The 54,205-nt window shown below is 56.8% G+C and carries 67 protein-coding genes, 1 tRNA gene and 1 pseudogene (2 of these 69 only partly in view); 29 read left to right on the forward strand and 40 right to left on the reverse strand.

Annotated elements, in window-relative coordinates:
- A protein-coding gene (locus JK208_RS05055; protein ID WP_211574566.1) for a cob(I)yrinic acid a,c-diamide adenosyltransferase crosses the window boundary here: on the reverse strand, positions 1–38 show its 5' end (the start). 535 nt of this gene lie to the left of the window's left edge; only the first 38 of its 573 coding nucleotides appear in the window; it begins with the start codon at positions 36–38; its stop codon lies beyond the left edge, outside the window.
- Between the two features lie 26 nt (positions 39–64).
- Positions 65–655, reverse strand: a complete 591-nt coding sequence (locus JK208_RS05060; RefSeq protein ID WP_211574567.1) for a DUF4142 domain-containing protein — start codon at positions 653–655, stop codon at positions 65–67.
- 115 nt (positions 656–770) lie between these two features.
- Here JK208_RS05060 and JK208_RS05065 point away from each other — a divergent pair, with 115 nt between their 5' ends.
- Positions 771–1,205 (forward strand): DUF423 domain-containing protein, encoded by a 435-nt coding sequence (locus tag JK208_RS05065; RefSeq protein ID WP_211574568.1) that lies wholly within the window; start codon positions 771–773, stop codon positions 1,203–1,205.
- On the opposite strand, the gene JK208_RS05070 is transcribed toward JK208_RS05065, so the two are convergent.
- Positions 1,186–1,518 carry a hypothetical protein gene (locus JK208_RS05070; RefSeq protein ID WP_211574569.1) on the reverse strand — a complete coding sequence of 111 codons (333 nt, stop codon included), beginning with the start codon at positions 1,516–1,518 and terminating at the stop codon, positions 1,186–1,188. The two genes, JK208_RS05065 and JK208_RS05070, sit on opposite strands and share 20 nt — an antisense overlap.
- Before the next feature lie 89 nt (positions 1,519–1,607).
- Here JK208_RS05070 and JK208_RS05075 point away from each other — a divergent pair, with 89 nt between their 5' ends.
- Positions 1,608–2,126: a thioredoxin family protein gene (locus JK208_RS05075; protein WP_228125435.1), complete on the forward strand. Its 519-nt coding sequence runs from the start codon at positions 1,608–1,610 to the stop codon at positions 2,124–2,126.
- Between the two features lie 42 nt (positions 2,127–2,168).
- On the opposite strand, the gene JK208_RS05080 is transcribed toward JK208_RS05075, so the two are convergent.
- The 12 genes from JK208_RS05080 to JK208_RS05135 form a co-directional block, all read right to left on the reverse strand.
- Positions 2,169–3,857, reverse strand: a complete 1,689-nt coding sequence (locus JK208_RS05080) for a M3 family oligoendopeptidase (RefSeq protein WP_211574570.1) — start codon at positions 3,855–3,857, stop codon at positions 2,169–2,171.
- A gap of 54 nt (positions 3,858–3,911) precedes the next feature.
- Positions 3,912–5,123: a pyridoxal phosphate-dependent aminotransferase gene (locus JK208_RS05085; RefSeq protein ID WP_211574571.1), complete on the reverse strand. Its 1,212-nt coding sequence runs from the start codon at positions 5,121–5,123 to the stop codon at positions 3,912–3,914.
- The gene (locus tag JK208_RS05090) at positions 5,120–6,322 is read right to left on the reverse strand and encodes a pyridoxal phosphate-dependent aminotransferase (RefSeq protein ID WP_211574765.1); all 1,203 of its coding nucleotides are present in this window, start codon (positions 6,320–6,322) and stop codon (positions 5,120–5,122) included. The genes JK208_RS05085 and JK208_RS05090 overlap by 4 nt, the downstream gene beginning before the upstream one ends.
- A gap of 143 nt (positions 6,323–6,465) precedes the next feature.
- Positions 6,466–7,575 carry a 3-isopropylmalate dehydrogenase gene (gene leuB, locus JK208_RS05095; protein WP_211574572.1) on the reverse strand — a complete coding sequence of 370 codons (1,110 nt, stop codon included), beginning with the start codon at positions 7,573–7,575 and terminating at the stop codon, positions 6,466–6,468.
- A complete protein-coding gene (gene leuD, locus JK208_RS05100) occupies positions 7,572–8,198 on the reverse strand; it encodes a 3-isopropylmalate dehydratase small subunit (RefSeq protein WP_211574573.1) in 627 nt (208 codons plus the stop codon). The genes leuB and leuD overlap by 4 nt, the downstream gene beginning before the upstream one ends.
- Positions 8,198–9,625, reverse strand: a complete 1,428-nt coding sequence (leuC, locus tag JK208_RS05105) for a 3-isopropylmalate dehydratase large subunit (RefSeq protein ID WP_211574574.1) — start codon at positions 9,623–9,625, stop codon at positions 8,198–8,200. Before leuC ends, leuD begins: the two co-directional genes overlap by 1 nt.
- 21 nt (positions 9,626–9,646) lie before the next feature.
- On the reverse strand, positions 9,647–10,039 hold the full coding sequence (gene rplS, locus JK208_RS05110) for a 50S ribosomal protein L19 (protein ID WP_041110658.1): 393 nt from the start codon (positions 10,037–10,039) through the stop codon (positions 9,647–9,649).
- A 24-nt stretch (positions 10,040–10,063) separates the two neighbouring features.
- Positions 10,064–10,768, reverse strand: a complete 705-nt coding sequence (gene trmD / locus JK208_RS05115) for a tRNA (guanosine(37)-N1)-methyltransferase TrmD (RefSeq protein WP_062109737.1) — start codon at positions 10,766–10,768, stop codon at positions 10,064–10,066.
- Positions 10,765–11,307, reverse strand: coding sequence for a ribosome maturation factor RimM (gene rimM, locus JK208_RS05120; RefSeq protein ID WP_211574575.1), 543 nt, complete (start codon positions 11,305–11,307; stop codon positions 10,765–10,767). The genes trmD and rimM overlap by 4 nt, the downstream gene beginning before the upstream one ends.
- 28 nt (positions 11,308–11,335) lie before the next feature.
- The gene (gene rpsP / locus JK208_RS05125; RefSeq protein ID WP_062029531.1) at positions 11,336–11,680 is read right to left on the reverse strand and encodes a 30S ribosomal protein S16; all 345 of its coding nucleotides are present in this window, start codon (positions 11,678–11,680) and stop codon (positions 11,336–11,338) included.
- Between the two features lie 42 nt (positions 11,681–11,722).
- Positions 11,723–13,150, reverse strand: a complete 1,428-nt coding sequence (ffh, locus tag JK208_RS05130; protein WP_211574576.1) for a signal recognition particle protein — start codon at positions 13,148–13,150, stop codon at positions 11,723–11,725.
- A gap of 129 nt (positions 13,151–13,279) precedes the next feature.
- The gene (locus JK208_RS05135; protein WP_249201942.1) at positions 13,280–13,807 is read right to left on the reverse strand and encodes a Spy/CpxP family protein refolding chaperone; all 528 of its coding nucleotides are present in this window, start codon (positions 13,805–13,807) and stop codon (positions 13,280–13,282) included.
- Positions 13,808–14,024: 217 nt separating this feature from the next.
- Here JK208_RS05135 and JK208_RS05140 point away from each other — a divergent pair.
- From JK208_RS05140 to JK208_RS05150, 3 genes are all read left to right on the forward strand, one after another.
- Positions 14,025–14,114, forward strand: a tRNA-Ser gene (locus JK208_RS05140).
- Positions 14,115–14,275: 161 nt separating this feature from the next.
- The gene (locus JK208_RS05145; RefSeq protein WP_211574577.1) at positions 14,276–14,521 is read left to right on the forward strand and encodes a hypothetical protein; all 246 of its coding nucleotides are present in this window, start codon (positions 14,276–14,278) and stop codon (positions 14,519–14,521) included.
- A 46-nt stretch (positions 14,522–14,567) separates the two neighbouring features.
- The gene (locus tag JK208_RS05150) at positions 14,568–15,119 is read left to right on the forward strand and encodes a GNAT family N-acetyltransferase (protein WP_211574578.1); all 552 of its coding nucleotides are present in this window, start codon (positions 14,568–14,570) and stop codon (positions 15,117–15,119) included.
- Positions 15,120–15,223: 104 nt separating this feature from the next.
- Here JK208_RS05150 and JK208_RS05155 read toward each other — a convergent pair whose 3' ends face one another.
- From JK208_RS05155 to JK208_RS05165, 3 genes are all read right to left on the reverse strand, one after another.
- On the reverse strand, positions 15,224–16,051 hold the full coding sequence (locus JK208_RS05155; protein WP_211574579.1) for a bifunctional transcriptional activator/DNA repair enzyme AdaA: 828 nt from the start codon (positions 16,049–16,051) through the stop codon (positions 15,224–15,226).
- Entirely contained in the window at positions 16,051–16,740 is a 690-nt protein-coding gene (locus tag JK208_RS05160; RefSeq protein WP_211574580.1) for a flavin reductase family protein, read from the reverse strand. Before JK208_RS05160 ends, JK208_RS05155 begins: the two co-directional genes overlap by 1 nt.
- 224 nt (positions 16,741–16,964) lie before the next feature.
- On the reverse strand, positions 16,965–18,116 hold the full coding sequence (locus tag JK208_RS05165; RefSeq protein WP_211574581.1) for an FAD-dependent monooxygenase: 1,152 nt from the start codon (positions 18,114–18,116) through the stop codon (positions 16,965–16,967).
- Between the two features lie 99 nt (positions 18,117–18,215).
- Between JK208_RS05165 and JK208_RS05170 the strand changes: the two genes are divergently transcribed.
- Entirely contained in the window at positions 18,216–18,851 is a 636-nt protein-coding gene (locus JK208_RS05170; RefSeq protein ID WP_211574582.1) for a TetR/AcrR family transcriptional regulator, read from the forward strand.
- A 66-nt stretch (positions 18,852–18,917) separates the two neighbouring features.
- Here JK208_RS05170 and JK208_RS05175 read toward each other — a convergent pair whose 3' ends face one another.
- From JK208_RS05175 to metC, 3 genes are all read right to left on the reverse strand, one after another.
- Positions 18,918–19,547 (reverse strand): LysE family translocator, encoded by a 630-nt coding sequence (locus tag JK208_RS05175; RefSeq protein WP_211574583.1) that lies wholly within the window; start codon positions 19,545–19,547, stop codon positions 18,918–18,920.
- Positions 19,548–19,714: 167 nt separating this feature from the next.
- Positions 19,715–19,975: a PLP-dependent transferase gene (locus JK208_RS16135; RefSeq protein WP_349291960.1), complete on the reverse strand. Its 261-nt coding sequence runs from the start codon at positions 19,973–19,975 to the stop codon at positions 19,715–19,717.
- Complete coding sequence (gene metC / locus JK208_RS05180; protein ID WP_349291961.1) at positions 19,965–20,897, reverse strand: cystathionine beta-lyase; 933 nt, start codon at positions 20,895–20,897, stop codon at positions 19,965–19,967. The genes JK208_RS16135 and metC overlap by 11 nt, the downstream gene beginning before the upstream one ends.
- Before the next feature lie 101 nt (positions 20,898–20,998).
- Here metC and JK208_RS05185 point away from each other — a divergent pair, with 101 nt between their 5' ends.
- Positions 20,999–21,457, forward strand: a complete 459-nt coding sequence (locus tag JK208_RS05185; RefSeq protein ID WP_211574584.1) for an Lrp/AsnC family transcriptional regulator — start codon at positions 20,999–21,001, stop codon at positions 21,455–21,457.
- Positions 21,458–21,529: 72 nt separating this feature from the next.
- Complete coding sequence (locus tag JK208_RS05190; protein WP_249201943.1) at positions 21,530–22,696, forward strand: MFS transporter; 1,167 nt, start codon at positions 21,530–21,532, stop codon at positions 22,694–22,696.
- Positions 22,697–22,765: 69 nt separating this feature from the next.
- On the opposite strand, the gene JK208_RS05195 is transcribed toward JK208_RS05190, so the two are convergent.
- Entirely contained in the window at positions 22,766–23,176 is a 411-nt protein-coding gene (locus JK208_RS05195; protein ID WP_211574586.1) for a helix-turn-helix domain-containing protein, read from the reverse strand.
- A 100-nt stretch (positions 23,177–23,276) separates the two neighbouring features.
- Between JK208_RS05195 and JK208_RS05200 the strand changes: the two genes are divergently transcribed.
- From JK208_RS05200 to JK208_RS05210, 3 genes are read left to right on the forward strand one after another with little or no spacing between them, the layout of a single operon-like run.
- Positions 23,277–24,296, forward strand: a complete 1,020-nt coding sequence (locus JK208_RS05200) for a zinc-binding alcohol dehydrogenase family protein (RefSeq protein ID WP_211574587.1) — start codon at positions 23,277–23,279, stop codon at positions 24,294–24,296.
- Positions 24,297–24,348: 52 nt separating this feature from the next.
- Positions 24,349–24,783, forward strand: a complete 435-nt coding sequence (locus tag JK208_RS05205; protein ID WP_206035323.1) for a cupin domain-containing protein — start codon at positions 24,349–24,351, stop codon at positions 24,781–24,783.
- A 13-nt stretch (positions 24,784–24,796) separates the two neighbouring features.
- A complete protein-coding gene (locus JK208_RS05210) occupies positions 24,797–25,939 on the forward strand; it encodes a major royal jelly family protein (protein WP_249201944.1) in 1,143 nt (380 codons plus the stop codon).
- A 158-nt stretch (positions 25,940–26,097) separates the two neighbouring features.
- On the opposite strand, the gene JK208_RS05215 is transcribed toward JK208_RS05210, so the two are convergent.
- The 4 genes from JK208_RS05215 to JK208_RS05230 form a co-directional block, all read right to left on the reverse strand.
- The gene (locus tag JK208_RS05215; RefSeq protein ID WP_211574589.1) at positions 26,098–27,396 is read right to left on the reverse strand and encodes a DEAD/DEAH box helicase; all 1,299 of its coding nucleotides are present in this window, start codon (positions 27,394–27,396) and stop codon (positions 26,098–26,100) included.
- Between the two features lie 262 nt (positions 27,397–27,658).
- A complete protein-coding gene (locus JK208_RS05220; RefSeq protein WP_194262187.1) occupies positions 27,659–28,267 on the reverse strand; it encodes a nitroreductase family protein in 609 nt (202 codons plus the stop codon).
- Positions 28,268–28,362: 95 nt separating this feature from the next.
- Entirely contained in the window at positions 28,363–28,968 is a 606-nt protein-coding gene (gene metW, locus JK208_RS05225) for a methionine biosynthesis protein MetW (protein WP_194262188.1), read from the reverse strand.
- Positions 28,968–30,158, reverse strand: coding sequence for a homoserine O-acetyltransferase (locus tag JK208_RS05230; protein ID WP_194262189.1), 1,191 nt, complete (start codon positions 30,156–30,158; stop codon positions 28,968–28,970). Before JK208_RS05230 ends, metW begins: the two co-directional genes overlap by 1 nt.
- 150 nt (positions 30,159–30,308) lie before the next feature.
- Here JK208_RS05230 and JK208_RS05235 point away from each other — a divergent pair, with 150 nt between their 5' ends.
- Entirely contained in the window at positions 30,309–31,430 is a 1,122-nt protein-coding gene (locus tag JK208_RS05235) for a glycoside hydrolase family 99-like domain-containing protein (RefSeq protein WP_249201945.1), read from the forward strand.
- Between the two features lie 38 nt (positions 31,431–31,468).
- On the opposite strand, the pseudogene JK208_RS15865 reads toward JK208_RS05235, so the two are convergent.
- The 12 genes and pseudogenes from JK208_RS15865 to JK208_RS05290 all read right to left on the reverse strand — a co-directional run.
- A pseudogene (locus JK208_RS15865) lies at positions 31,469–31,861 on the reverse strand (tyrosine-type recombinase/integrase); the annotation flags it as partial.
- Between the two features lie 675 nt (positions 31,862–32,536).
- Complete coding sequence (locus tag JK208_RS05245; RefSeq protein ID WP_211574591.1) at positions 32,537–32,725, reverse strand: hypothetical protein; 189 nt, start codon at positions 32,723–32,725, stop codon at positions 32,537–32,539.
- 31 nt (positions 32,726–32,756) lie between these two features.
- Positions 32,757–32,879: a hypothetical protein gene (locus JK208_RS16060; RefSeq protein WP_283092409.1), complete on the reverse strand. Its 123-nt coding sequence runs from the start codon at positions 32,877–32,879 to the stop codon at positions 32,757–32,759.
- Positions 32,879–33,052: a hypothetical protein gene (locus tag JK208_RS05250; protein ID WP_211574592.1), complete on the reverse strand. Its 174-nt coding sequence runs from the start codon at positions 33,050–33,052 to the stop codon at positions 32,879–32,881. The genes JK208_RS16060 and JK208_RS05250 overlap by 1 nt, the downstream gene beginning before the upstream one ends.
- A complete protein-coding gene (locus JK208_RS05255) occupies positions 33,049–33,642 on the reverse strand; it encodes a 3'-5' exonuclease (protein ID WP_211574593.1) in 594 nt (197 codons plus the stop codon). Before JK208_RS05255 ends, JK208_RS05250 begins: the two co-directional genes overlap by 4 nt.
- Positions 33,639–34,472 carry a recombinase RecT gene (locus JK208_RS05260; RefSeq protein WP_211574594.1) on the reverse strand — a complete coding sequence of 278 codons (834 nt, stop codon included), beginning with the start codon at positions 34,470–34,472 and terminating at the stop codon, positions 33,639–33,641. Before JK208_RS05260 ends, JK208_RS05255 begins: the two co-directional genes overlap by 4 nt.
- A 4-nt stretch (positions 34,473–34,476) precedes the next feature.
- Positions 34,477–34,938 carry a siphovirus Gp157 family protein gene (locus tag JK208_RS05265; protein WP_211574595.1) on the reverse strand — a complete coding sequence of 154 codons (462 nt, stop codon included), beginning with the start codon at positions 34,936–34,938 and terminating at the stop codon, positions 34,477–34,479.
- Positions 34,935–35,225 carry a hypothetical protein gene (locus JK208_RS05270; RefSeq protein WP_211574596.1) on the reverse strand — a complete coding sequence of 97 codons (291 nt, stop codon included), beginning with the start codon at positions 35,223–35,225 and terminating at the stop codon, positions 34,935–34,937. Before JK208_RS05270 ends, JK208_RS05265 begins: the two co-directional genes overlap by 4 nt.
- 29 nt (positions 35,226–35,254) lie before the next feature.
- On the reverse strand, positions 35,255–35,434 hold the full coding sequence (locus JK208_RS05275; protein WP_211574597.1) for a hypothetical protein: 180 nt from the start codon (positions 35,432–35,434) through the stop codon (positions 35,255–35,257).
- Positions 35,434–35,670 (reverse strand): hypothetical protein, encoded by a 237-nt coding sequence (locus tag JK208_RS05280; RefSeq protein ID WP_211574598.1) that lies wholly within the window; start codon positions 35,668–35,670, stop codon positions 35,434–35,436. The genes JK208_RS05275 and JK208_RS05280 overlap by 1 nt, the downstream gene beginning before the upstream one ends.
- 374 nt (positions 35,671–36,044) lie before the next feature.
- Positions 36,045–36,794, reverse strand: coding sequence for a hypothetical protein (locus tag JK208_RS05285; RefSeq protein WP_211574599.1), 750 nt, complete (start codon positions 36,792–36,794; stop codon positions 36,045–36,047).
- Positions 36,795–37,339: 545 nt separating this feature from the next.
- Positions 37,340–38,089, reverse strand: coding sequence for a S24 family peptidase (locus tag JK208_RS05290; RefSeq protein WP_211574600.1), 750 nt, complete (start codon positions 38,087–38,089; stop codon positions 37,340–37,342).
- An 83-nt stretch (positions 38,090–38,172) separates the two neighbouring features.
- On the opposite strand from JK208_RS05290, the gene JK208_RS05295 reads away from it, so the two are divergent.
- The 3 genes from JK208_RS05295 (at position 38,173) to JK208_RS05305 (ending at position 39,527) form a co-directional block, all read left to right on the forward strand.
- Positions 38,173–38,397, forward strand: a complete 225-nt coding sequence (locus JK208_RS05295) for a carph-isopro domain-containing protein (protein WP_211574601.1) — start codon at positions 38,173–38,175, stop codon at positions 38,395–38,397.
- Entirely contained in the window at positions 38,397–38,933 is a 537-nt protein-coding gene (locus JK208_RS05300; protein WP_211574602.1) for a hypothetical protein, read from the forward strand. Before JK208_RS05295 ends, JK208_RS05300 begins: the two co-directional genes overlap by 1 nt.
- A gap of 75 nt (positions 38,934–39,008) precedes the next feature.
- Entirely contained in the window at positions 39,009–39,527 is a 519-nt protein-coding gene (locus tag JK208_RS05305; protein WP_211574603.1) for a hypothetical protein, read from the forward strand.
- Between the two features lie 3 nt (positions 39,528–39,530).
- Here the strand turns inward: JK208_RS05305 and JK208_RS05310 are convergent, their stop codons facing one another.
- Positions 39,531–39,710 carry a hypothetical protein gene (locus tag JK208_RS05310; RefSeq protein ID WP_211574604.1) on the reverse strand — a complete coding sequence of 60 codons (180 nt, stop codon included), beginning with the start codon at positions 39,708–39,710 and terminating at the stop codon, positions 39,531–39,533.
- A 99-nt stretch (positions 39,711–39,809) separates the two neighbouring features.
- On the opposite strand from JK208_RS05310, the gene JK208_RS05315 reads away from it, so the two are divergent.
- The 6 genes from JK208_RS05315 (at position 39,810) to JK208_RS05345 (ending at position 43,290) form a co-directional block, all read left to right on the forward strand.
- Positions 39,810–40,121: a hypothetical protein gene (locus JK208_RS05315; protein ID WP_194255605.1), complete on the forward strand. Its 312-nt coding sequence runs from the start codon at positions 39,810–39,812 to the stop codon at positions 40,119–40,121.
- 335 nt (positions 40,122–40,456) lie between these two features.
- Positions 40,457–40,894 (forward strand): hypothetical protein, encoded by a 438-nt coding sequence (locus tag JK208_RS05325; protein WP_211574605.1) that lies wholly within the window; start codon positions 40,457–40,459, stop codon positions 40,892–40,894.
- Positions 40,891–41,706: a hypothetical protein gene (locus JK208_RS05330; protein WP_211574606.1), complete on the forward strand. Its 816-nt coding sequence runs from the start codon at positions 40,891–40,893 to the stop codon at positions 41,704–41,706. The genes JK208_RS05325 and JK208_RS05330 overlap by 4 nt, the downstream gene beginning before the upstream one ends.
- A 3-nt stretch (positions 41,707–41,709) precedes the next feature.
- On the forward strand, positions 41,710–42,321 hold the full coding sequence (locus JK208_RS05335; protein WP_211574607.1) for a hypothetical protein: 612 nt from the start codon (positions 41,710–41,712) through the stop codon (positions 42,319–42,321).
- Entirely contained in the window at positions 42,318–42,617 is a 300-nt protein-coding gene (locus tag JK208_RS05340) for a hypothetical protein (RefSeq protein WP_211574608.1), read from the forward strand. Before JK208_RS05335 ends, JK208_RS05340 begins: the two co-directional genes overlap by 4 nt.
- 85 nt (positions 42,618–42,702) lie before the next feature.
- Positions 42,703–43,290: a hypothetical protein gene (locus tag JK208_RS05345; RefSeq protein ID WP_211574609.1), complete on the forward strand. Its 588-nt coding sequence runs from the start codon at positions 42,703–42,705 to the stop codon at positions 43,288–43,290.
- 101 nt (positions 43,291–43,391) lie between these two features.
- Here JK208_RS05345 and JK208_RS05350 read toward each other — a convergent pair whose 3' ends face one another.
- Complete coding sequence (locus JK208_RS05350) at positions 43,392–44,198, reverse strand: hypothetical protein (RefSeq protein ID WP_211574610.1); 807 nt, start codon at positions 44,196–44,198, stop codon at positions 43,392–43,394.
- 92 nt (positions 44,199–44,290) lie between these two features.
- Between JK208_RS05350 and JK208_RS05355 the strand changes: the two genes are divergently transcribed.
- From JK208_RS05355 to JK208_RS05390, 8 genes are all read left to right on the forward strand, one after another.
- Positions 44,291–44,617: a DUF5681 domain-containing protein gene (locus JK208_RS05355; RefSeq protein WP_211574612.1), complete on the forward strand. Its 327-nt coding sequence runs from the start codon at positions 44,291–44,293 to the stop codon at positions 44,615–44,617.
- Positions 44,610–45,887: a PBSX family phage terminase large subunit gene (locus JK208_RS05360; RefSeq protein ID WP_211574614.1), complete on the forward strand. Its 1,278-nt coding sequence runs from the start codon at positions 44,610–44,612 to the stop codon at positions 45,885–45,887. Before JK208_RS05355 ends, JK208_RS05360 begins: the two co-directional genes overlap by 8 nt.
- 61 nt (positions 45,888–45,948) lie before the next feature.
- Positions 45,949–48,171, forward strand: a complete 2,223-nt coding sequence (locus JK208_RS05365; protein WP_211574616.1) for a portal protein — start codon at positions 45,949–45,951, stop codon at positions 48,169–48,171.
- Positions 48,168–48,980 (forward strand): hypothetical protein, encoded by an 813-nt coding sequence (locus JK208_RS05370; protein WP_211574618.1) that lies wholly within the window; start codon positions 48,168–48,170, stop codon positions 48,978–48,980. Before JK208_RS05365 ends, JK208_RS05370 begins: the two co-directional genes overlap by 4 nt.
- Before the next feature lie 163 nt (positions 48,981–49,143).
- A complete protein-coding gene (locus JK208_RS05375; RefSeq protein ID WP_211574620.1) occupies positions 49,144–50,409 on the forward strand; it encodes a P22 phage major capsid protein family protein in 1,266 nt (421 codons plus the stop codon).
- Between the two features lie 174 nt (positions 50,410–50,583).
- Positions 50,584–51,438: a hypothetical protein gene (locus JK208_RS05380; protein WP_211574622.1), complete on the forward strand. Its 855-nt coding sequence runs from the start codon at positions 50,584–50,586 to the stop codon at positions 51,436–51,438.
- Complete coding sequence (locus tag JK208_RS05385; protein WP_211574624.1) at positions 51,435–52,400, forward strand: hypothetical protein; 966 nt, start codon at positions 51,435–51,437, stop codon at positions 52,398–52,400. The genes JK208_RS05380 and JK208_RS05385 overlap by 4 nt, the downstream gene beginning before the upstream one ends.
- Positions 52,401–52,403: 3 nt before the next feature.
- On the forward strand, positions 52,404–54,205 hold the 5' portion of the coding sequence (locus tag JK208_RS05390) for a glycoside hydrolase family 66 protein (protein WP_211574626.1). It continues 124 nt past the right edge of the window; 1,802 of the gene's 1,926 nt are visible here — the first part of the coding sequence; the start codon lies at positions 52,404–52,406; its stop codon lies beyond the right edge, outside the window.

Raw genomic sequence — 54,205 nt, forward strand, 5'->3', positions numbered from 1 at the left:
CCACCCCGTGTTACGATCTTATCGATACGGATCGTCATGACCTGTCCAATCCTCCGCGCTGGTCTTAGCGGTTTCTTTTGTGCTTCGCGTGATGACCGATGCTGCGATCGCCCATCAGATCACGGGCGCGGGATGTATGATCCGTCAGCATTTTGTCCGTGTCCGTAGCGAGGGTCTTGATGTCCGGCGAGCCGCCCGAAGCCTGAGCCGTCGCGATGGCCTTGCTCAGATCCGGTGTCCGGATACTGACGATATCGCGCAGGAACATCCGGTCGAATGCAGCACCGTAAAGATGGGAAAACGACTCGACATGCTCCTGATCGGCCGCATCAATCTTGGCGGCAACCGTCAGATTGGCGTCTGAGGCGATCTTGGCGACGGCTTTCTGATTGGTCGTGTAATCACCCTGAACGGTCGAACCGAAGGCTTTGACCACGTCACTGTTGCTATGGGTCGCGGCCAGTGTCGCAATGGCGATCTGGGTCTGATCCATCTCATCCACCTGCTGGAGGAACGCCGCATCTGCCGTCGTCAGCTTGTAGGTCGAAGCGACGCTCGGAAGCGCAGGCGCAGGCGGCGCATCGGGAGCGTTACAGGCCGCAAGACCGGCCAGAAGGCCCGCGGACAGACACAGGCGGAGATACGAAACAGTCATCGAAGCTTCCTTTTTCAAACGCGCCTGCCTCGAAAAGACAGGCCGCGACAGACTGACAATGCACTCATGACAGTCTCTCATTCGCTGTTCAGACAACACATGATACATTCACGGCATGTCCGCAAACCCCATCCAGCCCGGTACACCAGTTCTGCTTCGAGGCAGTTTCATTTTCGCAGCCCTCTCTGCAGCGTCCGGCGTCATGCTCGGCGCCCTGTCCTCCCATCTGCCGGACCGATTGTTTGCCGTTCCGGGTGGCAGGGCCATGCTGCATTCCGCAGTGGAAATCCAGATGTGGCATGCTCTCGGGCTTGGTCTGCTTTCTCTGAACGCAGCGCGCCTGTCGCCGCGACTGATCCGCATGGCATGTCTGTGCATGGCGGTCGGCATGGTTCTGTTCTGCGTGCCTGTCACCCTGCTGGCGCTATTTGACCTGAAGCTGGGTCCGGTCTCGATTGGCCGGATCGCGCCTTATGGCGGGACGATGCTCATGATTGCGTGGTGCCTGGCAGCCGTTTCGGCCCTGAAAGTCAGGCCCGGTTTTTTCTGAACTTCCAAAAAATCAAGAAGCCAATGGACTGGACGGCAAGTGCCAGCATAAAACAGGCTACCATGATCCCGGTCAGGATCAGTTGCTCGCGTCCGACCCCTGAGTCGATATGAAACAGGCTGTAGAGTTCCTGCCAGACAGACGTTCCAGCGATATGCTGCGCGGCCTTGATGGCCGGTTGCCAGAAACGGAAGACCGACGCAAAAGCCAGCGTTAACGCCACGAGGATTGCTGTCCGGATCAGGGTTTCCGTAACACTGACTTCACGCAGAGACGCGACTTGCGGGCGGGGTGCTGCTTTTTTCAAACGCATGACCTTTCCTGAAAATTGGGCTTTAATCATCTGTTCCTGTCATTCTGCGTTATGGCATGCAGAGGACAACATCAATGAAAGCCTTTTTCATGAACCGTTCCCTTCTTGCCGCCGGCCTTGGTCTGGCCCTGACTGCAACCCTTCCGGCACATGCCGCGTCCACAACGCCAGCAGTCCCCGCCCCAAAACTGACCGAAACATCCGCACCGCCCGTCGCCGAACCCTATCCCGATACGGCAGTGGCGCACGAGCAGGTAGAACAGGCCTTCGCGCTCGCGAAGAAAACGCATCGTAAGGTTCTGCTCGATTTTGGCGGCAACTGGTGCCCGGACTGCAAAATGCTCAGCGGTATTTTCGCACTACCTGATGCGGCACGTTGGCTGGACAGCCAGTTCGTGGTGGTGCCGATCAATGTCGGACGCATCAACACCAATCTCGATCTGGCGGAACGCTATGGCGTGACCATCAAGGCCGTCCCGACCGTCATTATCGTCACGCCGGAAGGCCATGCCCTGAACGGCGACGGCTCCAAGGCGCTTGGCAACGCCCGCAGCATGTCACCGCAGGCTGTTCTTGACCTCATTTCTGATTGGAACAAACGCGGATAAGTCCTTGAGGCTCCGGCTTTTTTCCGGAGCCTTACTCTATCCTTAAAGCGCGAGCACCTGCTCGGCTTCATGGACGACTTCAGCGAGCACATCTGCTTCAAACGGAGAGGTCAATCCTGCTTCGGACACGAGTTGCGCGAACGGTTTCGACCCACCTTCGGCGCAGAGCCTGCGGTAGATTTCCAGCGTCCCTTCCCGGTCCAGACGCGACCCCAGCCAGAGTTGCAGCGCACAGCACTGTGCTAATGCATAGTCGATATAATAAAACGGCAGCCGGTAAATATGGAGCTGGGCCTGCCAGCGGCCACCCTTGGCCGGATAGGCCAGATCGCCCCAGTCCCGCCAGGGCATGTAGAGTTTCTCAAGCCGCTCCCAAGTCTGATGCCGTTCTTCTGGCGTCATGTCAGGATGGGCATAAATCTCATGCTGGAAGTGATCCACACAGACGCCATAGGGAAAGAACGACAGCGCATCAATCAGATGCATGCGCCGATATCGTTCTGCCGCGCCATCCTCGACCAGTTCTCCAATCTGCGGCCAGCTCAGGAACTCAAGGCCCATGGAGTGGATTTCCGCCGCTTCCATGGTCGGCCAGAGTTGATCTATCCACGGCAGATCACGGCTTTTCCAGTTCTGGAACGCATGACCCATTTCATGGGTGAAAACGCCGATATCGTTATGGGTGCCGTTGAAATTGGCGAAAATATAAGGCGTCCCGACCGTCGGAAAAGACGTACAAAAACCGCCTCCCGCCTTGCCCTCTCGGTTTTTCAGATCGAGATACCCAAGATCGCGCATCTGGACATAGAAATCCGTCATTTCGCCTGATGGGTCGAGGGCGCGGAACATGGTTTCCGCACGGGCCACCAGCAGGTCATGATCGCCTGCAGGCTCCGGATTGCCCTGAAGGTCAATCAGAGCCTCATCCCACGCCATCACCTTGTCCCAGCCCATTTTCAGACGACGACGCTCCATGAGGGCGCTAATCAGGGGCGTGACATATGCCAGAACCTTTTCCCGAAAGGCTGCGACCTGCTCGGGACCATAATCTGTCCGGCGCATCCGGCGATACCCGAGTTCGATATAGTTATCGAAACCAAGGGTTTTCGCCATCCGGTCCCGCAGAGCGACCAGTTTGCCGTAAAGGGCATCCAGTTCAGCGCCGTTCTGCTCGAAAAAATCCCAGCGCGCCTTCTCCGCCGCATGACGGACATCCCGATCCATGCCCTGAAGATAAGGCACCAACCCCGACAGGTTCAGGACTTTCCCATCAAAAGCGATTTTCGCAGCCGCCAGAAGCGCCGTGTATTCCCCTGAAAGACGGGCTTCCTCTTCCAGATCTGTACTGATACGCGGATCGAACGTGGTCGTATCAGCTTCCCAGAGCCGCACCACATGCGACGTTACAATGGCTTCAAGACCCGCGCGGTCGGGATCAGCCAGAAGACGCTTCTTGACCGTCACCTCATGATCGGTTGCGACCGGAGACAACCGATCCGCATAATCCCGATCTGCCTTGGCGGTCTCATCCTGTGTATTGCGCGAAAATTGCAGATGAACGTGCGATGCCCACGACTCATACTCGCGTCGGACAGCATCAAAAGCCTTCAGGGCTTCCACCCGGTCCCCGGCATCCAGCAGAGACGCGATGGCCTCGTAGCGCACCTTGAGCGACTGCTCGTCAGGCCGGGGGAAAGACAGTTCGGAAAAGGGAGGGAGTGTCTTCGTCATGATGCAAGTCTGACACTCCCCCGCTTCTGCGTCCATGCCCTGCTTTTGTTGCCGTCAGACGGGGCGGATCTCGTCCACAAACTGGGCAATACGGCGGCAGGCTTCTGCAAGCTGTTCATCGGACGCTGCAAAAGACAGGCGAAGATACGGGCTATATCCGAACGCCGAACCCGGAACCGTCGCGACATGTGCTTCTTCAAGAAGGGCTTCCGCGAACGCCACATCCGTCTCCAGAAGACGCCCCTGCCCGGATGTTCTGCCAATCAGCGCTTCAATTCCCGGATAGGCATAAAACGCCCCTTCCGGCATCACGCAGGTCAGTCCGGGCACGTTCTGCAAGGCACCGACAACCAGCGCCCGACGTCGCTCATACGTCGCCAGCATGTGTGCAATTCCGTCGGAATCTCCATCAAGAGCGGCCACCGATCCGGCCTGTGCCAGCGTGCAAACGCCCGACGTGGAATTGCCTTGAACGGCAACCATGGCCTGAATTAGCGGCACAGGACCACAGGCAAACCCGACGCGCCATCCCGTCATGGCGTAGGCTTTCGCCATCCCGTTCACGATCAGAATCCGATCCGCAAGATCAGGTGCAACGTTCAGTAAGGAGAGGTGTTTTCTGCCGTCGAACGTCAGATGCTCATAGATCTCGTCGCTCATCACGAGAACATGCGGCGCCTTACGCAGCACATCCGCTATGGCTTCAAGGTCTTGCCGTTCCAGAATGGCACCGGTCGGGTTGTTCGGAAAATTCAGAACCAGCCATTTCGTGCGCGGCGTAATGGCTTCGCGGATGGCCTCAGGATCAGGACGAAAGCCTTTCTCTTCCCGGCATCGGATTTCGACCGGAATCCCGTCCAGCATCCGGGTAATCAGCGGATAACTCACCCAGTACGGCGCAGGAATGATGACCTCGTCGCCAACTTCCAGCGACGCCATCAGTGCATTGAAGATGATCTGCTTGCCGCCATTCGCGACCATGATCCGATGAGGCGCAACGTCCAGTTCGTTATCACGCCTGAATTTGCGGATGATGGCATCGATCAGCGGTTTCTGTCCGGGGATCGGCGGATAACCCGTATCCCCGGCCTTCGCGGCTGCATAAGCGGCTTCAATCGCCTCTGGAGGAGACGGAAAATCCGGCTGCCCCAAGGCAAGTGAAATGACATCCGCGCCCTGCGCCCTCAGTTCACGGGCGCGGGCAGCCATGGCGATCGTTGCAGGCCGGGGCAGGTCCGCAAGACGTGATGCGATGGTAAAACTCATGAAAGACCCTGACAGAACTTCTGGATCCGGGTGCAGGCTTCAACCAGAAGATCCGTGCTGGTGGCATAGGAAATCCGGAAATATCCCGGGGTCAGGAACGCCGTTCCATGCACGGCCGCCACGCCGGTTTCTTCCAGAAGAGCCGTTACGAAAGCCTCGTCACTCTCAATCAGACGACCGCCCTTGCTGGTCTTGCCCAGAACGCCAGCAATGGACGGAAAAGCGTAGAACGCCCCTTCAGGGAGAGCGCAGGTCAGACCGGGTGCATCATTGAGCATGCCGATCACCAGATTGCGCCGCTCCTGATAGACCGCCACCATCTCCGAAATGAAATCCTGCGGGCCGGATACGGCCTCCTGCGCTGCCGCCTGCGCGATGGAACAGGGATTGCTCGTGCTCTGTCCCTGCAGCTTGATAAGCTGTTTTGTGAACTCCACCGGCGCTGCGGCAAACCCGATCCGCCAGCCTGTCATGGCATAGGCTTTGGAGACACCATTCATCGTCACGGTCCGGGACCGCAGACGCGGCTCGACCTGCACAACGGTCTTGGCAACAGCCCCATCATACAGGAGCTTGGCGTACATATCGTCCGTCAGGATCCAGATATCCGGATAGTCCAGCAGGACATCCGTCAATTCCTTCAGGGCTACCTCGTCATACGCCGCCCCTGTCGGATTGCAGGGCGAATTCAGGCAGAGCCATTTCGTGCGAGGCGTGATGGCCGCACGAAGCTGTTCTGCCGTCAGGCGAAAGCCATTTTCGGGGGCCGTCTGGATAATGACAGGCGTTCCATCGGCCAGCGTTACGATGTCGGGATAAGACACCCATGCAGGAGCCGGGATGATGACCTCATCGCCTGCGTTCAGGGTCGAGACCATGACATTATAGATAACCTGCTTGCCACCCGTGGAGACGCAGATTTCTTCAGCCTTGTAGTCCAGATCGAAATCAGCGTTCAGACGGGCCGCGACGGCCTTGCGCAGTTCAATCGTGCCCGGAACATCCGTATATTTTGTCTTGCCGGCCTCGATCGCCCGGATTGCCGCACGCTTGATGAAATCGGGCGTATCGAAATCCGGCTCACCCGCAGAAAGGCTGATGATATCACGGCCCTCTGCCTTGAGGGCACGGGCTTTCTGGGTCACGGCAATCGTCTGACTGGGAAGAATGCGGTTCAGACGGTCGGCAATAAAGGACATGACAGGGTTCCGGATCATTTCGATGGCACGATCCTAGGCATGTTCCAGCAGTTTTGACCACAGGCAGCCGGGCTGCGATCAACAAAAAAGGCGCCTTCCCTAAGGAAGGCGCCTGATATGTGCCAGATAGGTCCCGTAAAAAGTCAGGCGAGCTTTTCCATCTCGCGCAGGACGGCCTGTCCCATCATTTCGGTTCCGACTCGAGCCATACCCGGAGACATGATGTCTCCGGTCCGCAGGCCCGAAGCCAGCACGTTCGACACAGCTGTTTCAATCAGATCCGCATCCTCGGCGCGATTGAGCGAATACCGCAGCAGCATGGCGAAAGACAGAATCTGGGCCAGTGGATTGGCAATCCCCTTGCCTGCGATGTCCGGCGCGCTGCCATGGATCGGTTCATACAGCGCATTGCGTTTGCCATAGGCGCGAACCGGGCCAAGCGTTGCAGACGGCAGCATCCCGAGTGAACCCGTCAGCATCGACGCCAGATCGGACAGGATGTCTCCGAACAGGTTCCCAGTTACAATGACATCAAACTGGTTCGGGTCACGCACGAGCTGCATCGCGCAGTTATCGGCCAGCATATGCGAAAGCTGAACGTCGGAATATTCGCGCTTGTGAATGTCGGTTACGACTTCCTTCCACAGGAGGCCGCTTTCCATGACATTGCACTTCTCGACCGAGCATACGCGGTTGTCGCGCTTGCGGGCCAGATCGAACGCCACACGCGCCACACGCTCGATTTCGGACGTTGTGTAAACTTCCGTGTTGATGCCGCGACGGGAGCCGTCAGGCAGCGTTTCGATTCCACGCGGCTCACCGAAATAGATGCCGCCGACCGTTTCGCGAACGATCATCAGGTCAAGTCCGCGCACCACTTCCGGCTTCAGCGCGGAGGCATCAATCAGGGCATCAAACAGCTTGGCCGGACGCAGATTGGCGAACAATTCAAGTTCTTTGCGGAGCTTGAGGATCGCTACTTCCGGGCGTTTGTCGAACCCGACATGGCTCCAAGCCGGATCTCCCACCGAGCCAAACAGCACCGCGTCAGACTGGCGAGCCAGTTCAATAACCTCATCGCGGATGGGGACTCCATGCACGGCCAGCGACGCTGCGCCGACAAGTTCTTCCGTGATTTCAAGCTTCAGTCCGCGATGCGCACTCATCCAGTGCACGATCCGCGCCACTTCGCGCATGACTTCCGGTCCGATCCCGTCTCCGGCCAGAACCAGAAGCTTGTGTGCGTCGCTCATTTCACAGTCCCTATGGTAATTGACGGCACCCACGCACGAGCCGGGCGATGTTCAAAGCTGCTGATTTCGGCATCATGGGCCATGGTCTGTCCGATATCGTCCAGCCCTTCCAGCAGCATGTGACGACGGAACGGATCGACCTCGAACGCGATGGTCTCACCATTCGGACGCACGATCACCTGACGCTCCAGATCCACCGTCAGACGCGAATTCGACCCCTGACGGGCATCGTCCATCAGTTCGTCGCAGATCTCGCGCGGCAACGGGATCGGCAGGATACCGTTCTTGAAGCAGTTATTGAAAAAGATATCGGCAAAGCTGGGCGCGATCACACAACGGATCCCGAAATCCAGCAACGCCCACGGGGCATGCTCGCGCGAAGATCCGCAGCCCAGATTGTCGTAGGTAATCAGGATTTCAGCGTGCCGGTATGGTTCCTGATTAAGCACGAAATCCGGCTTTTCATTGCCATCGGCGTCATATCGCTGGGCCGCGAAAGCATTCTTTCCCAGACCGGTCCGCTGAATGGTCTTGAGAAAGCGGGCTGGAATGATCTGGTCCGTGTCGATGTTCTCGGTCGGCATGGGCGCCGCAATGGCGGTCAGTTCCGTGAACTTGTCCATCAGACAGTCTCCTTCACCAGTTCACGCACATCGCACAAACGTCCCGTCACAGCCGCGGCTGCCGCCATGGCAGGCGAGCAGAGATGCGTGCGACCATCCGGGCCCTGACGGCCTTCAAAATTACGGTTGGATGTCGAAGCACAGCGCTGGCCCGGCGTCAGACGATCCGGGTTCATCCCCAGACACATCGAACAGCCTGCCTCACGCCATTCAAAACCGGCATCAAGGAACACCTTGTCCAGTCCTTCCACTTCAGCCGCATGTTTCACCAGACCCGAGCCGGGAACGATCATGGCCCGAACGCCCTCGGCAACATGGCGACCACGCACCACGTCCGCAGCAGCGCGCAGATCTTCCAGACGGCTGTTCGTACAGGAGCCGATGAACACGACATCCACTGGCGTCCCGGCAATTTTCTGCCCGGCTTCAAGACCCATATAATCCAGAGCACGCTGGATCTGGGCAGCACGGGCCGGATCGGCAACGTCTGACGGAGATGGCACGGAACCGTCGATCGGCAGCACGTCCTGCGGGCTGGTGCCCCATGTGACGGACGGGATGATCTCTTCAGCGGCGAGCGTGACTTCCGTATCGAAATAGGCACCTTCGTCAGACGCCAGACTGCGCCAGTACTCACAGGCCTGCTCGAACGCTTCGCCCTTCGGCGCGAACGGGCGGCCCTTCACATAGGCGAAGGTCGTCTCGTCAGGCGCGACCAGACCTGCACGCGCACCGGCTTCGATGGACATGTTGCACAGCGTCATACGCCCTGCCATGTCCAGATCACGGATCGCAGATCCTGCAAATTCAATGACATGGCCAGTGCCACCAGCGGTGCCAATGCGCCCGATGATGGCCAGCATGATGTCCTTGGCCGTCACACCCGGACCGACCTTACCTTCGACCGAAACACGCATGTTCTTCGCGGGCTTCTGCAGGATCGTCTGTGTCGCGAGCACGTGCTCAACCTCGGACGTGCCGATCCCGAACGCCAGCGAACCAAGAGCGCCATGCGTTGACGTGTGACTGTCACCGCAGACAATCGTCATGCCCGGCAGAGAAATGCCCTGTTCCGGCCCGACAACATGCACGATCCCCTGAGAGGCGGAGCGCAGCGGGAAATAGGGGATGCCGAATTCAGCAACATTCTTCTCAAGCGTTTCGATCTGGAGGCGGCTCTGCGGCTCCTCGATCGGCTTGGAACGGTCGGACGTGGGAACGTTGTGGTCCACCACGGCCACCGTGGCATCCGGACGACGCACGCGACGCCCGGACAGCCGCAGACCTTCAAAGGCCTGTGGACTTGTCACCTCGTGAACGAGGTGCCGGTCGATGTAGAGGATGCACGTCCCGTCTTCGAGACGTTCGACGACATGATCGTCCCAGATCTTGTCAAAAAGGGTTCTGGGCGAATTGGTAACGGGCATCCTGTCTCTACTCCGAACGGTTTAGGAAGCGGCCTTGCTGTCCGCCTTCGGCAGATCGCGGGGACGCTCGGCAATACGGGCGGACTTGCCCGAACGGCCACGCAGATAATACAGCTTTGCGCGACGGACCTTACCGCGACGCACGACTTCGATGCTGGCGATCGACGGTGCGTACAGCGGGAACACGCGCTCCACGCCTTCACCGTTGGAGATCTTGCGAACCGTGAAGTTGCTGTTCAGACCCTTGTTGGAACGGGCGATAACAACACCTTCGAAGCTCTGAACACGCTCACGCGTGCCTTCGACAACGCGGACGCCAACGCGGACCGTGTCACCTGCAATGAACTCGGGAACAGCGCGGACGCCGGAAAGACGCTCGATTTCGCGCGCCTCATACTGCTGGATAATGTTCATGACCAAACTCCTGAAAACAAAACTTCAATGGACCTGCTGTCGTGCCAGATACGCATCCCAGAGGTCCGGGCGGCGCGCCTTCGTGACGGCGATTGACTGTTCATGGCGCCAGCGGGCGATGGCACCATGGTTGCCGGAGAGAAGAATGTCGGGCACGTCCCGCCCGTCCCACACTGCCGGCTTGGTGTATTGTGGATATTCAAGAAGCCCTTCGGCGAAGCTCTCGTCCTGACCGCTGACATCTGACCCCATGACGCCGGGAAGGAGCCGGACGCACGCATCCAGAAGAGTCAGGGCAGGAATTTCCCCGCCCGACAGCACGACGTCGCCCATGCAGAGCTGTTCGATATCGTGCTTCTCCAGAACGCGCTCGTCCACGCCTTCGAAGCGCCCACAGAGAACCACGACCCCCGGCCCGGACGACAGGCGCTCCGCATCTTCATGCGACATGCGCTTGCCCCGTGGCGTCGGGTAGACGACTGGACGACCATCCAGCGCGGGAAGCGCCGAGAGGGCCGTATCCAGAACGTCTGCCCGCATCACCATGCCAGCTCCGCCACCGAACGGCGTGTCGTCGACGGCCCGATGACGTCCTAGTCCATGCTGGCGCAGATCATGCGCTTCACAGGACCAGATCCCCCGCTCCAGCGCCCGGCCCGCAAGGGAGAACCCCAGCGGCCCCGGGAACATGTCGGGGAAAAGGGTCAGGATGTCCGCGCGCCAGCTCATGCCCGCACCTGGACCTCGCCGGAGAGATCCCCCTCAACCTCGACTTCAACAGGAGGGACAAGGGTCACTTCCCGTTTCGCAAGATCAACGCGCGGTACACAGGCCAGCGTGAACGGCACGATCAGCCCACGATCCACTTCGAGGCTGACGCCTGCGCCGTAATCGTGAACGACCGATACCGTCCCGAGAACATCTCCCTCTTCCGAGACAGCCGTCATACCGATCAGATCAGCATGATAAAATTCGTCGTCTCCGGTTTCCGGAAGAACGGTCCGCGGAACATACAGCTTGGCATTGACCAGACGTTCGGCGGCCGTACGGTCAGGGAGATCCTGACCCTCGGCATCCGTCAGTGCAGCCACACCTGCCGAAATCCAGCGTGCCGTCCATGCCCTGCCCTGCCCGTCATGCAGCACGCCCAGCGTCTCGACCGAAGCCGGATCATCTGTGGCAGCATGAAGATGCACCAGACCGCGGACACCGTGCGGACGACCGACGGTGGCAATCAGGACATCGCTGTCAGGGTTGAAGCGGGGCACGTCTCGGGCTTCCTGAAAAGCGGCTCAATCAGGCCGCAGCAGCGGCAGCGGCGGCCTTGGCGCGTTCCTGAGCCTTCGCCTTCGGAGCGGACTGCTTGGGCTGCTCGTTGTAGGTCGGCTTCGGAGCCAGGCCTGCATTGCCGAGGAAGCGGGCAACACGGTCCGTGGCGAGGGCACCATTGGACAGCCAGTGCTTGATGCGCTCGTCAACCAGACGGATACGGTCGGCGTGATCAGCCGGCAGCATCGGGTTGTAGGAACCAACCTTCTCGATGAAACGACCATCGCGCGGGCTGCGGCTGTCGGCAACAACGATGTGGTAGTAGGGACGCTTCTTGGCACCTGCACGTGCAAGGCGGATCTTGAGGCTCATGAAATACTCCTGAGAGACAGAACTTGTAAAAAACGGGACAGATCAGACGAAAGGCGGGCGTCCACCGGGTTTCCCCCCGGGGCCACCCATGCCCTTCATCAGATCCGCCAGACCTCCTGCACCACCCATGCCGCGCATCAGGCCACCAAGGCCCATCTTGCTGATGCGTTTCATCATGGTGGACATGTCGTTGAACTGTTTGAGCAGACGGTTGATCTCCGGAACCGTGGTTCCCGAACCTGCCGCAATGCGCTTTTTGCGGGACGCCTTGATGATCTCCGGCGTCTTGCGCTCCTGCTTCGTCATCGAGGAAATGATGGCCTTATGACGCTTGAAGATCGACGTATCGAGCTCCTTGTCACCCAGCATATCCTTGATTTTTCCCATCCCCGGCATCATGCCGAGAATGCCGGAAATCGAGCCCATGCGGTTGATCTGGTTGATCTGGGACACATAGTCATCCAGATCGAACTTGCCCGCGAGCATCTTCTTGGCGACGCGCTCACCTTCCTCGTGATCGAGGGTTTCGGCGGCACGTTCCACCAGCCCGGCAACGTCACCCAGACCGAGAATACGGCCGGCGACACGCTCGGGATGGAATTCTTCAAGCGCTTCGAGATTCTCGCCCGAACCGGTCAGCTTGATCGGCGCGCCCGTGATGGCCTTCATGGACAAGGCCGCGCCACCGCGGGCGTCGCCGTCCATCCGGCTCATGACAACGCCGGTAATGCCAACAGCTTCGTTGAAGGCCTTCGCGGTGTTGACGGCGTCCTGACCGGTCATCGCGTCAACGACCAGCAGCGTTTCGGCAGGCTTAGTGAGCGTGCGGATTTCCCGCACTTCATCCATCAGCGTTTCGTCGATGGACAGACGGCCTGCCGTATCGAGAATAACGACGTCATAACCTTCGAGACGACCGGTCTCGAGCGCACGCTTTGCGATCTGGACAGGCGACTGCCCGGCAATGACCGGCAGAGCCTGAACGCGACCCGTCTTGGCGTTGACGCGCTCAGCCAGCTGCTGCAACTGGAGCTGCGCGGCCGGACGCTGGACGTCAAGGCTGGCCAGAAGGACTTTCTTGTTCTCGCGACCGGACAGGCGCAGGGCGATCTTGCCGGAGGTCGTGGTCTTGCCCGAACCCTGCAGGCCCACCATCAGCACCGGTACCGGCGGATTGGCGGACAGGTTCAGCGGAACAGCCCCTGCCCCGCCCAATGCGTCGATCAGGGCATCGTTGACGATCTTGGCCACAGCCTGACCGGGAGAAACGCTTTCCAGCACTTCCTGCCCGACAGACCGCTCGCGAACCTTGTTGACGAAGTCCCGCACCACAGGCAGAGCAACGTCTGCCTCCAGCATGGCGAGACGTACTTCACGCATGGCCTCGGTGACATCAGCCTCCGAGAGCTTCCCATTTTTGGAAAGCCCTTCGAGGACACCGGACATCTTGCCTGAGAGTTGATCGAACAACGGGTCACCTTAAAAGCAAACAGAAACACGCCACTGCGCGAGTCTTCGCGAGGTGGCGTGTCCGGAAACAGAGTTCGTCTATCGCCTTGCCGCAGAGGCGTCAAGCGATAGACGCAGAAACCTCGGTTTTCAGGGCATGTCGTCCGGTTCGCCTTCTGGCGGATGCCCCATCAGAGCCTTCATCTGTTCATGAAGCGCCTTGAGCTTGTCCATGGTCTCCTTGCCCTGCTGGCGCTGGGCAGGCGTCAGCAGATCATGAAGCTGCTCCATAGTTTCGAGATGCAGCGCGGAGACTTTCGCCTTGAGAGCATTCTCCTGTCCGCTCAGATCCGTAAGCGCTGTGCGATCCAGGTCTCCAACGGCACTCAGGGCATCGTGGATCTTGTCCTCGATCGCCCGCCCTTCGAGACGGAGCGCGCGCTCATCCTGATGAGCCTTTTCAAAAATGGCCTTGAGCTTTGTTTTCTGAGCCGCCGTCAGCGTAACGCCGGGAGGAACAGGAGGCATCATACGGCCAGGAGCGCCACGCGGACCTCCCGGAGGAGGCTGAACCCAATCAGACGCATGATGCGCCTGTGCCGAAGCCACAAGAGGAGTTCCCATCAGGCCCAGAGCCGCAATGACGGGAAGAAAAACAACAGGACGAAGGATCGTCATGGACGTCATATCCTTGGAGGTTATGGCAGCCGGAAACGCACAAGGCGCCTTCCATGACGTTCTAGATGGCATGCTTCAATGTTGCTGAGTTCCCCCTCCTCCGTTTCAAAGAGTAAGAAGACAGGGTATATGTAACATAGCGACTTGACGGCAAATGCTTCCCGTCGCATGAAGCATCCAGATCCGAACAGAATTCTTCAGATGAAGTCTGCCGGATGGAGAGGTGGCCGAGTGGTTGAAGGCAGCGGTCTTGAAAACCGCCGTGCGTGGAAGCGTACCGTGGGTTCGAATCCCACCCTCTCCGCCACCAAGATAAGTTTCATGATATCCCGTCACATTCGGTCCTGAATCTCGCAGGGGTGCGCGATATTCAAGCACCCAAAGCGTGCTGAGGTTTTCGGGGAACTCCCTATCAGCGCGATCCTCTATTGATCCGCAAGCAACGCCAGGCAGAAGCCCGCAAGCGGCATGAAGGATACAGCAGAGACTGAGCGCGATTTTCCCTCGGCACCCCCGCTGGTCTTGGCACACTATATCCCGCAACAATCATCAAAAGGCAGTCGTCTTAATAAGATAAGGCATCAGGCTGCCATCACAAATCTGGGTAAACTGCACGATCAGTTCTGCGAGGTTGATGCCATTTCAGTTCATTTTGTAACGCTACTGGCGCTCAGCTTTCTGGCCCTGTCATCTATACCGCCCAGCATTACCTGATATCGTCGGTATATATGCGCCAACACGCCTCAGCAGAGTCCTGAACATGAATTCACGCGTCCAGAAGCAAACTTTTCAGATCCGTGACGCACGCCTGACGGACATAGAGCAACTGCCTGCCATTGAACTTTCTGCAGCACAATCTTTCAGATCTGTGCCGGGACTGGCCTGGATTGCGACCTCAGAGACGATGCCAGAGGAGGCGCACCGAAGCTCTATACAGACAAAGACATGCTGGGTAGCTGTGGATACAGCAGATATGGCTGTCGGTTTTCTGACAGCTTCTGTGAACCATAAGGACGTCCATATTCTTGAAATGTCAGTCGCGTCGTCCTGGCAGAGATGCGGGATCGGGAAAGCATTACTACAACATCTTAAACACTGGGCTCTACGCAAAGAGCTGGCAGATATAACTTTGACTACTTTTCAGGAAATTCCGTGGAATGCACCATTTTACTCCAAAATGGGTTTCGTGATCCTTACGCATGACGAGTTGAATCAGCGCCTGATATCCATCCTCGACAGGGAGCAGGCACATGGATTTCCAGAGGGTTCCCGGTGTGCAATGCGGTTCGCTCTGAAGCGCATCACAGACTAAAAGGGCATTTATTTTGTATCTATAAATCAATAATACCCTTAACGCACAAACATACAATTACTTTAAAAAATTAGGATTTGATTTTAATTGTTATAATTTTACGATCACTTCTCTTTTTGCAATTTCTCTCTGTCCAGTATGATCTCTTTACGGTCCACGCCCCATGCATAACCAGACAGAGAGCCGTCACGGCGAATCACGCGGTGACATGGAATTGCGACAGCCAACTTGTTAGCCGCACAGGCCTTTGCCACTGCCCGTGTGGCACGTGGCAGACCAATATATTCCGCAACAGCAGTGTAAGACCGCGTCTCCCCAAAAGGAATATCGCGAAGGGCCTGCCATACTCTGCGCTGAAATGCTGTGCCTCTGATATCCAGCGGCAAGTGAAGTCCGATTTTAGGTGCTTCAATAAATCCTACGACTTCAGACACAACCGCTTCATAGTCCGCTTCGGCACCGAGCAGGTGCGCTTTGGGGAACATATCCTGGAGTTGGCGAAGGAGCACTTCAGGATCATCACCAAGCAAAATAGCGGCCACCCCCGCAGCACTTGAGGCCACGAGAAGATCACCAAGCGTTGTCTTTGCAATCGCGAATTTAATATCTTCGTCGGCTCCGCCTTTGCGGTAGCGTGACGGTGTCATACCAAGCATGGCACGAGACGTTTCGTAGAACCGACCACTGGAACTGAAGCCGGAATCGTAGATCGCATTGGTGATGGTTGCCTCGCGCGCCAATGCCGCGCGAACGCGCTTTGCACGATGTGCGGTAGCATAGTCCTTGGGTGTAAGCCCGGTATGGGCTTTAAAAGTACGATGAAAATAGCTGCTGCTCAGGCCAACCGCCTGCGCAAGATCTGTCAGGGAAAGGCTTTCTTCGCTTTCCTCGATAAGGCGACAGGCCATTGTCACGGCTGCGGCGCTCTTCATCAGAGCCAGTTCTTTTCTGTACGCGCCCGATCCACATCAGGCATCCGATAAATTGTTTCATCAATTTCGGCGAGACGGGATGGCACGATCTGAGCATCAGAAACTCCGTACAGTTTTTGGAAGTTCATGATGAGAGGATGCCATTTATCCGGGTCAATTCTATTCTCGTATCCTTTCATAAGGATATCCGGATGCGCATGGACACGCGTGATACGCACTTCGAAAGCCGAGATGAGGCCTGCAACCTGAGGGTCATCGTCCATGATACCGTGCTGCGCGACCAGAACGGCCTCCAGTTGAATTGGACATTCCAGAACACGAGGCGCGTTGACCGTTTGAGACGCGAGGGGGGTAAGGCCCGCAACTTCAAATTTGGACGGCTCGTAAGTATAGCCCAGTTTTTGTTTGAATTCAGGAATGCTTTTGCTTCCAGTAAGGCGAGCAAGCCTGTTCACTGCATCAGCCTGCGCCGGAGATGGCAGGTTGAGAACGCATTGTCCTGTTCGCAACATATTCTGTGGGGTTTTTGACGCCGTCTGAAGTCCTAGCATAGCTCTCCAGCCTAGCCACCACGCGGCTGACATCGGCGCAAGATTAGAGCTTCCGTCTTCATTAACCGTACTGATCAGGACAACTGGAGTCCCCAGATAAAGAATGGACGGCTCAATCGTGAGATGCGGATCGTTCATCGAAAAATTCCTGGCGATAAAGACGGATTCTTATGTCGCCTTCGGTGCCCTCACGAACTCCGTTTCTTGCCCTTAATGCCTTTTTTATTCGCCATGAAAATCGATAAAACTGCGATGCTGCGCCTCACGGGCGGCCACCCAATCTCTCGGCAAACGTCCGCTTTCAGAGACAAACGAAAGGTCTGGTTTAGAGATAGACTATATCAGCCCTGCCTTCCCCTTCCTCATGCATTCTTGCGGAAGAGGTATTTCCTGGAGCGCAGCAGGATCTGCCACAGAACACGGCGCCCCCAGAGCGAAAAGCGGTTTGACGGGACGAACAACTGGGAACGCAGAGCGATGAATCTCTGATGCTTGCGGACAAATGGACGCATCCGGGCCTCGAACATTTTCAGCGCACCATCAATGTCCTGCGAACAAGCCGCGAAAGCTTCGCCGAGGACCTGTCCACCAAGCATCCCGGCTGAAGCCCCCATGCCTGAATACAGTGTCAGGCACCAGGCTGAATCCCCAAGCAGCAGAACACGACCTTTCGACCATCGGGGCATTTTGACCATCTGAACGGAATCAAAAAGGAAGTCGTCTGTTGTTGCCAGATCCTCAAGAGCTTTGGAAATAATCCCGCTCACATCCAGATCGGCAAATATCTGGCGCAGCGTGGAAAGCGGATTTGTTCTGGAAGCTTTTTCCGGATTTCTGGTTCGGTACGAGAAAAGTGCGGTTGAAGGGCGTCCTTCCAGAGGAAAGACGGTCAAAGTGCGCTTTACATCCGCGACCATAAGGCCATCGCCAGTTCTGAAGCCCTCAACGGGGCGCGCCAACGGAAAAGCACACAGCATTGTGCCAATCGAATGAAAGAATGCCTCATCAGGTCCAAAAACAAGTTTGCGAACGGTCGAGCGCACCCCGTCAGCGCCAATCACAAGATCATAGGTTTCTGTCGTTTCCTCACCGCCTTCTGTTCGGAGTATGACCTGCGCCTGTGTATCGCCATTCACAATTGCCGAAGGGACAGTGCTGAACCGGACGTCCACCTTTCCTTCAATTCCGGACCAGAGAGCTTCTTCGATATCCCCTCGCAGTACGGCAATCGGCGCGTTTGTCTCTTGCGTCAGATCGGCAATGCGTCTGCGGGTGCCATCCTTACGCACATCCCAGAAACGAATGTTTTCCGGGGTTCTTTTTTCCATGACATCCAGAACACCCAAAGCCGAGGCGGCATTTTTTCCCTCATCGCGCAAACCGATGAAATAACCACCTTTCCGCCGCTCGGGAGCACGTTCGACAATCACAGGCGTCCAGCCCTGACGCTTTAAGGCGATGGCAGCAGACATGCCGCCAATGCCGAGGCCTACGATCAGTGCGCGCTGTGTCATATAACGTATCCCAGTGGAGTGCTTTCTCAATCTGAACATTGCATAGATTGAAGCGACCATCAATTTGAACGATGTTCACATTAACACACAGGAGGTGATATGAGCGTGACAGCACGGGAAAGCTATCACCACGGTGATCTGAAAACGGCGCTTATTGTGGCATCAGAAGCCATCATCCGGGCCGAAGGCGTTGAAGGGTTTACCCTGAGAAAAGCTGCGAAGTCTGCTGGCGTCTCTCCCGGAGCCCCCTCGCATCATTTCTATGGCACAAAGGGGCTTCTGACAGCTGTTGCCATCCGGATTTTCAAGCAGCTCGGAGCGGAACTGGATGCTCTCCCGTCATCCGGAATGCCGGCTCAGGATCTGCGGACGCAGGCTCTGGGCTACGTGACATTCGCCGCACGTAATCCCGGATTATTCCGGCTTATTTGCCGCGTTGATCTGATTGATTTCAAAGACGCTGATTTGATACAGGCTTCTTTTGAAGCACTGACACACTATGCCCATGCCGCAGCAGCCTATTTCGGACACGAACCACCCAATCTGCATCACCGTGTCTTTCGCCCCCATATGGCCAGTGCAATGGCAACGGCTCATGGACTGGCACATATGGTGATAGAAGGCCGCCCTGCACTCTTGTTCGATACGCCAGATCCGATCGGCACGTTTATCGAGACGGCGCTTCCCTCCATTCTGCTGGCGACGTGGCCAGACCCAACCAGCATTGATCCGTAACGATCACTCAAGCGCGCAAAAACAGACCGTCATCATTCAGGCGAAGCGTGGATCTGATGTGAAAAATCAATTGGGGCGGGTTTTCAGAAGAAGAGCTGCGAACCCCACGAAAATCACTCCTGTGACACGATTGAAGATGCGTTTGATGGAGGGACGCGTCAGATAATGGGATAACGAACGCCCCCCTGCGGCATAAATGACGTACCAAAAACATTCGACAGCCGAGAAGCTCGCAACAAGGATTGCAAACTGAGGGGCCTGTGCGGCAGTGGGATTAACAAATTGCGGGAGAAAAGCTGCTGCGAACAGAAGAAGCTTGGGATTACTGATACCGATGATAAAGCCGCCCCGAAACAGAATGGCCGGGGAGAGAGACACAGGGAGCTTGTCCTCACCGACATCGAGAGGGGCAACATCGCTGCGCCACGCTTTGATGCCGAGATAAAGCAGATAGGCGACACCGACATATCTCAGAATTTCGAAAGCGCCCGGAAGCGCCATAAGCAGCGTGGTTAATCCTACAGATGACGCTGTCAAAACGGTCACGAGTGCCGTGAGGCAGCCAGCCATGGCAGCAGTGCTTCGCTTCATACCAAGGTCAACACTGCGCGACAGAATGTGCAGCATATTGGGGCCCGGCGTGCCCGAGAGTAGAAAAACAGCTGCCAGAAAGAGCCACCAAGTGTGTAGTGTCATAATGCCGTTTCTCCTTAACCCAAGCGTGCCAGCCGGGAATGATATGTCTTACACATCCTTCCTATCCTGATGGGTTATAAAAAATCATTGAGTGCAGGCAGCACGCGAATAAATTCCGCATGCTGTCTGCACCAGACATTTCGGCCGGGTCAGGCATGATCTGTCTGTCATAGGTTTTTCTGCGCCTCCATCGCTCTCAGGCGGCTGAAACCCTCTTCAAGGTCAGCCATCAGGTCATCGACATCTTCCAAACCGATATGCAGCCGTATGAGATGCCCGGTTTCCGTCCATTGTGTTGCAGTGCGCAGGGAGCGGGGATCCACGGGCAGCGCCAGACTTTCAAAACCACCCCAGCTATAGCCGATCGTAAACAGCTTCAGACCGTCGATCATAGCAGCCACGGCATCGGATGACGGACTACGGGTCACGAATGACAGCAAGCCGCTGCCCCCCCCGGAAATCCCGCTGCCACAGAGCATGATCCGGGTGGGACGGGAGAGCAGGATAGAAGACACGCGAGACTTCAGGCCGCTGTTCCAGCCAGTGTGCAATGGTCAACGCACTTTCCTGATGCCGTTGCAGACGGACATCGAGGGTACGAAGCCCGCGCAGAACAAGCGTCACATCGTCTGGTCCGACGTACTGGCCAAGCTGGAAATGCATGTCTCTGACCTGCTCCCACGCCCGGGGGCCACAGGCGATCGTGCCCAGCATCACGTCGGAATGACCACCGATATATTTCGTTGCCGCCATGATGGACAGATCAACACCCAGTTCCAGTGGCTTCAGGAACAGAGGCGTTCCCCAGCTATTATCCATCAGAACGCAGATATCACGCTCATGGGCTATGGCGGCGATAGCGGGAACGTCCTGAACTTCGAACGTCCCGGAACCGGGAGATTCGAGGAAGACGGCACGGGTATTGGGCTGGAACAACCCGGCGATGCCAGCCCCGATGCGGGGATCGTAATAGGTGGTTTCGATATTCATCCGTCGCGCCGCCGTATCACAGAAATGCCGGATCGGGCCGTAAACGCTGTCGGGAACCAGCAGATGATCGCCCGCACCACATACCGTTAGGATCGCTGTGGTACAGGCGGTCAGTCCGGACGGGCAGAGCACCGTGCCGACAGCCCCTTCCAGCGCGTTGATGGCCTCACACAGTGCGGTTGAGGTTGGGTTACCCCATCGACCGTAACGATAGGGCTGCGTCCTCCCAGCCAGAGCAGCGACCGTGGGAAAGGCGACAGTCGAACCGCGATAAAGGGCGGGATTGATGAACCCATGATGCTCTGATGGATTGACAGCAGCATGGGCCAGGAGCGTGCGATCATTCATTTTCTTAGTCATTTTGTCTCCATTTCCTTTGAACGTAGGAAATCCCTGACAAAATGTGCTTTCAAAAAACTGATTTCATGGACGCATTCGGGAAAGAATATTAACTTTGCCCGATGATAAAGCTGGATCAGATCGACCGTACGATTTTACAGACGCTTCAGGCGGATGGACGCCTGAGCAACAGCGATCTGGCGCAGCGGGTCGGTATTTCCGCGCCTGCGTGCTGGAAACGGCTGAAGCGGCTGGAAGCCGACTGCATTGCGGGATACCATGCAGAGTTAGACGCAAAAGCGCTTGGCCTCAATCTTCTGGCGTTTCTCAGCATCATGCTCGATGACCATTCAGAAGAAACGATGACCGGGTTTGAAAGCGCAGTCTCGAAAATGCCCGGAGTGATCGCCTGTCATAATGTCTCGGGAAAATATGATTATCTGCTACAGATCATCGTCCGGGACATGGACGATTTTCATAATCTCTCGATGCGGCAAATCCGGATGCTGGGGTGCATCAAGGAAATGCATACGCATTTCTCAATCCGCGAAATCAAACGGTCCGGCAGCTTGCCCCTGTGACATCACGCCGGAAGCCCCTCTGATCAGGGCCTCCCTACCGCATGAAAATAAAGGTTTTTTGACGTGTCATTGATGGGCAATCCTCACCCAGCTTCGCTCCGGGCCCAGCACTCAACCCGTTTGGCATTCCTCATCGCCGGTTTTTCGGGTGCGGCATGGGCGCCGATCATTCCCTATGTCAAACTGCGATGCGGCCTCACAGACGCCCATCTTGGTCTGCTCCTTTTATGTCTGGGGATGGGATCGATCATCGCCATGCCCATTGCTGGAAGTCTGGCTGGACGCTTCGGCTGCCGGTGGATCATTGCAATGGCCACCCTGGCCGTCTGCTGCGCTTTGCCTGTTCTGGCGTCTTCAGACTTTATGCCTTTTCTTGTCGCTGCCCTGGTTATTTTCGGCGCGGGGGTTGGATCGATTGACTGCGTCGTCAATGTTCAGGCTGTTATTGTCGAGCGCGCCTGCCAGAAAACCATGATGTCGGGCTTTCATGGCCTTTTCAGCGTAGGCGGCCTCCTCGGAGCCATAGGCGTGAGCAGCCTGCTCAGCCTTGGCTTCACGCCCACTCAGGCCTCTCTTGTGGTTGTTGTTTTGCTGTTTCTGAGTGCATGTCTGGCGCTATCTGGTCTGCTGACCGGGCGAACCAGTTCGGACCCCGGGGCCGCCTTTGCTCTCCCTCATGGGATCGTTCTGATCATAGGGATTATGTGCTTTATCGTCTTTCTTGCGGAAGGAGCTGCCATCGACTGGAGCGCGGTCTTCCTGGCGACAGTGCGCCACGTCGAGATGCGCTATACGGGGCTAGGATACGTTGCGTTTGCTTCCACAATGACAGTCGGGAGATTGCTGGGAGATCGGCTGGTTCGCCACATCCCCGGCCGTGTGCTGGTCGTAGGTGGAAGTCTTCTGGCTGCCATGGGAATGTTTCTGGTGACGATGTTTCCGGTCTGGCAGCTGACCCTTGTGGGCTACGCACTGGTTGGCGCAGGGTGTGCCAACGTGGTTCCAGTGCTTTATTCAGCCGTTGGAAGACAGACTTTCATGCCAGAACATCTTGCAGTGTCGGCCATAACAACGCTCGGATATTCAGGAATTCTGGTTGGCCCTGCAGCCCTGGGATTTGTCGCCCAGAGTGCAAACCTCCCCATCGCGCTCGGAAGCGTGGGGGTTTTACTCATCTTTGTCGCCTTGATGGGGCTGATACTTCCCCAAGCTCTCATCAATGGTGGAACTTCGCGCTAAGAAACACGAACCATGGAGATGGATCGAAAATCCCCTATGGCTTCTTCTCACCCAGTATTTCCGGAGTGTTCATTCAGCGACTGAAAAGGAGGCAATGACAGGCAAAAATGCTTCGTCCTGACCTTTGCAGTCCGCAGCACCGGGCTTGAAAACCGTATGTTCGTCCCCCCAAGCCTTGAGAGCCATGATGACGGGTTCAAGGGTTCGGCCGCGTGGAGTGAGGCTGTATTCCACCTTTGGCGGAACTTCCGGGTAGACCGTCCGTAAGACAAACCCGTCGCGCTCCAGTTCGCGAAGCTGGGTTGTCAGCATTCTTTGGGTGATGTTGGGCAGGCGCTTGCGGATGGCGTTGAAGCGCAGGGTCCCCTGAAGCAGGTGATAGAGGATCACGCCTTTCCATTTTCCGTCGATGAGCTGAAGCGTTGCTTCAACAGCGCAGCCGGGGCTGCAATCAAGCGACTGATGGCGGATACGGGTCATAACGGTATCATTTCCGACACTATGGGCGTTAAAAGTGCGTTCTTGTCTGCAAACAGCATAATGCTCACTCTTCTCCTCATTCAACAGAGGAGAAGACATCATGCGGGCCATCGGTTATCAGACGCCGCTTCCCATCGAAAATCCGGCGTCCCTTCAGGACATCGATCTGCCGAAACCCGTCCCTTCGGGCCGGGATCTTCTGGTGGAAATCAGGGCCGTGTCGGTCAATCCGGTTGATACCAAAGTCCGCCGCAATGCAACACCGGACGCGGGCGAGTGGCGTGTTCTGGGCTGGGATGCGGCAGGGGTTGTCGTTGGAACCGGACCGGACGTCACGGATTTTTCTGTCGGCGATGAGGTCTTTTATGCCGGTGCGATCAATCGTCCGGGGACCAATGCCGAATTTCATCTGGTCGATGAGCGGATTGTCGGTCGCAAACCCCGCTCCCTGAACTGGGCCGAAGCCGCAGCCTTACCGCTGACGGCGATCACCGCCTGGGAGATGCTTTTCGATCGTCTGGACATTCGTCGGTCTGTCCCGGGAACGACGCCGTCCATATTGATCATTGGAGGCGCAGGCGGGGTCAGTTCCATGGCGATCCAGCTGGCCAAGGTTCTGACTGATATCACGGTCATTGCCACGGCGTCGCGCCCCGAAACGCAGGACTGGGTCACATCTCTCGGGGCAGATCACGTGATCGATCACAGCAAGCCTCTGGCCGCACAGGTTGCTGCCCTTCCTGCGGGCGCCCCCGGTTTTGTCTTTTCTACGACGCAGACGGATAGGCATCTGGCAGAGATCGTCGAACTTCTTGCCCCTCAGGGACATTTCGGCCTGATTGATGATCCGGCTGAACTCAATGCCGCACCGCTCAAGCGCAAAAGCCTGTCCCTGCACTGGGAACTGATGTTCACGCGTTCGCTGTTCGGAACGGCAGACATCAGCGCTCAGGGGAAACTCCTGAACGACGTGTCGCGGCTCGTGGATGAAGGTCGTCTTCGGACAACGCTCGGCAAAAATCTCGGGCTCATTACTGCCGACAATCTTCGGGAGGCACATGCCCTGATCGAGAGCGGTCAGGCCAAAGGCAAGATCGTGCTCGAAGGTTTTGCTGCCTGAAAGGAGGCAATCATGACGAAAACAGCCAAAGCATTTGAGAGGAGCAGACCTCATGAATGACAAAGAGCATCTGATGATCCTGAACCGGATGGGAGGTCGCTTCGATCTCAATAAAATTGCGACGGCGTTTCCCGAAACGGCAGACACGATGCTGCTGGACACTTATCTGACGGACAAGCCGGAAGCCAGTATCCGGGTCTTCCGGATCTACCGGGATGTGCCACCGCATTATCATACCCAGTGCGATGAAGTGCTTCATGTCCTCTCCGGGACAGGCACATTCTGGATTGATGATCCCAAGGAGGAGGCGCCGTTTGCCCCCGGCCATCTTCTGGTGTTCCCCCGTCGGGCCGTGCATGCCGTACCCCGCATTCTGAGCCATCCAGTCGTTTTTCTGGCCATTGATACGCCGCGACGGGCTCCAGACGACGTGGTGTTCGTCGATCCTGCTGACGGCACGCCCTCCGGTTTTATTGCCGGGATCTGACATCATGGGAGTCATGACACAACGTCCACGGCAGGCTCTCTCAAAAAGAGGCCTGCGCAGGATCGCCATTGCCGTTTTCACGGGTTTCGTTGGGGTATGCGGGCATCCTGATCCTTCCCGTGCCCAGACCATCAGGATTGAGGCGACTACTAACGCAATAGACTGGAACGCCGTAGCGCTTGCTGGCGGTCATGTGTTTGTCTCAGGCCCTCGCTGGAGCGGGTTTTCCGGACCGGCCGTGGGTCTTCTGACAAAGAATGGAAAGATAAAGCCTTTTCCAGATGCTGACTGGAATGGCTGGAAACCCGGGCAGGATGCAACGCATCGGTTTGTCAGCGTCAATGCTCTCCACGTTGCTCCTGACGGCACGCTCTGGGTTGTTGATACGGGAACTCCGTCTTTTGGAGGTGCCTCCGTAGCTGCCGGAGCCAAACTGGTCCGCATTGATCCGGCAACAGGCCATGTGCTGCGGATCTATCCTCTGGGCCCAGAAATCGCGAAGGCAGGCAGTTATATCGACGATATCCGTTTCAACGGAACGCACGCCTATCTGACGGATGCGGGCAAGGCAGCGCTGATCGTTCTTGATATCAAAACAGGTCAGGCACGTCGTGTTCTGGACAACGATGTTTCCACACGCGCACGGAAAGATCGGCCGATTGTCATGGATGGGCACGTCGTGGAGAGCCGCCTGCATCAGCCACTTCTGGTGAATGTCGATCCGCTGGAAGTCAGTCCGGACGGGAAATGGCTGTATTTCGGGCCGCTTGAAGGGCCGTGGTCTCAAGTTCCGACAGCACTTCTTGACGATCCCAATATATCGTCAACCGATCTGTCTGCGGCTGTAAAGCCTTGGGCAGATTTACCTCCAATCGGGGGCAGCACCATGGACACTGCCGGAAACCTTTACTTCACCAATCTGAAGGATAACGGCGTTTATCGGAAAGACGTTTCTGGAAAGATCACGAGACTGATCTCGGACCCACGTCTGCACTGGGCGGATGCACCTTGCCTTGCTCTGAACGGTCGTCTCTGGCTGCCCGTCGCGCAACTGGATCGTCTTCCGATGTTCCATCAGGGGCAATCCCGCAGTCAACAGCCGTTTCTTCTGGTATCCATCAATCCTCATGCTGGTCAGGTCAAACCTGGGCGATAGAGTTGGTATGAACTGACAGAAGTCATTGTTATTTATTAAAATGGAATTCCCTACTCTATAAGGATCATGGTCTTTGGTGCGGGCGCGAGCAATATAAAAAAACCCGCTCCTGCATTTGTGCAGAAGCGGGCTCTTCAGGAAATATTTTCAAAGACAGATCAGCGTGGGCCGGAACGATGACCGCTACGGCTGGGAGCGCCTCCACGTCCGCCACCCGGACGACCACCTGACGGCGGTCCCGAACGGCGGCGTCCACCTCCGCCGCCGCCACCACGCCCCCCACCAAGAACGGGCGGACGCTGGGTGGAGAGGCGTGCTTCTTCGGAATGGAAAGGATGATCGGTCACGACCGGGATAGGCTTGCCGATTTTCTTTTCGATATCCTTGAGCCATGCACGCTGTTCGGCATCACACAGCGACACTGCGCAACCCTCACGTCCGGCACGTGCGGTCCGGCCAATACGATGGACGTAAGATTCCGGAACGTTGGGCAGGTCGTAATTGAAGACGTGACTGACCTCGTCCACATCAATACCACGCGCCGCGATATCGGTGGCCACCAGTGCCTTGATGGCTCCGCTGCGGAACCCCGCCATGGCGCGCTCGCGCGCACCCTGAGACTTGTTGCCGTGAATGGCTTCCGCACGGATCCCGTTCTTGTTCAGGAACTCGGCGACCTTGTTGGCTTCGTGCTTCATCAGCGTAAAGACCACGGCCCGGGCAACGCTCGGGCTTTCCAGCAGCATGAGAGCCGCATCTTTCTTGCTGTTCGAATCAACGAACATCACGGCCTGATTGATGCGATCAACGGTGCTGGATTCAGGTGTGACCTGAACGGTCGCCGGGTCCTTCAGCAGCGAATGCGCCAGATCGCTGATGGACGGCGGCATGGTTGCCGAGAACAGCAGGGTCTGACGCTGCTTGGGCAGAAGGGCCATGATGCGCTGGATGTCGCGCACGAAGCCCATGTCCAGCATGCGGTCGGCTTCATCAAGCACGAGAATTTCAAGGCTGGAGAGGTCGATATATTTCTGCCCGATCAGATCAAGCAGACGGCCCGGCGCGGCCACAAGAACGTCCACACCGCGGCGCGTTGCCTCGATCTGCCGCCCCTGCCCCACGCCGCCGAACACGACAGCGTAGGAAAATTTCATGTGCCGTGCGTAAGCAGCAAAGCTTTCGCCGATCTGGGATGCCAGTTCTCGCGTCGGCGCCAGAACCAGAGCCCGAACGCCCTTAGGCGGCGCAGGACGACGGCTTGAAAAGATATGATTCAGAATCGGCAGGGCAAATGCTGCGGTTTTTCCTGTGCCGGTCTGGGCAAGACCCAGAAGATCACGGCCTTCCAGCAGATAGGGAATGGCCCCGGCCTGAATCGGCGTAGGGGTGGTGTAACCCTCTTCTGCGAGAGCCTTCTGAATTGGCTCGGCGAGCTTGAGTTCGGCAAAACTGGTCATGGACCTCTCCTTTGAGACGGCAAGGTCATGCTCAGTTAACCGCACCGCTATACATCCCGCCCGACCAACCGGCCGCAGGCTTTATATTGCAGACCACTTCTTGCCCGATGTGCTCACAGAGCCAGCAGGATCATGAAGTCATCGTCACATTTCAGAAAATGCCCCTGAAGTGCTCATGGGATGTAGGACAACACTTGTCCCATTGCAAGGATACAGCAATGCCATTCTGTGAAAAACCATTGCTATTTCTTGAGTTTTGCCATCAGGCGAAGCTGTCGTATTGAACCAGTGCATCAAGAGGCAAGAGCCCGCCGCGAGGCTTTGGCGAGGATGCCTCACGCCCAAGCGCGACAAACATCACAATTTCATGATCCACCGGAAGATTAATGATCTCCCCGACCCGATCGAAATCAAACCCGTCCATAGGACATGTCTGGAGACCATAGGCCGATGCTGCCATCATGAGCGCATAGGCCGCCAGACCGCACGACCGGAAACCTTCGTCTCGCTGCACCTGTTCGCGCCCTTCATAGTAAGAGCGGATCATGCCGACATACCCTTCGCGTACGGATTCCGGCGCGTCTTTCCAGTACCGTGCGGGATCTTTCTCCCACGCTTTGATATCGGCACACATGACGATCAGCGCGGAACATTCCTCGACCTGCGGCTGATCCCATGCGGCGGCGCGAATTCTGCGACGCTGATCGGCGTCCCGCACAACCAGAAAGCGATAGTTCTGGATATTGAATGCTGTCGGCGCATGGCGGGTCGCCTCCAGAATCGCCGTCAGATCGGCATCCGCAATCTGATGGTCCGCATCAAAATGCTTGGTGGCACGACGGGATGCGATGGCCTGAAGAATGTCGCTCATAAATCCAGCACTCCGCTTTAATGATGAAAGACCTGAATCAGGCCTGTATCTTCAAACCCTACCCTAAAGGAAAGGTTGCAAACAATTGAACCCGGTCAGGGTTCTGCTCGCCGCAGCAGGAACATCGCCTGTTCCCCGAACAGGTTGGCGAGCCTGATGGAGCGACGCCAGGGCGCACGGGCTCCGTCTTCGTCAATCGCCAGCCACTGCTGAACGACATATCCCTCTTCTTCACACAGAACGAGGAAATCCCGGATTGTGCAGGGATGGATGTTTGGTGTCGTATACCAGGGCGTGCTCCAGACAGACGTCATTGGCATCCGGCCTGTCGTCAGAAGCTGAAGCCTCAGCCGCCAATGTCCGAAATTTGGAAAGGAAACAATCGCATAGCGCCCGATCCTGAGCATCTGCCGCAGGACTTCCCGCGGACGCTCGACGGCCTGAAGGGTTCTTTGCAGCACGACGTAATCGAACGTACCGTCTGGATAATCCGCCAGATCATGATCCGCATCGCCGTGCATGACAGGCAGACCGTGGGCAACCGACTGCGTGACGTTCTGCATGTCGATCTCTATGCCACGCGCATCGCACGAACGCGTCCGGTATAGGTAGTCGATTAGAGTGCCGTCTCCGCTTCCGACATCCAGAACACGGGCCCGGGGTGCAATCATTTCGGCAATCAGGCGCTGGTCAACACGCATCAGCCTTCTCCCGCCAGAAGGGCTGCATGTTCGGCAGCGCCATTGATGAAGCCCCGGATGGTCCGGTCAAAATCGGGCTCTTCCAGCAAAAAAGCATCGTGCCCGCGATCGCTCTCGATTTCGACGAAAGACACGTTCGCGCCTGCCCGGTTCAATGCCCGCACCAGAAGACGCGACTGGGATGTCGGAAACAGCCAGTCCGAACTGAAAGAGACGACGCAGAAACGCGTCTGCGATTTCCGGAAAGGGTTGGCCAGATCCCCATCGTGTTCCGCAGCCAGATCGAAATAGTCCATCGCGCGCGTGATGGTCAGATAGGAATTGGCATCGAAGCGCCGCACGAATGACGAACCCTGATGACGCAGATAGCTCTCGACCTCGAACATCTCGCCAAATAGGGACGGACTGCTGGACGCCGGCACAGCCGTGGCGGCATCATGCCGGATGCGCCGTCCGAATTTCCGGCTGAGAGCCTCCTCCGACAGATAGGTGATATGCGCCATCATCCGTGCGACCCCAAGCCCACGGGCCGGAATGGCATCGAAGTCCCGGTAGTGACCGTCATGCCAGTCCGGATCCGCAAAAATAGCCTGTCGGCTGACTTCGTTGAACGCGATATTCTGGGCGGAATGAAACGGCGAGGTTGCAATCGGCATCGCGGCAAACACCCGGTCAGGGAAGTCCGCAGCCCAGGTCAGAGCCTGCATTCCGCCCATTGATCCACCAATCACGGCAAACAGACGTCCAATGCCCAGATGGTCGATCAGCTTGGCCTGAGCAGCCACGATGTCATGCATGGTGATCGGCGGAAACGCGCTATCCCACGCCTTCCCGGTTTCTGCACAGACCGAGCGCGGCCCCGTGGTGCCCATACAGCCTCCCAGGACATTGGAGCACACAACGAAATACCGATCCGTATCAATCGGAAGGCCTGGCCCCACCATGCGGCTCCACCAACCGGGTTTTCCGGTCAGAGGATGCTGTTCCGCGAGATACTGATCGCCCGTTAATGCATGACAGACCAGAATGGCATTGTCGCGCGCTGGCGAGAGCGTTCCATAGGTACAGTACGCGATCTCCAACGGTGCCAGATGCACCCCACATTCCAGATCGAGGCCGCCCTCAAGACGCACAGTCCGGTGCTCATGAACCGGACCATCCGCGACAATCGGTAACGCGCTGATGTCCATCGTTAACCCGCCTCCGATACCAGATCTGAAAGCAGCATTGCCTTCAAGGCGCCACGGTATGACACCGCACGGCAATGCGATCAAATTCCTTTTGGAATGACGATCAATTAACGGCTTGAATAAAGTTAAAAAACCGTAAAAAAGTCATCAATGCCGAATGCGTTCTCACATTCCCCTGCTGACGATTCACAAGCACCGTCTTTCCCGGTCGATGCGTCGCCTCTTCAGATTCTCGGGCATTCCGGACTTTTCGACGCATTTTACTATTTGAAAACCAATCCGGATCTTGAACCGCTTGGAACCGACGTTCTGCGCCATTTTCACCAGCATGGATGGCGCGAAGGCCGCAAACCCAATCCTTTTTTTGATCCTCACTGGTATCTCAGTCAGAACCGCGACGTTATTGGCGATCCGTTACTGCACTATGTCCTACGCGGTGAGCGGGAAGGACGTCGCCCGATCGCCTGGTTCGACCCGACCTGGTATGTAAAAACCTATCACGTTCCGGAACGGATGCTGGCCCTCGCCCATTATCTGCTGAACCGACACACGACCCCCCTGCGCCCCATTCCGGATTTCGATCCGGAATTTTATCTGCGGTCTTATCCGGATGTCGCGAAAGCTGGCCTGGATGCGCTTGAACATTATATGATTCAGGGATTTCGCGAAGCGAGACGCCCCTTCGACGGGTTCGACCCGCTTTATTACAGGCGCAAGCACCTGCGAAATGCGCCCGAAAGCAATCCATTTCTTCATTATCTGGAAAACCGCGAACGGCCAGATGTTCATCCATGCAGTCCTGAGAGTGAAATATCGGTTTTTGGCGAAATCAAACGCAGAACAAAACCCGGCCCATTTTTTGAAAAGCCCCGCCCCCTTCCCAAAAGCGCCATTCGCCGCGCCCGGGTTTTAGCCTATTATCTTCCGCAGTTTCACGCCATTCCAGAGAACGACGCCTGGTGGGGCGACGGCTTCACGGAGTGGGCCAACCTGCCCCGTGGCGTTCCACGTTTTGCAGACCATTATCAGCCGCGCATTCCACGCGACCTCGGTCACTACACTCTGAACTCGCCAGAAATCCTCGAACGGCAGGCTGCCATGGCCCAGGCAGCGGGCATTGAAGGGTTCATTTTCTATTTCTACTGGTTCAGTAAAGGAGTTCGTTTTTTTTCAATGGTTTGTATGTCGGTTTCCTCCGGTTTCCAAAAACTGGTTTCCGCTCTGAAAATTGCCTCCGCTGCCATGCGTCTTTGGTCGGCTGAGCGGGTGTAGTGCTCAACCATCTTGAGTGTCTTGTGTCCGGTGATTGCCGCGATCTCGTGCGTTGAGCACCCGGCTTCCGCAAGGAGTGTGGCAGCCAGTTTCCGTAGGCCATGCATATTGAAGCCTGCCGGAATAATCCCTCGGGCCTGCGCATCATTCATGCTGCGAGTGATGTTGTGCGTCGTCAGCGGACCGCCACGCACACCGGTAAGAATGTGATCGCAGGTCTTAGGCCATTGCGTCATCGCCTGAGCAAGAACAGGATGGATTGGAACCCAAAGTTCGGTACCTGTCTTAATCTGTCTGATAAAGATTGCACCGTTCTGAATATCGCTCCAACGCATGGCGCACAGGTCACTACGCCTCTGTCCGGTGAAGAGCGCAAGCATCACCGCACGGGAAAGGTGCGCCGGGAGATTACGGATTGCATCTCTAGCCATCTCCTTTGTCCACGCGGGAAGTGGGGTATATGGAAGTATTCCGATTCTGGCGGCGGCATTCGCTTCCACCCACTCGCGATCGAGCGCCCATGAGAGAAAAGCGCTGGTGGACTGGATGAACTGATTTGCCGCTCCGGTTCCTCGATCTCTCGCGAGAGTGTCACGAAACTGGAGGATCACACGTCTGCGCAATTCCTTAAGCGGAACGTGTTCTATGCGCTCCAGCTCCTTTAGGTAGAGCGTCCGGTTTCTCTTAGTGCTGGCTTTCGTGGCCGCCCATTCAGGGCTCCCATAATAAAGGCGAAGGACTGCCCCGATAGTGCCTGGGACTGCCCCTCTCGGAACTTCAGTCTTTCGTCTCTTGGGGTAGAAATACTCCCGAACTGTGCCGTCAGCGAGCGTCTTTCGGACGACCTTTAGATCGTTTCGCTTCGGAGGAAATTTCTTCACAGGCACGGGCTACCGCCATTTCAGTATTTAGTGACATGGACACACCCACGGCATCGAGCATCATGGCGTCAACAGCATGGATATCCCATCGCGGACTTCTGGGGCCAAGGTGAAGAGAAGGCTGCGGAAGCCTCCCTTGCGATACAAGACGCGGAAGGCACGCAGGAGATGTGCAGAGCCTCTTTGCTAGGGCTGCCCTGTCGAGCCAGCGCTCCAGTGCCTCATTCATCCCCGTTCCTCCGTATCCATGGCCGTGTCGATGCTGTGGCGAATATCTGTGAGATCAGCGGGAAATGCTTTCTGATATCTCGCTAAAGCGACATTTTTCCAGCGTCCGTAAGAAGCATGCTCTCCGACGACAATGTCTTGCTCTCCAAGCCAGTTAATCCGATCCGTATCTGTCCGGCCGCTCATGTTGGATCTCCTACGCGCTCAGTTGTCTGGCTCATCGGTAGTGCCCCATGTCATCGCGGTCGGGATTGAAGTCGTCATGATCGTTCGTGAGCCAGCGCCACAGGTCACGAATTGAACGCGCCGCGAACAGGATCGGGCGGAAGAGTTTGGTCATCACGCGCTCCACTTCTCAGCATTCAGCAGGCCGCACTCGCGGCGGATTTCGTTGTCGTCATGTCGGAGGTCTGAGAGGCACGGCAGGGCCGCTGCACGCTCAATCCGCTCCATGAGAAGGGAGCGCGCAATCACGTCGCTCAGGTCCTCGTTGATTTCGCGGGGGTGGGTCATGCCGCCTCTCCCCTGCGCTTCATCTCAAAGTAGATCCGAGCGCAGGCCCGGACATCGACCAGGGCATCATGCGCACCTTCAAGCGTTTCTCCGTAGAAGTGCTGGATGCACTCTTCGAGCTTCGGCGCTTTGGGCTTGATGATACCGGCCGCGCGCATGCGAGGCGTCGGCGGCAGGTTCACCAGCGGCGCAGCGGCTTCCATCGTGCAGAACTGAGCTTCCGGAAGACGCCACTCAGGCCGCTTGGCGCGGGCGAACATCGTCGCCAGGATCTGCCGGTCGAACTGGATGTTGTGCGCGACCAGAAGATCAGCCCGGCACGTCAGGTCGTAGAACAGGACCGAGGCCACTTGCTCCCGGATGCCGTAGCGCGTGGCCTTCTCCGTCGTGATACCGTGGACGGCTGCCGCTGCACCAGGAACCGTCCAGCCATCCGGGCGGATGATGATATTGACGCACGCTTCCTCATGCCCCTGATCGTCGGTAAGGATGGCCGCAAGCTGCACGCAATGCGGCTGGTCCTCATGGCCGGTTGGAAGTCCGGGCTTCGCAAAGCCCGTGGTCTCTGTGTCAAAGAAGAGGATGCTCATGCCGGCATCTCCTCAGCCGGGACTTTCGCGTCGTCGTCGGCCTGCTGGCGCTCCTGTTCGTGCAGCACGCCATAGCGATCCGCGAACAGGTCGGTGACGTCTGCGAGGACTTCCGGTGCGATCACCTTCCCCGCGTCCCGGGCTTTGTTCTGCGTCTGCTCCCACTTCTTTTCGAGGGCCAGAACGCAACCTGTATCGGAGCAGGCCTTGAGGCGACTGGTGAAGAATGCGACGTAATCGACTGGGCGTTCTTCCTGGATCTGCTGGCGCGGCTCCTGTTTCGTCTCAGGCGTTACGTCCACGACATGACCAGACGGCGCGTCAAACTCTTCCGGCGCATAGACGCCAAGCATAACCTCGGGCGTATGGCGCCGCGCCCAGACACGGGCCGAATGATAGGACAGCATCTGGTCTGGTGTTTTCGTCCACCACTGATTGTCCGTTTTGGCGTCTTTCAGCAGGACCTCGACCGTGCGCGGCTTCTTCTCGCCACGGATCAGGCCGGAACAGATGACCTTGCGTCCCTGCCCGTCTCCTTCGAACTCGTAGTTCAGACGCCCCTCAAGAACGCCGCTCGTCTGGATGGCCGCCGCGACCAGCTTGCCCTCGAAGCACATCTTGCCTCGGACCACCGCCGTTGCCTGAGCCACCGCGAAAGGTGACATCTGCCAGCGCATCGCCTGCTCAATCACCATCAGGCAATCACCGGGACTGCCCTGCAGGTGGTTCGGCACCATCTTGGCGGATGACATGGCTTTGGCGAGGTGCATGGCGCCCGTCATTCCCTCGATTGCGAAGCCGCCGGCCTGCGGCGTCGTAACTGCGTTCATCGTCTCAAGCCCTTCTGATGACGAGCGTCGGAGCGCCCGTGGAGAGTTCTGCGCCTGCAACAGGCATCCCGGCCTTGAGGCGCTTGGTCAGCGCGGCCCGGTCCAGCTTGTCCGGCGATGGAATGAAAAGTTCAGGAGCGGCGGCCCGAAGCGCCTTCTCGTCCTTGATCGTGGCCGACGTGGACCCTGCCCGAACGGCAGCGATCATCCCGCCATGCTCGAAGTCGAGGACGCCGTTGTCCTTCATCGAGGCGAACAGCGCGGCGCGGAGATTGCCTTCCGCTCCCTTAAGCTTCGCAGCCGCTGCCTCACAGGCCAGGATCATATCCACCGTCGGGCCGTCCGGATCATTGGCGCCACGGATCGCAGTCAGAGCGGCGATGTAGGCATCAATGGCGGGCTTGATCTCTCTGGCGTGGATCTCGTTGGCCACGTCGCGGATATCGCGGGTCAGGGTCTGGCTCATGCCACGTCACCCATTGGCAGAAGCGGCGTGCGCAGGACGCGCGCCACGATCCGGGACAGTCCGGCAATGGTCTGACCTTTGATCTGCCGATCTGTATCGAGCGCGATGTTCGCTGCATCGAGATAGCGCTGCCAGTGACGGTCGTGAGCAGCCCGATCGCCCGCCATATCGGCCCGGCCCGCGGCATTCAGGCTCACGCATGCGGCCTTGCGGAACTGACGGCGCTTCATTTCCAGATATGGAACTGATGCTTTGGACACACTTCGGGCGTTTGCTGTTTCACGCATTTTAGAAATTCCTGTTGTTTACTTACCGATCAGGCGGCGATTGCGGATGTGTTTTCAGTCGTGTCGAAGCGGCGACTTGCGAAGCGAAGTTCTGCCAACATGTCGAACCATTGGCTGTCAGTCATGCTGCCATCATCAAGAGCTTCGGCATTGTCTTCGAGGATGGCGCATGCCTTGCTCAGTGCTGCTGCGGTCGGGTTCTGGGGCATTACGCTGCCTCCTGAACCATTCGGCGCATCGGAGCGCGCTCAAGCTGGCGGATCTGGGCAATCGTGGTGTCACGATGCCATTCCAGCCGAACCGCAGCCATCGGATCAGTCGCGATCTCGGTGTCGATACGGGACAGCTTGTTCTTCAGCGCGGTCAGTGTCGCGCTATCGCCAGAGCCCGGACGCCAATGGGCATCAAACGCGCTCTGTGAAAAGTTGTCGGGTAGGTTTGCCATTGTGGTTCTCCCTCGCCGCTTCGTGCGGTGCGGGACTATATGTGCGATATCGTCACACAGACGTCAAGCGATAAAATCGCACATGTATGATTTTATCGATTACGTCGCACAAAAAGAAACCCGGCTCTCACCGGGTCTCTGTCAACTGACTGGTTGGGGCGGCTCCTGCATGGGTGGCGGCCCCTCACCCGGTGGCGGGTATGGATTTGGGTGCGGTGGACCCGGAGGGCTTGGGGGCGGAATTGGTGGCTGACCGCAGGCAGTTCGAGTATCGGGCATGGTCGTCTCCATTGGCGGGTGACGATTATTCAAAGCCTGTTCGGCGCGGGGGTTTGGTTTGGGCAAAAAGAAACCCGGCCGGAGCCGGGTGGGGATCAATTAAGATGGAGATTAGAGAAAGTTTGTGATGCTATCTTGAAAGGAACAGCACAGCTTACTGTCTTAAGAAGATCAATATCGCCAGCAGTTACCGATCCAGACGCATCGTCATACAATGAAAATCGAGAAATTTCACCAATTTCTGGAGTATTTTTAATTTCGAAAAGGGAGCGAAACTTTCTTGTACTGCTTTGATGACCAGAGATAGCTTCTATATATGCTATGGGGCGTACCAATCGATTATCCAGAACAGCCGCAGATACGTGGTATTTAGATCCAAGCGAGGTAGTTATCTCCTCATTTTCCCTAAGCCTTTGCTCGCCAAGTATTGTCCTGAGGACATTTACTGCCTTTTTCCTAAAATCAAACATAGCTTGTACGGGTAGGTGAAGGCCATAGTCGGCGACGAAGCGCGATGCACATCCCACAATAGCAACGAAGGCGGCTACGTCAGAAAAATTCTGTGCTCTCTTTAGAACCCGAGAGCCCGAAATCTCACAACCATACGCTTCGACGCCTTTTTGGAGGGCATTCAAAGTTCTTGAAGACAGAACTGTACCTGATGATTCAAGCGACATCATTCCAGCGCTATCATCATGGATAATAAAGAAATCGCTCTCTTGCCTTACGGTTATGCAGACAGTTTCTCCAGTATGATAGATCTGCGGTAGAGCGATCTCATAACCAACAAGGGTCTGTTCGACGAATGTTAAGTCGCAAAGAGCCTTTTTGATGTCTTGTTGCATGTTTCTCTGAATCACAGACTTAACTCCCACTGCTCCGGCTTGAAGCGCGGCCCCCTGTAAGCACCATTAAACTCGGCATTAGCATTCATGAGGAAAGCATCGAACCATGCTTTATGCGTCAATTTTCTGTTGTCCTCGACTACATCGATACACGGATAACGTGTCCAATGTGTGATATTAACTACTTGTTTCTTAGTGAATGATCCGAGAGTTTTTCTGTTGCTATGTGATCTTCTAGGTTCTGTATCTAGACTGAAAATTCTTTGGCCGCCCATCAAAATTGTGAAACTTGATTTCATTGGCAATATTGATGTTTGTGAAGTCAAGGTAATCTTCAAATTTGCATCTGGAATATCTTCGCAAATACACTTCAGGTCACACCTGGCATAATCTGTTCGGTTTCCGTTATTCCATATCATTCGCCCAGAAACTATTTTTCGGCTTGCAATAACGTGGTATATTTTGTGAAGCAGGTAATGCTCTGGATCACTCATGCCCAGGTGGCCCGGTTATATGAAGTCATGAGGCCAGCCATCATCCCACCCTCACTTCCAAGTCCACTTCCCAACGACGCGGCCGTTGATCTCGATCTCTGAGAGCAGAACCTCATCCGTGTCATAGGTCTTGTTCACACTAATGATGCGAACGCGCTCAGGATCACTACGAGGCACTAGCTGAAGCTGTTTGATGACGACACCATGACCGTTCCAGAGCACATAGACGCCGTCGTGGCTCATGAGCTTGTGGTGCGTATCAACCAGCACTCGATCGCCCGGCATGAAGTCGGGTTCCATCGAGTTTCCGATTACACGCACCACAGCTAGACCTGTGCTGTCAGGCAGATAGTTTTCAAGAAAGGCTTTGGGCAGCGTCCATGTGGCGAGAGACGTGTGCATATCTCCGTCGCCGCCATTTTCAGCCACGAGAGCCCCGCCCCCCGCTTGCGGCGATACGTCGAATTCATTGATGACAACTTCCCCGGGCTTGGGGTTCTTGGTCCGCTCCATGCGCTCTGCGCGTTCAATACTGGGGGCGATGCCGTCAGTTCCGGGTGCAACCCCAGCCAATTCCCATACCTCGGCAGCAGCTATCGGCGGATCGCCTCGGTCCAGAAGAAGCGGCAACATGCTCTTGACCAGATCCACCGGCAGGTACGGCTTTTTGTATTTCCCCTCATACGAGGCGTACGTCGAGTAACGCTCACCATAGCCTAAGGCCTGAGCAAACTCGCGTACGGTATAGCCACCGCGCAAGCGCAGTGCCTTCAATCGGTCATTGACGGGCAAATCTGTCATTTCTCCACTATGTGCGAAATGACCGCACATGTCTGTGCGAAAAAGTCATTGCTATTTGTGTGAATGTGTCGCACATATCGCACATGACCAACGCACTCGTTATCATCGAGGGGCAAGGGGGCACACGCTCACTGGCTCGCAAGCTCGGACTTTCGCCGTCCACTGTTCAGTCGTGGAAGCGAAAGGGAAGCATCCCGGCCAGCCGGGTCCCTGCAATCGCAACCGTCACGGGAATGCCTTTGAGCGAACTGCTGAAGGCCTGCCTTCCGCCCCTCCCCGCCCGCGCCAAGAGGAAGGAGGTGGCGTGATGGGATACATTGCTGAGTCACTTCTCGACATGTCCTATGAAGATTTCGCAGCATGGGCATTTGCGCAGACTGGCCCCGGATTTGTTGAAGATCGCATCACCGAGGCCGAAAAACTCATGCGTTGGCTACTGAAGCCTTCAGTGCCTACTCTCACCTGCCCCTTCAATCATAGCGATCGTAGCGGTGATGTTCTCCGCGAGAAGTCGGGCGGCAGCGACGGTCATTCGCAGGTGGGCGACTGCCAAGGCGGATGTGCCTTCTCCGGAAGGCTTCCCGGCAGCGACGGTAGCATAAACAACTCCGCCGTTATGCCCGAAGGATATGACATTATCGACGAAAAGAGCGGGCGCATTATTGGCTTCCATGCGAGCAATATTGCTGGCTATCGACTTGAGAAGCATGTCGGGCGTCAATTCACTCATTCCAGTTCATCCTCTGTATTGGCAGATGGTGAAAGCGGGGACTCGGTTGCCGCCGATCCCCGCAATGACGCTACGCCCGATACTTCCGAGAAGGGAGTCCGGGACGATGTTTAATTTCGCTTCTATTGCCTTCGCCGTCCTGTCCTTCACCACGTTCATCCGCGCGCATTTTGCCGGGAGGGTCGCACAATGACGGCGCGCTACGACTGGACACCTCACCTTCCCGAGGTCGAGGCGATGCTCCGAGCCGGGAAGACCCGCCGCGAGATCGCTACTCAACTCGGGGTGAAGGAAACCTCCCTCTCCTCGATGATTGGTCGTCATGGCCTTGCGGGCCTGTCGCCGAACGGCAGCGCAACAGGTGGCTCGTCTCCGCAGAACACGCATAATCGCATCGACTGGGACCCGCTGATGCCGACGCTCCTTGAGATGATGGAGCGCAATGAAAGCTCTGGCGCCATTGCGAAGGCTCTGGGTGTCTCGCCTGCCTCCCTGTCGGCCGCGATGGAGCGCCATGCTTCGAAAGCGCTCCGGGCCAGATGGAAGAAAGCCCGTCAGGAAGCGACGCACCCGAAGAAGGAACGTGCCGAGCCGGTCCTGCGGGGGCCGCTTGAGCCATTTTCGGACGTCTCGTGGCGTGCGCTGTTCGGCGGTCATGCGCCTCCTGTTCCGGACTATGCGTTCGGTCGGGACCGCGGGCTGCACTGAGCCTCAGCCCCAGATGTCCGCTCCAACCAACATCGCCAGTTTGAGCGCCAGGTGGTCTTTGACCTCCTGCGGCTGCCGACTGTGCAGAGCGCCCCAAAGCTGGGCGTCCCGGCACAGTGCGACGGCTAGATGCGGCGTGTCTGCATCGGCTTCGAATTGTGGTGTCTGGGGCGGCTCCTCCATCGCTGTTGCTCCTTCTCTGCTCGGTGACACGACAGAGAATGGAGAAACAAGATGCGTAAAAGTAGGTGGATTTGTCCCCGAAATTTTCGGGAGGGCCGCATGAGCACTGTGACTGCTGCTGCCTATTCCGAAACCGTTACGGAAGTGCTGCGGCGCAAATACGGCCCGCTGCGTCATTCCGCGAAATTACTCGCGCAGGCGGTCGGCTCGACCCCGCGCACCGTCCAAAACTGGCTGGATGGAACCAACGCCCCGCGCGGCGCTGAACTCATCCGCCTCATGCAGGAATGCGACGAGTTAGCAGACGAAATCTTCCGGCTCGTCAGGGAGGGGAAATGCCCTGGTTCAAAATTACACGTGGACGGTTCGGTTTCGGGAGAAACCCCGGACCTCCTCCGTCATATCGCCTGACGTGGGTTCATCTCGTGTTCAAAGATTGGGATGCCTACGAGGCCTATGTCGCGGCGAAGTTTGAGAAGTATGAGCGCGCGCTGAAGGCTGCTCACACTGCGCTTTGTGAGGAGTTGCGGAAGTGAGCGAGCGCCTAGACCGAATGGATGTGTTCCGCATTCTTCGCGAGACAATCAAGGGTAAGTACGGAAATCAGCGTACTTTTGCAGAACGGATGGGGTGTACGCCTCAATACGTTTCTGACGTCATGAATGGACGGCGCGACATTCCTGCGGCGTTTTTGAAAGCGTGCGGAGTACGTCAAATCACGTACTTTACGCGGGGGGATGTGATCGATGCGTAAGATCACCTTCACCCTCCCTGCGCCGTTCCCGCTTGTGAACCGTACGAGCGGCCACAGTCATTTCACAGCAGCTCGTCAGAAGAACCAGATGCAACGTGAAGTAGCCGCTGTGGCTTATCACCTGCGCCCGTCTGTGCCGTTTGAGCGAGCTCACGTCCTGATCGAGCGGCACTCGGTGGGCACGCCTGATACGGACAATCTGTGGGGTTCTGCCAAGCGTCTGCTGGACTGCCTGACGACGCCCGCACTGCTCAATGTCCGCAAGGAAGGCGCTCGCCAGCGCACGAAGAACAAGCGCGGTCTGGGATTCATCGTGGACGATGCACCCAAGCATCTCACGCTCGAAGTGCGGGGCGTGCAGTGCCGTCTGTGTGAGCAAAAGACGGTCGTCACGATCACTGAAATTATGAGTGCAGAGGTGGTGGCATGAGTGCGCGCAGATGGGCAAAATTTTGGTGGCAAGACTGGCAACGCGATCCGGCGCTGCGAATGTGCTCCCTCGCAGCACGTGGCGCTTGGATCGAAATGCTGTGCTTGATGGCAGACGCTGATCCGGTCGGACACCTGCTAGTCAATGGGCGCTCGCCAAACATGCGGCAGCTCTCCGCTGTGCTCGGATGCTCTGAACGCGAGGCAACCAAGCTGGTGGCTGAACTCGAAGAAAACGGAGTTTTTAGCCGTTCCGAAGATGGCACCATCTTCAGCCGACGCATGGTCAGGGATAAGGCTATCAGCGATGAAGCTGCTGCCAACGGTAAGAAAGGGGGTAATCCCAACATTACCGGAAAGGGAAAGCGCAAGGTTAAGGGTGAAGACGCAGAGGGGTTAACCCCCTCCCTTAAGGCAAACGCAACCCCTCCCCTTAAACACCAAGAAACAGAAGCAGAAGCAGATACAGAAAGAACACTCTCACTTCGTTCGAGTGAACGCGCGCAAAATCCGAAATCGGAAAAACCAAAACGGGCTTGCCGCCTCCCTGCTGACTGGAAGCCATCGCCGGAAATGGCTGAATTTGCCCGATCAAACGGCGTCGATCCTGAGCGAACAGCGGCAGTTTTCCGGGATTATTGGGTTGGTGTTCCCGATCCCAAGGGCCGGAAAACCGATTGGAACGCGACGTGGCGGAACTGGGTCCGGCGTGAAGACGGCATGCAGCCAAACCCGCAGCGGACTGCGCCTTCCGAGCGACGAATTGCCGTTAACGCCGCATGGGCCGGAGTGCCCGACATCGAGGGAGTTTGAGCCATGAGCATCGCAACCCATCGCCCCACAGCCGTCGTCATCGCCCCAACTTTCTCGCCAGCTTCCGGGGATCTCAAAGCCCTGATCGAGGCTAAGCGCGAAGGCTACCTCTGGCGCTCCGACCTTACGCCGGATCGCATCCGTGCCGTCTGCAAACAGCTCTCCGATGCCGAGCGCGCCTGCCTTCAACCCAACCCCGTCGTGGTCGCATCTTGGCTCAAGGGTTTGGCGCAACTGGTGAGCAACGGCCCTGCCGATCCCGATGAAGCCGCAACACGAACCCGAGCGATTTTCGAGGTCTGTTCCGACATTCCCGCTGGCGTCTGGACCCCAGCAACCCGCGTCGCATGGACCCGCCAGCCGCCGCGCAATGGCTATCCCGTCGGCTCTCGCTGGCCGGCACCGGGCGAACTCTACACCCACCTACTCCCGTTTGCTGAGGCAATCCGGGCTGAAGTGGCTGGGCTACGGGAGATCCTCGCAATGGCGGAAAAGCCGCGTGAACCGGAGCGCAAGCGGCCAGATGCGAAGGAACTGGCCCGCGCTGGTGCGCTTGCGGCGGCAGTGATCAGGGAACTCAGGGCCACGTCAGGCGAGACGGAGAGCCGGGCATGAGCGACCTGGATACCTGGCCCGACTGCATCGGAGAAAATGCGGCGGGACTGGCCAAGCCCCGGAACTGGGATGCGGCGTGTGCACGGACCCAGATGGCTCAGGGATGCGATATTGGCACTCACGGTCGCGCTATCATCGCAGACATGCACGGAGAGGTGTCGCCGTTGGCCGATGAGTGCGATGTGAAATTCCAAACGATACACGATGGGGTGGAAACGTCTGCGGGCGATGGCGATGCTTCTACGGGCTTGTTCGAGAATTTTGGAACAATAAACACCGAGGGTGATCTAGTGTAAGATCACAGCATTCCAAAGGAATTTCTAGCACTTGATATTATCAAAAATTTAAACGAAATATTGTCCAATCGAAATGGAGGGCAATGTGATGTTTAATTTCTTTATCAATGAATCCCCTTGGTATATTCAAGTAATTTTCATTATTGTTTGTCTTTGTTATTTAATTATTTTTTCTGTTATATTAGCTTTTGTAAGCATTCATACTATAAAAAAAATAGAAACTTGTTCGGAGTATGTGTGTTTTGGTGGAGAGCAATATAAAGTTAGAAAAAAATTACAATGTGAATACGATAAAAAATGGTCTAAATTTCAAGACGAAAAGACTCTGGACGCGACACAAATCACGACCTTAAAGGCCCAGTGGGATATGGAAAACGCACGGATGTTAAGAACATTTAGTGTTGTTGGAGGGTTTGTTGCTTTGATTGCCCTTTCGTCTTCTATTTACTCGACCATAACAGCATATAAATCTTTTCTGCTTGCCCATCCTCAAAATATATATCAGGTTAAAAGTGCGTTAATTGAGGATTATAAAACTTCTCTCCGTGCCGAATCTGTCAAGAAATTGAAAGAATGTTTGTCTCACTACTCCGTTCCTAGCAAAAATGCATGTATCGACAGAGAAGCGACGCATTATGAAGATCAAGAAAAGCTCTTGAACCAGAATCAATGACCTAATATGTCATTCACCTGGATAGAAATGCGGTATCATATTACCGCATTTCTATCCTTAGAGCCGGGTTACGATCTTCACCTGAGGTCGAAGCGGGATGGTTATTGAAATTTATCCGGCATCAGGCGCCGTAGAAGCTTCTCGACGCGTACTTTTTCACACTCTGGCCATACAGGTTTAGTGGATGCAGATGTCGGGTAATCGCTATTTGGATCCATTGTGGCAGCCAGATCATCCTGTTTCGATAGTCTTTCTTCTATCTTCGGATTCCGATTAGCTTCAATGGAAGCGGTGATTTCGATATTGATATTTTTTTTGTAAACCACCCTCCCTTCTTCTCGAAATAATCTCCTTGTTTCGCAATGATTAATTCTAATTTGAGAAAGGTTATTATCGTAATTATCAAATTTAAAGTATTTTATTTCTCCGCCAGTTTTTATATCTTTTTCCGATGCAAATTTGATTGATTTAATTGCATCATGGCTTTCTTCCCACTCTTCTTGAGCGAATCTTCTTCCTGTACCAATAAATATTGCATCATTATTTATACTATAATTAATCAACTTCTCATCGCCAAGAATAATTTTACAGTTTAATTTATTTAGGTCGACAACGGCAATAATTGCTCCGATATATTCCAAAGTAATTCCATCCACAGTTTTTTTCTTTTTTGGTGGGTATGCAGGAAAACACTCAGTTTCGTTTCGAAGCCACTTTTTCCATGAAATGTCCGTTGGTCCGTGTCCAGCGAAACAAAATATCAAACCATACTTCTTCAAGTATAGAATTTTATCTTCATTTCTGTCATCAATAAATATTAAAAATTCGTCGTTATCACAGCCGTCTGCGGAAGTTCTCGAGTCAGCAGCAATAATTTTGGAATTAAGGTCTATCACGATAGTTGTCATGATTAATCAGTAGCACAGATTGAGCGCGCAAATATGGTACCCCGTTACCGGTTTTGCTTGTACTGATCGGGGTTTGATGATAGGCTGCCCTTATGAAAGAACCCCCTGCCAACAGCGGTAAGCAGCGGAAGAAGATGCCTGTTGGTCGGCCGTTTCAGAAAGGCCAAAGCGGCAATCCTTCAGGCCTTCCAAAAGACATTCGCGAGGTGATCGCCCTCGCCCGCTCACATACGGTCACAGCAATTACAGCGCTTGCAGAAATTGCGGGCAGTCCGGTCTCTCCCGAAAGCGCGCGCGTTTCCGCTGCGAATGCCCTGCTCGACCGCGCATGGGGTAAAGCGAAAGAGACTGTCGAGATCAGCGGACAGGATGGCGCCCCGCTCGGCCTTGTCGTGACCGTGGTTCGACCGAGTGAGTGAGGTCCAGTTCCCTGAGAGCCTCGCCTTCCTGTTCGAGCCTGCGCGTTACAAGGTCGCGTATGGTGGACGAGGATCGGGGAAGTCTTGGGGAATGGCGCTCGCTCTGCTGATCCAGGGCGCTGAGAAGCCGATCCGCGTCCTGTGTGCGCGAGAGTTTCAGAAGTCCATCTCTGACTCTGTTCACTCGCTGCTGGCTGACCATATTGCGCGAAACCCGGCTCTGGCCAGTTTCTACACGGTCCAGAATACCTCGATCCTTGGACGCAACGGGACCGAATTCATCTTCGCGGGTCTGCGGCACAACATCGCTTCGATCAAATCTATCGAAGGCATCGACCGCTGCTGGATCGAAGAGGCGCAGACGATCACCAAGGGTAGCCTCGATATTCTCGTTCCGACGATCCGCAAGGAAGGCTCTGAGATCTGGCTTGGCTTTAATCCGGAGCTTGCTGAGGATGAGGTCTATCGTCGGTTCGTCCTGAACCCGCCGCGCAATGCGATTGTTCGAAAGGTGAACTGGGATCAGAACCCGTTCTTCCCTGTCGTGCTGCGCGAGGAAATGGAGCAGCTCAAAGCCACGGATTACGACGCATGGCTGAACGTCTGGCAGGGCAACCCGAAGCAGGTTCTTGAAGGTGCGATCTATGCGAGCGAGATACGGCAGGCCACAGACGAGCAGCGCATTTGTCGCGTGGAATATGATCCGTCTGCGCCCGTATTCACGGCGTGGGATTTAGGTTGGTCAGACATGACCAGCATCTGGTTCTGGCAGAAGATCGGCTTCGATATCCGTGTGATCGACTTCTACCAGAACAGAATGGAAGGCCTTGACCATTATGTTGGCGTGCTTGAGCGGCGCGGCTACAAGTACGAGCGGCATTTCCTTCCGCATGATGCCAATCAGGGGCAGTTATCGGCCGCAGGCAAAACCATCGCGGCTCAGCTGCGCGCCCGCTCCATGCCGATCTCGGTTCTGCCTCAGTTGCCGATCATGGCCGGGATCAGCGCAGCCCGTGCCCTATTCCCGCGCGTGTGGTTTGATGAGCAGGCGACGGCAGACGGCATGAACGCTCTGCGACGTTACCGATATGACGTGGACCAGCAGACCGGGCAGTTCAGCAAGAAGCCACTGCACGATGACGCCTCACATGGCGCTGATGCCTTCCGGATGCTGGCCGTCGCGATCAATGATCCGAAACCGAAGGCTGAAGCTCCCAAACGCCGCCACGTCTCTCTGACAAGTTCTCCTTCTGGTTGGATGGGAATGTAATAACCAAAGCTTTTCAATTCTGCTTGTACTGACAGAATCTTGTGTGGTATTGAGATACCTCATGAGCGAAAGCGTTTTCGACACAACCGATATTATCTCCGAGGTCCAGAAACGCTACGAAGAAGCGTCTGGCCACACGAGCCAATGGCGCGGTCGTGCCCGCGATGATCTGCGGTTTTTTCATGCGGACGCGTATAATCATGCGCAGTGGGACGATGCGGTCTATCAGGCCCGCGCAGGGACGTTTGGCGGCTCCCCGCGCCCCTGCCTGACGATCAACAAAACCGCGCAGCACGTCTTTCAGGTGGAGAACGAAGCGCGGCAGTCGCAAATGGGCGTGAAGGTCAACGCGACCGGCTTCGGTTCCATGGCTGAGGCTGCGGACGCGATTGAAGGTATCATTCGCCACATCGAGTATCAGTCGAACGCTCAGCAGAATGCGTATGCTTGCGCCATTCAGGGGCAGGTTCGTACCGGCCTGGGCTGGTTTCATGTCGTGACGGACTATGTTCCGGGCGTGGACACGTTCGATCAGGACTTCTTCATCAAGTCTGTACCCAACAGCCTGTCCGTCTATTTCGATCCATCCGCCCGCGAGCCAGATCACTCGGACCAGAACTGGGCGATGATCGTTGAGGAAATGGACCGGAGCGAGTTCAACAAACTCTATCCCGGTCATGAAGACGTGGCTCGCGATCCGCTCTCTGGCCTGCAATCGGACAGTGATTGGGTGAGCGACAACACAGTTCGCGTGGCGACGTATTACCGCCGCAGCGAAAAGAAAGACACGCTTTGGTCAGTGCCTCCAATGCCGGAGTTGAACTTCCCGGGCGGCATGATGCGTCAGTCAGTGATGCCTGAGGCACTTGTCGCTGTGTGCCGCGAGAACAAAGCTCCATCGCGCCCCGTGACGTCGCACATGGTGGACAAATACGTCATCGCAGGCAATGCCGTGGTGGCTCAGGGCGAGACAGTGTTCTCGCTCATTCCGCTGATCCCTATGGTCGGCATTGAGACCCGTGCGACCGAGGGCAATGACGCCGATTACGCAGGTCTTGTCCGGGCGCTGATCGATCCGCAGCGCATGTTCAACTACACCGCCAGCGCGTATGTGGAGAGCGTGGCGCTTCAGACGAAAGCGCCCTGGCTTGCCTCTGCTGAGGCCATCGAGGGCTACACAAACGAGTGGTCGCAGGCCAACACCAGCAACGCTGCCGTGTTGCCTTACAATGCCATAGGGGAAGACGGGCAACCGATCCCGGTTCCGACACGCATTGAGCCGCCATCTGGCTCGACTGGTCACATGCAGGGCATGCAGTCCGCCGATCAGTGGATGCAGATGGTCACCGGCCAGTATCAGGCCGAGATGGGTGCACCTGGCAACGAAAAGTCCGGCATTGCGATCCAGCAGCGCCAGCGCCAGTCTGACACGGCGAACTATCACTACACTGACAATCAGGGCATGGCGCTGCGCTATCTCGGGCGCTTGCTGATTGATGCCATTCCCCGTGTGTATGATACGCAGCGCGCGGTTCAGTCGCTCGGAATGGACGGAACACAGACGGGCGTTGTCATTGATCCAGGCATGCAGACATCAGCGCAGGTGGCTCTTCCGCCCGGCCCTGATGGGCAGACTCAGCAGCCACCCCAAGGGATGTCGCTTGAAAAGCAACGCCAGATCGATGGCGCAATTCTTGCCATCAACCCTACAATCGGCCGCTTCGATGTTGAGGCTGATGTCGGGCCAGCCTTTGCGACCCGGAAACAGGATGCGTTCAACGCGCTCACACAGGTCATTCAGGCCGCCCCGGCTCTCATGGGGCAGATCGGCGATCTCGTATTCCAGAGTGCGGACTTCCCGCTTGCCGATGAGATTGCAGACCGGCTCAAGCCCGCGTCCGATGATCCGCGCCTCGGGCAGGCTCAGCAGACCATCCAGCAGCTGCAAGCGCAGATCGGTCAGCTCACGCAGCAGCTCAAGGATAAGCAGGCCGAACAGCAGCATACCGTCGTCAAAGACGCGATGGCCGCAGACACGAACCAGTACAAGGCAGAGACTGACCGTATGGCTGCGATTGGCTCGATCGATCCAGACGCGTTGCGCGTGCTGGTCCATCAGCTTGTTTCCGAGGCTATGCACAATGGCGATAAACCACCCGAAGATGGCCCAATGCCAGCCGTGCAGGATGGCCCTCCCGGCCCCCTCCCGCGCCTTCCTTCTTCCAATCCCCCGGGCGGCAAGATCCATGCTGCCAATCCAGTGACAGGAGCCGTTGAGGCATGAGCGAAACACTCGAAACCCCTATTCTCGACGGCGCGCTAACAACGCCAGACATTGCGAACACGCCTGCCATCGAGACCCAGACTGAGGGCGCGCCAGAGGGTCAGTCACAGCCCGACCCCGCGCCCCAGCCCGAGAAGACGCCTGCGTGGCTTCAGCGCAAGATCGACAAGATGACGTTCGAGCGCCGGGAGTCCGAGCGTCAGGCGCAGACCGCGCGAGAGGAAATGGAAAACCTGCGTCGCGCACTGGCCGCCGCTCGCGGTGAGCAGCAGGAGGAGCCGCAACTCACTCCCGATCAAATCCGGCAGGAGGAGCGCCACCGTTTCGAGCAGCAGCAGGTTGAGCAGCAGTCCGCCCAGAAGTTCGCCTCTCAGACAGAGGTGATCGCCAAATCCCTCTCGGGTCTGCACGGCGCAGATGCGGTTGGTCAGGCCACGCAGCTCCTGTCTGAGCGTGCAGGACTGGATTTCGGTAACAAGTATCACCGCGAACTCATTGCCGATATATCGGAGTTGCCGAACAGTGGAGACGTGTATTATGCTCTCGCTCACGACCCGGATGCAGCAAGCGACATCCTCGACGCTTCACCGCGTCGGCAATACGCTCTGCTGACACAGTTCGCGGCGAAGGTAGGTCAGAAAGCTCCGGTCACGCAGGCACAGACGCCTGCCGCTCCAGCAGTCTCAAAGACCCCGCCTCCCGTCTCGGCTCCGTCCGGTGCGGCTGCAACGGGGAAGAAGTCGATCTACGATCCGAACGTATCCCCCGCCGAATTTGACCGCCTCTGGAAGGCTGGGGTTCGGTCCTGACCTGTCGCGGAGCAGTTTCTCCGCAAAAGCCACGGGGGCTCTAACCCGGCTGTTTCCGGTTCCCTAACCGGCACACGTTCTGCCTTTGGCGAGAGCGGCACGATAGGCGCAGTGGCGCCCTATATTGTGAGCCGAACCCGTGGCCAACCAACTGATTAACGACATGATTATCACGAAGCGTGCGCTGCCGCTGTTTCGTGATACCAACGGCTTCATCAAGAACGTTGACCGTTCCTACGACAGCTATTTCGGCAAGTCCGGCGCAAAGATTGGCGCTTCCGTCAACGTGCGTCTCCCGAACGACCCGGTTGTCGGTGACGGCCCTGTCGTCAGCCCGCAGTCCATTGCAGAGCGCTCGGTTCCGCTGACCATCGCTTATCGCAAGCACGTCTCTCTGGGCTTCGATACGCAGGAACGCACCCTGAATGTTGACGATTTCAGCGGGCGATATATCGAGCCGTCCGTCAACAATCTGACCGGCTCCGTCGCCAATATCGCCATGACGCTGGCTCTTGGCGCCGCGAACATGGTGCGCAACACGGACGCGAACGGCAACACGATTGCACCGGATTCCGCAACCTGGCTGCGGGCCAAGGCCAAGCTGACGAAGCAGCATGCGCCGACGACCGACCGTTTCGCGGTGCTCGACCCGGATACGGATGCCAATACCGTTGCTGGCCTGATGGGACTGTTCAACCCGTCTGCGCAGATTGGTCAGCAGACCAAAACGGGCGCGATGGAAGCGCCCCTGCTCGGCGTCCGCGAATGGATCAATGATCAGACCTGTCTGGTGACTACGACAGGCTCTTATGACAGCGCCGCCACAGCTACCGGTACTGTCACGACGATCAGCAATGCGGGCAACGCAATTCCCGGCCAGATCAGCTCTACGGCGTATCCGCAGAACTCGGTCATCGCGACCTCTGCAGTAAACGGCACTCTCAATGTCGGTGACGTCATCACCATTGCGGGCGTCAACCAGGTCAACCGTGTAACCAAGCAGTCCTACGGAACGCCGATGCAGTTCGTGGTGACGCAAGCTGTTGCCTCTGGCGCCACGTCCATCGTGGTCTCGCCTGCTATCGTCGGACCGGCTGCGGACGGGACGCAGAACCAGTACCAGACAGTGGACGCCATGCCGGTTGCTGACGCGAAGGTCAGCCTCGTCGGCAAGCCGGGCGAGACGATCCGCCGTAACCTTCTGTTCAACAAGAAAGCCATGACGCTCGTCACCGTTGACCTGATGGAGGTCAACAAGGGTGTTGTGGATTGCGGTATGGCAAACCTCGACGGCATCTCCATGCGTACCCTCACCTACTACAACGGATCGGATGACACGCTTGGCACCCGCCTCGACGTGCTGTTCGGCATCGGTGTGCTGCGCCCAGAATGGATGTGCATCGTGCCGGATATCATTGACGCCGGCTGATGCAGGCGAAGCGGTATCCGCGATGCCTTTACCACCCGAACGGCTACGAAACCGTGACCGTTCGGGATGAGGCAGAAGAAGAACGGGTGAGAGCCCGTATGTCTGGCCGTCCTGAGCCTTCGGGCCGGGACGCGCCGCTCAAGCCTGTCATGAGGCGCAAGGGGCGCACCCTAAATGTCCGAAACCAGTAACGGCGGCACCCCGAACGCAACGTCCGGTTATCTTGTCTCCGACCTTGTTGGCCTGGCGCTTGAGCAGCTTGGCGTTGGTGTCGGCGGTCAAAATACAGATCCGCAAGGCCTGGCATCCGGGGTAATGCACCTGAACATGATGCTGGCTCAGTGGCAGCGCAAACGCTGGCTTGTTCCCAATCTCGTTGACCGCGCGTTCATGAGCACTGGTGCGAGTGTCTACGAGATCGGACCCGACGGCGATCTCAACACGCCCGTGCGCCCGGCACAGATTTTGTCTTCGTACGCCCGCCTACTCAACGGCGCGCCTCAATCGGAGGACGGCGACTTCTCGGGTAAGGATTTCGACGGGACGGACTTCGACACGCCAACCAATGGTCTGGATGGTAGCGGATTCCCCATCGATTACAATCTGACGCCCATTCCTTCCTATGAAGATTACGCCGGATTGAGCCTCAAGGGGCTTAGGACGTGGCCGAACTACTTCCATTACAATCCAGCGTTTCCCATGGGCGAATTCCGTCCATGGCCAATTCCGCCCGCGCAGGTCTGGGAATTGCATGTTCTCTTCGCGGAGCCGCTTCCGGCCACGCTGAAAGCCTCGGATCCGATCAATCTTCCGCCTGAGTACTGGGATGCAATCATGTGGTGTTTGGCTGCGCGCCTCGCCCCGTCTTACGGGCAGGAAGCATCAGCCACCGTTGCCGCGCTGGCAAAATCCTCTCTGAACACGATCCGCACGGCAAACACGCAAATCCCGTCCCTCGGCATGCCCGCCATTCTCACACCCATCAGTAACCCGCTCTATTGGCCGGGTCTGGAGATCCAAAAACTATGAAGCGCCTAGCCCTCCTGCTGGGGCTTTGTGCCCCTGCCCTTGCCTTTGCGCAGTCGGTCCCGACCATGAACCCGCGTGTCACCCTGGCCGGTCCAACGGGATTGAACGCCGCTATGGCGACCAAGGCCGATACGGCGAACGGAACGCTTTCGACACCGACGATCAATGGCGGGTCAGTGAATGGCACATCGCTGGTGAACACTGCCATCACTGGCACGAACCCGGCGATCCAGTTGCAGGACACCAGCACGTCCAATGACACGGCACGGTGGCAGTTCATCAACTATCTCGGCACGTTCCAGCTCAACGCAGTGAACGACGCGAACACGGCGAACAACAACGCATTCACCTGCTCCCGAAACGGATATACGGTGACGGGCTGCTCGTTCGCGGCACCCCTGACGACCAGTGCCGGAACCTTCGGAAGCCCCGCTGCCGGTGATGTTCTCGGCTTGTGGCCGAATCTGTATTTCGCTCCCAATCCGAATTTCAGTGGGACGCTTACGATTGCCGGCGCTGCGCTTCCGACGCTCAATCTGAAATCGACCTCTGCCAACGTCGCCAGCGCGATCTACCAGGGCACAGACGGAGCGCTGAACCTGCAGCCGAACGGTGCCGGTGCTGGAACGAATGTTTTCAATGCCGGAAGCTCATTCTATGTTCATGACAGCGTTGGGTCCGCCCAGATCAATATGTTGGCAGCCGGTCAGTCCAATCCGGTGACGATCTGGCAGGATACGCAGGGGAACGCCTGGTTCTCCCCAACCGCGACGAATGCCGACAACACCATCGTGGCCAACGGAACGGGGACGCTCTACCTCAACGCTAACAGTATCCAGTTCAACAACCCGTTTCTTTCCGACATCTCGAAGTGCGGCAATATCAGCGGAGCTACCGGGTGCCTTGAGGTGAAGAATGATGGAGGCGATCTGGGATACATCCCATGGTTCAAGGCAAACTGACATATGAAGAAAATCGTTCTCGCAGCGCTGCTTCTGCTCGCACCTTGCGCGCATGCCATGCCGACACTGACGGGCGGCCTGATCCAGTCAATCAACTCTGATCGGGCAATCTATTCCCAAGGTGCCACAGCAACAGTCACCGTGACTTTGCACAACACTTTGCAGTCTTCGTTCTCGGGAACGTTGATGGCAAATGTTACGGGTCGGGGCAACCAGATTGGCTCACCGATAACCGCTATGGTCAACTCGATCCCTGCAGGCGCTACACAGACCGTTACCTTATCTATTCCCGTCCCCCAGAATGGTAACTACCGGGGGTATCTTGTCGATATCGCCGCAAGCGGATCGGCGGGCGTTGTTGACGAACAGACAACGGCTTTGGATGTTTCCCCTGACTGGACCATTTACCCGCGCCAGTGCTGGCTGACTGCGACATGGACCGGCTGGCCTTATCATTCTCCTCAGGTCACATCCTCGCCCGAGGCGAACGCGGCAGATTTCAACGCCTGGCACTGCAACAACTTGCAGTTCTTCAACATGATCTATCGCTGGCACCGGCCTTACGTTGACAGCATGGTGTATGTAAACGGAGACCAGTTGACTCAGGACCAGCGCCTTATCATGCGTAGCATCGGGGCGGCTCATAACTTCGGTATGGGAACGCTGGCCTATATCCCGATGTATTCCGTCAATTCCGACGCCATGCAGCCTAATTTCCTGAACGACGGTTCAGGTGTGCAGCTTCAATGGGGCATGTTCCTCAACTACACCTGCGGCGGGGCATGTAAGCTGACCGACATGGCCAGCTTCGGGGGTGGTTCTGCCGCGACTTCAAGCATCGGTCTGATGGATCCGACAAACACGAATTGGCAGGCATACTGGGCGCAGCAGGTCAGCTTGTGGCTGAAGAAATACGGCTTTGATGGCGTCTTCATTGATACCTACGGAACGCAGCCACAGCTTTATAACTTTCAAGGCCACGGGATCGACTATTCCCACATGCTGTCCGGCTTCACGAACATGGCGGTGTCCGCGCTGAACGCGCCTGTCGTTTTGAATGGCGCCGCTTCCTGGTTGGAGCAGGACCAGGCAACCAATTCACACGAAGCCTACCACTTCCGCGAGGTCTGGGATCATCCCGACGACATCACCTCATACGACGGTTTCCATGCGCTGTCGCGCAATGTCTGGAGTTGGGCCAATCGCACGCCACACAATGTCGGTCTCGATTGGGACATGGGCCTCGATAAGGTTCTGGGAAATCAGAGCCAGTGCCAGAACGCACCGCTCACCAAATGCACGTTCGGCCTGCCTGGCGCGCTGTATCTGGAAGCCTCAATCATGGCGACCGGTGCGCATCATAACTGGCTGACGGACGGCGATCGCTTCATCTCCAATGACGACTATCCGTTCTGGATGACGGTCGGTACGACACCCGCATTCATCCAGGCGGAATACGACTACCAGACATTCGGCGTTGCGTATGAAAAGCTGCTGCGTGACAACATCAGCGACAGCACCAATACGCATTCAGCCGTCACGGGAGTTTCCAGCAACATTACCGCGACGACAGGAAACGTCTGGCAGCTTGAGTTTCACCGCAGCGGCTTCGACATCCTGCACCTGATCAACTTTACCAGCATGAACGCGACCCAGATGGGCGACGTGCAGGACCCCAATGGCGACTATCCCGCGCCTGAGACGCGGACCAACGTGGCGGTGAAGATGTATCGCACCGGGACTGGAACCCTCGGGAAACTCTACATCGCGAGCCCGGACACCAGCCACGGCAAGGCGCAGCAACT

Origin of the sequence: Gluconobacter sp. Dm-74 (assembly GCF_018256135.1) — a bacterium.
Taxonomy (GTDB): Bacteria; Pseudomonadota; Alphaproteobacteria; order Acetobacterales; family Acetobacteraceae; genus Gluconobacter; species Gluconobacter cadivus.

Coding starts and splice junctions, on each gene's coding strand:
- JK208_RS05060 (WP_211574567.1), bottom strand. CDS start 655: ATGACTGTTTCGTATCTCCGCCTGTGTCTGTCCGCGGGCCTTCTGGCC.
- JK208_RS05065 (WP_211574568.1), top strand. CDS start 771: ATGTCCGCAAACCCCATCCAGCCCGGTACACCAGTTCTGCTTCGAGGC.
- JK208_RS05070 (WP_211574569.1), bottom strand. CDS start 1,518: ATGCGTTTGAAAAAAGCAGCACCCCGCCCGCAAGTCGCGTCTCTGCGT.
- JK208_RS05075 (WP_228125435.1), top strand. CDS start 1,608: ATGAACCGTTCCCTTCTTGCCGCCGGCCTTGGTCTGGCCCTGACTGCA.
- JK208_RS05080 (WP_211574570.1), bottom strand. CDS start 3,857: ATGACGAAGACACTCCCTCCCTTTTCCGAACTGTCTTTCCCCCGGCCT.
- JK208_RS05085 (WP_211574571.1), bottom strand. CDS start 5,123: ATGAGTTTTACCATCGCATCACGTCTTGCGGACCTGCCCCGGCCTGCA.
- JK208_RS05090 (WP_211574765.1), bottom strand. CDS start 6,322: ATGTCCTTTATTGCCGACCGTCTGAACCGCATTCTTCCCAGTCAGACG.
- leuB (WP_211574572.1), bottom strand. CDS start 7,575: ATGAGCGACGCACACAAGCTTCTGGTTCTGGCCGGAGACGGGATCGGA.
- leuD (WP_211574573.1), bottom strand. CDS start 8,198: ATGGACAAGTTCACGGAACTGACCGCCATTGCGGCGCCCATGCCGACC.
- leuC (WP_211574574.1), bottom strand. CDS start 9,625: ATGCCCGTTACCAATTCGCCCAGAACCCTTTTTGACAAGATCTGGGAC.
- rplS (WP_041110658.1), bottom strand. CDS start 10,039: ATGAACATTATCCAGCAGTATGAGGCGCGCGAAATCGAGCGTCTTTCC.
- trmD (WP_062109737.1), bottom strand. CDS start 10,768: ATGAGCTGGCGCGCGGACATCCTGACCCTTTTCCCCGACATGTTCCCG.
- rpsP (WP_062029531.1), bottom strand. CDS start 11,680: ATGAGCCTCAAGATCCGCCTTGCACGTGCAGGTGCCAAGAAGCGTCCC.
- JK208_RS05135 (WP_249201942.1), bottom strand. CDS start 13,807: ATGACGATCCTTCGTCCTGTTGTTTTTCTTCCCGTCATTGCGGCTCTG.
- JK208_RS05145 (WP_211574577.1), top strand. CDS start 14,276: ATGAAGGATACAGCAGAGACTGAGCGCGATTTTCCCTCGGCACCCCCG.
- JK208_RS05150 (WP_211574578.1), top strand. CDS start 14,568: ATGAATTCACGCGTCCAGAAGCAAACTTTTCAGATCCGTGACGCACGC.
- JK208_RS05155 (WP_211574579.1), bottom strand. CDS start 16,051: ATGAAGAGCGCCGCAGCCGTGACAATGGCCTGTCGCCTTATCGAGGAA.
- JK208_RS05160 (WP_211574580.1), bottom strand. CDS start 16,740: ATGAACGATCCGCATCTCACGATTGAGCCGTCCATTCTTTATCTGGGG.
- JK208_RS05165 (WP_211574581.1), bottom strand. CDS start 18,116: ATGACACAGCGCGCACTGATCGTAGGCCTCGGCATTGGCGGCATGTCT.
- JK208_RS05170 (WP_211574582.1), top strand. CDS start 18,216: ATGAGCGTGACAGCACGGGAAAGCTATCACCACGGTGATCTGAAAACG.
- JK208_RS05175 (WP_211574583.1), bottom strand. CDS start 19,547: ATGACACTACACACTTGGTGGCTCTTTCTGGCAGCTGTTTTTCTACTC.
- metC (WP_349291961.1), bottom strand. CDS start 20,897: ATGACTAAGAAAATGAATGATCGCACGCTCCTGGCCCATGCTGCTGTC.
- JK208_RS05185 (WP_211574584.1), top strand. CDS start 20,999: ATGATAAAGCTGGATCAGATCGACCGTACGATTTTACAGACGCTTCAG.
- JK208_RS05190 (WP_249201943.1), top strand. CDS start 21,530: ATGGGCAATCCTCACCCAGCTTCGCTCCGGGCCCAGCACTCAACCCGT.
- JK208_RS05195 (WP_211574586.1), bottom strand. CDS start 23,176: ATGACCCGTATCCGCCATCAGTCGCTTGATTGCAGCCCCGGCTGCGCT.
- JK208_RS05200 (WP_211574587.1), top strand. CDS start 23,277: ATGCGGGCCATCGGTTATCAGACGCCGCTTCCCATCGAAAATCCGGCG.
- JK208_RS05205 (WP_206035323.1), top strand. CDS start 24,349: ATGAATGACAAAGAGCATCTGATGATCCTGAACCGGATGGGAGGTCGC.
- JK208_RS05210 (WP_249201944.1), top strand. CDS start 24,797: ATGACACAACGTCCACGGCAGGCTCTCTCAAAAAGAGGCCTGCGCAGG.
- JK208_RS05215 (WP_211574589.1), bottom strand. CDS start 27,396: ATGACCAGTTTTGCCGAACTCAAGCTCGCCGAGCCAATTCAGAAGGCT.
- JK208_RS05220 (WP_194262187.1), bottom strand. CDS start 28,267: ATGAGCGACATTCTTCAGGCCATCGCATCCCGTCGTGCCACCAAGCAT.
- metW (WP_194262188.1), bottom strand. CDS start 28,968: ATGCGTGTTGACCAGCGCCTGATTGCCGAAATGATTGCACCCCGGGCC.
- JK208_RS05230 (WP_194262189.1), bottom strand. CDS start 30,158: ATGGACATCAGCGCGTTACCGATTGTCGCGGATGGTCCGGTTCATGAG.
- JK208_RS05235 (WP_249201945.1), top strand. CDS start 30,309: ATGCCGAATGCGTTCTCACATTCCCCTGCTGACGATTCACAAGCACCG.
- JK208_RS05245 (WP_211574591.1), bottom strand. CDS start 32,725: ATGAGCGGCCGGACAGATACGGATCGGATTAACTGGCTTGGAGAGCAA.
- JK208_RS16060 (WP_283092409.1), bottom strand. CDS start 32,879: ATGACCAAACTCTTCCGCCCGATCCTGTTCGCGGCGCGTTCAATTCGT.
- JK208_RS05250 (WP_211574592.1), bottom strand. CDS start 33,052: ATGACCCACCCCCGCGAAATCAACGAGGACCTGAGCGACGTGATTGCG.
- JK208_RS05255 (WP_211574593.1), bottom strand. CDS start 33,642: ATGAGCATCCTCTTCTTTGACACAGAGACCACGGGCTTTGCGAAGCCC.
- JK208_RS05260 (WP_211574594.1), bottom strand. CDS start 34,472: ATGAACGCAGTTACGACGCCGCAGGCCGGCGGCTTCGCAATCGAGGGA.
- JK208_RS05265 (WP_211574595.1), bottom strand. CDS start 34,938: ATGAGCCAGACCCTGACCCGCGATATCCGCGACGTGGCCAACGAGATC.
- JK208_RS05270 (WP_211574596.1), bottom strand. CDS start 35,225: ATGCGTGAAACAGCAAACGCCCGAAGTGTGTCCAAAGCATCAGTTCCA.
- JK208_RS05275 (WP_211574597.1), bottom strand. CDS start 35,434: ATGCCCCAGAACCCGACCGCAGCAGCACTGAGCAAGGCATGCGCCATC.
- JK208_RS05280 (WP_211574598.1), bottom strand. CDS start 35,670: ATGGCAAACCTACCCGACAACTTTTCACAGAGCGCGTTTGATGCCCAT.
- JK208_RS05285 (WP_211574599.1), bottom strand. CDS start 36,794: ATGCAACAAGACATCAAAAAGGCTCTTTGCGACTTAACATTCGTCGAA.
- JK208_RS05290 (WP_211574600.1), bottom strand. CDS start 38,089: ATGACAGATTTGCCCGTCAATGACCGATTGAAGGCACTGCGCTTGCGC.
- JK208_RS05295 (WP_211574601.1), top strand. CDS start 38,173: ATGACCAACGCACTCGTTATCATCGAGGGGCAAGGGGGCACACGCTCA.
- JK208_RS05300 (WP_211574602.1), top strand. CDS start 38,397: ATGGGATACATTGCTGAGTCACTTCTCGACATGTCCTATGAAGATTTC.
- JK208_RS05305 (WP_211574603.1), top strand. CDS start 39,009: ATGACGGCGCGCTACGACTGGACACCTCACCTTCCCGAGGTCGAGGCG.
- JK208_RS05310 (WP_211574604.1), bottom strand. CDS start 39,710: ATGGAGGAGCCGCCCCAGACACCACAATTCGAAGCCGATGCAGACACG.
- JK208_RS05315 (WP_194255605.1), top strand. CDS start 39,810: ATGAGCACTGTGACTGCTGCTGCCTATTCCGAAACCGTTACGGAAGTG.
- JK208_RS05325 (WP_211574605.1), top strand. CDS start 40,457: ATGCGTAAGATCACCTTCACCCTCCCTGCGCCGTTCCCGCTTGTGAAC.
- JK208_RS05330 (WP_211574606.1), top strand. CDS start 40,891: ATGAGTGCGCGCAGATGGGCAAAATTTTGGTGGCAAGACTGGCAACGC.
- JK208_RS05335 (WP_211574607.1), top strand. CDS start 41,710: ATGAGCATCGCAACCCATCGCCCCACAGCCGTCGTCATCGCCCCAACT.
- JK208_RS05340 (WP_211574608.1), top strand. CDS start 42,318: ATGAGCGACCTGGATACCTGGCCCGACTGCATCGGAGAAAATGCGGCG.
- JK208_RS05350 (WP_211574610.1), bottom strand. CDS start 44,198: ATGACAACTATCGTGATAGACCTTAATTCCAAAATTATTGCTGCTGAC.
- JK208_RS05355 (WP_211574612.1), top strand. CDS start 44,291: ATGAAAGAACCCCCTGCCAACAGCGGTAAGCAGCGGAAGAAGATGCCT.
- JK208_RS05365 (WP_211574616.1), top strand. CDS start 45,949: ATGAGCGAAAGCGTTTTCGACACAACCGATATTATCTCCGAGGTCCAG.
- JK208_RS05370 (WP_211574618.1), top strand. CDS start 48,168: ATGAGCGAAACACTCGAAACCCCTATTCTCGACGGCGCGCTAACAACG.
- JK208_RS05375 (WP_211574620.1), top strand. CDS start 49,144: ATGATTATCACGAAGCGTGCGCTGCCGCTGTTTCGTGATACCAACGGC.
- JK208_RS05380 (WP_211574622.1), top strand. CDS start 50,584: ATGTCCGAAACCAGTAACGGCGGCACCCCGAACGCAACGTCCGGTTAT.
- JK208_RS05385 (WP_211574624.1), top strand. CDS start 51,435: ATGAAGCGCCTAGCCCTCCTGCTGGGGCTTTGTGCCCCTGCCCTTGCC.